At 49.9% G+C, this 57671-nt stretch carries 46 protein-coding genes and 1 pseudogene (1 of these 47 running past the window's edge); 19 read left to right on the top strand and 28 right to left on the bottom strand.

The features are described from left to right. On the top strand, positions 1-695 hold the 3' portion of the coding sequence (locus AAC007_RS10370) for an NADP(H)-dependent aldo-keto reductase (RefSeq protein WP_339676547.1). It extends 337 nt beyond the left edge of the window; only the last 695 of its 1032 coding nucleotides appear in the window; its start codon lies beyond the left edge, outside the window; it ends in the stop codon at positions 693-695. A 249-nt stretch (positions 696-944) separates the two neighbouring features. Here AAC007_RS10370 and AAC007_RS10365 read toward each other — a convergent pair whose 3' ends face one another. Next, complete coding sequence (locus AAC007_RS10365; RefSeq protein ID WP_339676545.1) at positions 945-2006, bottom strand: MBL fold metallo-hydrolase; 1062 nt, start codon at positions 2004-2006, stop codon at positions 945-947. A 189-nt stretch (positions 2007-2195) separates the two neighbouring features. Between AAC007_RS10365 and AAC007_RS10360 the strand changes: the two genes are divergently transcribed. After that, a complete protein-coding gene (locus AAC007_RS10360; RefSeq protein ID WP_339676543.1) occupies positions 2196-4544 on the top strand; it encodes a TonB-dependent receptor in 2349 nt (782 codons plus the stop codon). 55 nt (positions 4545-4599) lie between these two features. Here AAC007_RS10360 and AAC007_RS10355 read toward each other — a convergent pair whose 3' ends face one another. Next, a complete protein-coding gene (locus AAC007_RS10355) occupies positions 4600-5196 on the bottom strand; it encodes a TetR/AcrR family transcriptional regulator (protein WP_295875069.1) in 597 nt (198 codons plus the stop codon). Positions 5197-5205: 9 nt separating this feature from the next. After that, positions 5206-7434, bottom strand: a complete 2229-nt coding sequence (locus AAC007_RS10350; RefSeq protein WP_339676541.1) for an ammonia-forming cytochrome c nitrite reductase subunit c552 — start codon at positions 7432-7434, stop codon at positions 5206-5208. Between the two features lie 234 nt (positions 7435-7668). On the opposite strand from AAC007_RS10350, the gene AAC007_RS10345 reads away from it, so the two are divergent. After that, positions 7669-9336, top strand: a complete 1668-nt coding sequence (locus tag AAC007_RS10345) for a sulfatase (protein ID WP_339676654.1) — start codon at positions 7669-7671, stop codon at positions 9334-9336. Positions 9337-9351: 15 nt separating this feature from the next. On the opposite strand, the gene AAC007_RS10340 is transcribed toward AAC007_RS10345, so the two are convergent. From AAC007_RS10340 to AAC007_RS10320, 5 genes are all read right to left on the bottom strand, one after another. Beyond that, positions 9352-10674, bottom strand: a complete 1323-nt coding sequence (locus AAC007_RS10340; RefSeq protein WP_339676538.1) for a DsbA family protein — start codon at positions 10672-10674, stop codon at positions 9352-9354. A 79-nt stretch (positions 10675-10753) separates the two neighbouring features. Further along, positions 10754-11215 (bottom strand): DUF1330 domain-containing protein, encoded by a 462-nt coding sequence (locus AAC007_RS10335; RefSeq protein WP_339676535.1) that lies wholly within the window; start codon positions 11213-11215, stop codon positions 10754-10756. Between the two features lie 114 nt (positions 11216-11329). Next, on the bottom strand, positions 11330-11968 hold the full coding sequence (locus AAC007_RS10330; protein ID WP_339676534.1) for a glutathione S-transferase family protein: 639 nt from the start codon (positions 11966-11968) through the stop codon (positions 11330-11332). Between the two features lie 76 nt (positions 11969-12044). Then, on the bottom strand, positions 12045-13799 hold the full coding sequence (locus AAC007_RS10325; RefSeq protein ID WP_339676533.1) for an arylsulfatase: 1755 nt from the start codon (positions 13797-13799) through the stop codon (positions 12045-12047). After that, a complete protein-coding gene (locus AAC007_RS10320) occupies positions 13796-14173 on the bottom strand; it encodes a hypothetical protein (RefSeq protein WP_339676530.1) in 378 nt (125 codons plus the stop codon). Before AAC007_RS10320 ends, AAC007_RS10325 begins: the two co-directional genes overlap by 4 nt. 292 nt (positions 14174-14465) lie before the next feature. On the opposite strand from AAC007_RS10320, the gene AAC007_RS10315 reads away from it, so the two are divergent. From AAC007_RS10315 to AAC007_RS10305, 3 genes are all read left to right on the top strand, one after another. After that, entirely contained in the window at positions 14466-15155 is a 690-nt protein-coding gene (locus AAC007_RS10315) for a glutathione S-transferase N-terminal domain-containing protein (protein ID WP_296434328.1), read from the top strand. Positions 15156-15244: 89 nt separating this feature from the next. Then, a complete protein-coding gene (locus AAC007_RS10310; RefSeq protein WP_339676526.1) occupies positions 15245-15850 on the top strand; it encodes a TetR/AcrR family transcriptional regulator in 606 nt (201 codons plus the stop codon). A 160-nt stretch (positions 15851-16010) separates the two neighbouring features. Beyond that, positions 16011-17141, top strand: coding sequence for a diguanylate cyclase (locus tag AAC007_RS10305; RefSeq protein WP_339676524.1), 1131 nt, complete (start codon positions 16011-16013; stop codon positions 17139-17141). A gap of 332 nt (positions 17142-17473) precedes the next feature. Here AAC007_RS10305 and AAC007_RS10300 read toward each other — a convergent pair whose 3' ends face one another. Then, positions 17474-18382, bottom strand: a complete 909-nt coding sequence (locus tag AAC007_RS10300) for a hemerythrin domain-containing protein (RefSeq protein WP_339676523.1) — start codon at positions 18380-18382, stop codon at positions 17474-17476. Positions 18383-18849: 467 nt separating this feature from the next. Between AAC007_RS10300 and AAC007_RS10295 the strand changes: the two genes are divergently transcribed. The 4 genes from AAC007_RS10295 (at position 18850) to AAC007_RS10280 (ending at position 21841) form a co-directional block, all read left to right on the top strand. After that, positions 18850-19833 (top strand): permease, encoded by a 984-nt coding sequence (locus tag AAC007_RS10295; RefSeq protein WP_339676521.1) that lies wholly within the window; start codon positions 18850-18852, stop codon positions 19831-19833. A 10-nt stretch (positions 19834-19843) separates the two neighbouring features. Beyond that, complete coding sequence (locus AAC007_RS10290) at positions 19844-20077, top strand: thioredoxin family protein (RefSeq protein ID WP_339676518.1); 234 nt, start codon at positions 19844-19846, stop codon at positions 20075-20077. A 104-nt stretch (positions 20078-20181) separates the two neighbouring features. After that, positions 20182-20793, top strand: coding sequence for a cation transporter (locus AAC007_RS10285; RefSeq protein WP_339676515.1), 612 nt, complete (start codon positions 20182-20184; stop codon positions 20791-20793). Positions 20794-21394: 601 nt separating this feature from the next. Continuing rightward, positions 21395-21841, top strand: coding sequence for a hypothetical protein (locus tag AAC007_RS10280; protein WP_339676512.1), 447 nt, complete (start codon positions 21395-21397; stop codon positions 21839-21841). 341 nt (positions 21842-22182) lie between these two features. On the opposite strand, the gene AAC007_RS10275 is transcribed toward AAC007_RS10280, so the two are convergent. Genes AAC007_RS10275 through AAC007_RS10265 form a run of 3 tightly spaced genes read right to left on the bottom strand, consistent with a single transcriptional unit; the run spans position 22183 to position 23556 of the window. After that, complete coding sequence (locus AAC007_RS10275) at positions 22183-22920, bottom strand: hypothetical protein (RefSeq protein ID WP_339676510.1); 738 nt, start codon at positions 22918-22920, stop codon at positions 22183-22185. Next, positions 22904-23326 carry a hypothetical protein gene (locus tag AAC007_RS10270; RefSeq protein WP_295875109.1) on the bottom strand — a complete coding sequence of 141 codons (423 nt, stop codon included), beginning with the start codon at positions 23324-23326 and terminating at the stop codon, positions 22904-22906. The genes AAC007_RS10275 and AAC007_RS10270 overlap by 17 nt, the downstream gene beginning before the upstream one ends. Then, positions 23326-23556: a hypothetical protein gene (locus AAC007_RS10265; protein ID WP_339676506.1), complete on the bottom strand. Its 231-nt coding sequence runs from the start codon at positions 23554-23556 to the stop codon at positions 23326-23328. Before AAC007_RS10265 ends, AAC007_RS10270 begins: the two co-directional genes overlap by 1 nt. Before the next feature lie 135 nt (positions 23557-23691). Between AAC007_RS10265 and AAC007_RS10260 the strand changes: the two genes are divergently transcribed. From AAC007_RS10260 to AAC007_RS10250, 3 genes are all read left to right on the top strand, one after another. After that, positions 23692-24657 (top strand): SDR family NAD(P)-dependent oxidoreductase, encoded by a 966-nt coding sequence (locus AAC007_RS10260; RefSeq protein WP_339676504.1) that lies wholly within the window; start codon positions 23692-23694, stop codon positions 24655-24657. 372 nt (positions 24658-25029) lie between these two features. Continuing rightward, a complete protein-coding gene (locus AAC007_RS10255; RefSeq protein ID WP_339676501.1) occupies positions 25030-25902 on the top strand; it encodes a bile acid:sodium symporter family protein in 873 nt (290 codons plus the stop codon). 510 nt (positions 25903-26412) lie between these two features. Continuing rightward, positions 26413-29835 carry a hypothetical protein gene (locus tag AAC007_RS10250; protein WP_339676498.1) on the top strand — a complete coding sequence of 1141 codons (3423 nt, stop codon included), beginning with the start codon at positions 26413-26415 and terminating at the stop codon, positions 29833-29835. Between the two features lie 74 nt (positions 29836-29909). On the opposite strand, the gene AAC007_RS10245 is transcribed toward AAC007_RS10250, so the two are convergent. Continuing rightward, positions 29910-31415, bottom strand: a complete 1506-nt coding sequence (locus tag AAC007_RS10245) for a hypothetical protein (RefSeq protein WP_339676496.1) — start codon at positions 31413-31415, stop codon at positions 29910-29912. 198 nt (positions 31416-31613) lie between these two features. Next, positions 31614-32117 carry a DedA family protein gene (locus AAC007_RS10240; RefSeq protein ID WP_295875129.1) on the bottom strand — a complete coding sequence of 168 codons (504 nt, stop codon included), beginning with the start codon at positions 32115-32117 and terminating at the stop codon, positions 31614-31616. A 393-nt stretch (positions 32118-32510) separates the two neighbouring features. Between AAC007_RS10240 and AAC007_RS10235 the strand changes: the two genes are divergently transcribed. Beyond that, entirely contained in the window at positions 32511-34637 is a 2127-nt protein-coding gene (locus AAC007_RS10235) for a CSLREA domain-containing protein (RefSeq protein WP_339676492.1), read from the top strand. Positions 34638-34723: 86 nt separating this feature from the next. Here AAC007_RS10235 and AAC007_RS10230 read toward each other — a convergent pair whose 3' ends face one another. After that, the gene (locus AAC007_RS10230) at positions 34724-36004 is read right to left on the bottom strand and encodes a hypothetical protein (RefSeq protein ID WP_339676489.1); all 1281 of its coding nucleotides are present in this window, start codon (positions 36002-36004) and stop codon (positions 34724-34726) included. Positions 36005-37147: 1143 nt separating this feature from the next. On the opposite strand from AAC007_RS10230, the gene AAC007_RS10225 reads away from it, so the two are divergent. Then, on the top strand, positions 37148-38764 hold the full coding sequence (locus AAC007_RS10225) for a hypothetical protein (RefSeq protein WP_296434347.1): 1617 nt from the start codon (positions 37148-37150) through the stop codon (positions 38762-38764). Between the two features lie 96 nt (positions 38765-38860). Here AAC007_RS10225 and AAC007_RS10220 read toward each other — a convergent pair whose 3' ends face one another. The 9 genes and pseudogenes from AAC007_RS10220 to AAC007_RS10180 form a co-directional block, all read right to left on the bottom strand. Beyond that, positions 38861-40090 (bottom strand): NADH:flavin oxidoreductase, encoded by a 1230-nt coding sequence (locus tag AAC007_RS10220; protein ID WP_339676486.1) that lies wholly within the window; start codon positions 40088-40090, stop codon positions 38861-38863. Positions 40091-40431: 341 nt separating this feature from the next. Continuing rightward, the gene (gene mltF / locus AAC007_RS10215; protein WP_339676483.1) at positions 40432-41802 is read right to left on the bottom strand and encodes a membrane-bound lytic murein transglycosylase MltF; all 1371 of its coding nucleotides are present in this window, start codon (positions 41800-41802) and stop codon (positions 40432-40434) included. A 234-nt stretch (positions 41803-42036) separates the two neighbouring features. After that, positions 42037-43224: an AMP-binding protein gene (locus AAC007_RS10210; protein ID WP_339676651.1), complete on the bottom strand. Its 1188-nt coding sequence runs from the start codon at positions 43222-43224 to the stop codon at positions 42037-42039. 39 nt (positions 43225-43263) lie between these two features. Beyond that, positions 43264-43725 carry an AMP-binding protein gene (locus tag AAC007_RS10205; RefSeq protein ID WP_339676480.1) on the bottom strand — a complete coding sequence of 154 codons (462 nt, stop codon included), beginning with the start codon at positions 43723-43725 and terminating at the stop codon, positions 43264-43266. Positions 43726-43897: 172 nt separating this feature from the next. Further along, the gene (locus tag AAC007_RS10200; protein ID WP_339676478.1) at positions 43898-44776 is read right to left on the bottom strand and encodes a sterol desaturase family protein; all 879 of its coding nucleotides are present in this window, start codon (positions 44774-44776) and stop codon (positions 43898-43900) included. A 289-nt stretch (positions 44777-45065) separates the two neighbouring features. Further along, positions 45066-45863: an outer membrane beta-barrel protein gene (locus tag AAC007_RS10195; protein WP_339676477.1), complete on the bottom strand. Its 798-nt coding sequence runs from the start codon at positions 45861-45863 to the stop codon at positions 45066-45068. Positions 45864-45949: 86 nt separating this feature from the next. After that, positions 45950-46135: pseudogene (locus tag AAC007_RS10190) on the bottom strand (ribonucleotide-diphosphate reductase subunit beta); the annotation flags it as partial. Positions 46136-46177: 42 nt separating this feature from the next. Continuing rightward, on the bottom strand, positions 46178-47035 hold the full coding sequence (locus AAC007_RS10185) for a nucleotidyl transferase AbiEii/AbiGii toxin family protein (protein ID WP_339676475.1): 858 nt from the start codon (positions 47033-47035) through the stop codon (positions 46178-46180). After that, entirely contained in the window at positions 46998-48065 is a 1068-nt protein-coding gene (locus AAC007_RS10180) for a type IV toxin-antitoxin system AbiEi family antitoxin (protein ID WP_295875157.1), read from the bottom strand. The genes AAC007_RS10185 and AAC007_RS10180 overlap by 38 nt, the downstream gene beginning before the upstream one ends. Before the next feature lie 584 nt (positions 48066-48649). On the opposite strand from AAC007_RS10180, the gene AAC007_RS10175 reads away from it, so the two are divergent. Continuing rightward, the gene (locus AAC007_RS10175; protein ID WP_339676473.1) at positions 48650-49984 is read left to right on the top strand and encodes a HipA domain-containing protein; all 1335 of its coding nucleotides are present in this window, start codon (positions 48650-48652) and stop codon (positions 49982-49984) included. After that, entirely contained in the window at positions 49981-50280 is a 300-nt protein-coding gene (locus AAC007_RS10170) for a helix-turn-helix transcriptional regulator (protein ID WP_339676470.1), read from the top strand. Before AAC007_RS10175 ends, AAC007_RS10170 begins: the two co-directional genes overlap by 4 nt. Positions 50281-50364: 84 nt before the next feature. Here the strand turns inward: AAC007_RS10170 and AAC007_RS10165 are convergent, their stop codons facing one another. Continuing rightward, positions 50365-51189: a restriction endonuclease gene (locus tag AAC007_RS10165; RefSeq protein ID WP_339676467.1), complete on the bottom strand. Its 825-nt coding sequence runs from the start codon at positions 51187-51189 to the stop codon at positions 50365-50367. Positions 51190-51489: 300 nt separating this feature from the next. Here AAC007_RS10165 and AAC007_RS10160 point away from each other — a divergent pair, with 300 nt between their 5' ends. Beyond that, complete coding sequence (locus AAC007_RS10160) at positions 51490-52557, top strand: hypothetical protein (protein WP_339676465.1); 1068 nt, start codon at positions 51490-51492, stop codon at positions 52555-52557. 121 nt (positions 52558-52678) lie between these two features. On the opposite strand, the gene AAC007_RS10155 is transcribed toward AAC007_RS10160, so the two are convergent. Then, positions 52679-53083 carry a PaaI family thioesterase gene (locus AAC007_RS10155; protein ID WP_339676463.1) on the bottom strand — a complete coding sequence of 135 codons (405 nt, stop codon included), beginning with the start codon at positions 53081-53083 and terminating at the stop codon, positions 52679-52681. A 310-nt stretch (positions 53084-53393) separates the two neighbouring features. Here AAC007_RS10155 and AAC007_RS10150 point away from each other — a divergent pair, with 310 nt between their 5' ends. Continuing rightward, positions 53394-53978 carry a nuclease-related domain-containing protein gene (locus AAC007_RS10150; protein WP_339676462.1) on the top strand — a complete coding sequence of 195 codons (585 nt, stop codon included), beginning with the start codon at positions 53394-53396 and terminating at the stop codon, positions 53976-53978. Positions 53979-54406: 428 nt separating this feature from the next. Here AAC007_RS10150 and AAC007_RS10145 read toward each other — a convergent pair whose 3' ends face one another. Together AAC007_RS10145 and AAC007_RS10140 are read right to left on the bottom strand one after the other, a co-directional pair. After that, positions 54407-56383 carry a 3'-5' exonuclease gene (locus tag AAC007_RS10145; RefSeq protein ID WP_339676459.1) on the bottom strand — a complete coding sequence of 659 codons (1977 nt, stop codon included), beginning with the start codon at positions 56381-56383 and terminating at the stop codon, positions 54407-54409. A 109-nt stretch (positions 56384-56492) separates the two neighbouring features. Beyond that, entirely contained in the window at positions 56493-57641 is a 1149-nt protein-coding gene (locus AAC007_RS10140; protein ID WP_339676457.1) for a hypothetical protein, read from the bottom strand. Positions 57642-57671: the final 30 nt, after the last annotated feature.

The raw sequence follows: 57671 nt of genomic DNA, 5'->3' as shown, positions 1-57671 counted from the left end.
GCAGTTTGGCCCGCTTGCAAACAGATTACATCGACCTATATCAAATTCACTGGCCTAATCGCGCTACCAATTTTTTTGGTAAATTGGGCTATCAGCACAGTGATGATGACGCTGAGCGGGATTTACATGAAATCCTGGAAACCCTATCTGAGCTGGTTGGTAGCGGCGTAGTGAAAGCCATTGGTATTAGTAATGAAACCCCCTGGGGAGTGATGAGTTATTTAAATCTGGCGGAGCAATATGGTTTGCCACGCATTGCCAGTATTCAAAACCCTTACAGTCTACTGAACCGAACGTTTGAAATTGGTTTGGCGGAAATGGCGATCCGCGAAGACGTCGGCTTGCTCGCCTATTCACCCTTGGCTTTCGGTATGTTGAGCGGAAAATACCGCAACGGTGCGCGACCTGTTGATGGCCGTATTACCTTGTTTGAGCGTTTTCAGCGTTACAGCAATCCGCAAGCAGTAGCCGCTAGCGAGGCCTATGTGGTGTTGGCAGAACGTCATGAGCTTGCGCCGGCGCAAATGGCATTGGCGTTTGTGACGAGTCGCGCTTTTTTAACGAGCAATATTATTGGCGCTACCACCATGGCGCAGTTAAAAGAGAATATCGACAGCGCCGAGTTGCAGTTGAGCGAGGTGGTGCTAAAAGAGATTGAAGATATTCACCAGCGTCTTCCCAATCCTGCGCCATAGAAATAAGCGGCGCAGGTCTAGCTTAAGCATTTTAAAATTTATAGGTAATACGTGCCCCAATTTCCTTGGGGTACACCGCGTTAATGCTCAGCGATGGGCTCTTGAAGTGCTAGGCGCGGCATATTGCGATGTCAACATGACATCTTTTCTGGATGTTACTGCCAGTGAAGCGTTGCAAAATGCAGCGCCTCGGCAGGTCGCGCTCACTAGCGGTCACGCCCATAACAGCCGGCGTCCTGTAAAATTATCTTATAAGCTCTTACTAGTTTGAATGATTTCCCTGGAGCCACTTGGCAGGCTAAACGCCACCCCATCTTCGCCAATCGTGTAATTTTTGAAGATTTTGTCCGCGCCATTGAGAAAGAGCGCTTTTTGTCCTGGTATCACTAACGGCGGAACAATGTGGTAATACACAAGGTGGCCGACACCGGCGTCGCGGGCGGTTTCCGCAGCCTCTACGGGGCTGGCGTGATAATCGAGAATATCGTGTGCTATGTGCTCCGCAACGATGTTGCCGGTTTCTTTCGCGACTTTGTTCATTAGGGTGACGAGGTTAGGTGCCAAGGCTTCGTGAACAAGTAAATCCACGCCCTGGGCAAACTTTTGAATATTGGCAGACTTCACCGTGTCGCCACTGATGAGTAGAGAGCGACCCTTGTAGCTAAAGCGATATGCGACCGAGGGGGCGACTGGGGCGTGATCAACGGCCAGCGCTTCAATACGCAAATCGTCGTCTTGGAGCAGCACGGCTAGTTCGCCTTGCTGGGGTTGGGTGAATGGCTGGGCGGTAAGTCCCGCGCCGCTGGTGGGGGCAACAACGTCGCCGTGATGTGCGTGGCGATAGCTGAAGTCGTGGCTGTAGGCCATATTAAAACCATTGACCACGCTCTCTACCCCTTGGGGCCCAAACACCGTTAGCGGCGAGGTATTCGCACCGCCAGCCCAGCGCAGGGTGCCCATTTCGCCCAGACCATCGATATGGTCTGAGTGAAAGTGAGTTAGAAACACCGCTTCTATGTCGCCGACCTGATAGCCCATGCGCATGATATTGCGCACACCGTCGGTACCCGCATCGACTACAAACAGTCGCTGGCCGGCGATTACCATAGCGCAGGGGCCGGATGCCTTTGGCGCAGGCATCGGGCCACCGGCACCGCAGAGGGCAAAATGCAGACCGTCGTCGAGTTGCTTCATGGTATTGCTCGACATCCGTTGTTCGATGCCTTTTTCCATTATGCGGTTAGCCAGTTCGGGTGGAATACAGCCCGACAGGGCAATGACAGATAGGAGGAGTGTCAGTTTTTTAGCCATCTCAGAATCCTGCTGGTTATTATCTTTCTAGGTCATTGGTAAATTTTAAGGCTTGCCGCTCATCATATTTAAAAGTTTACGCCGTGTAAATTTTTTGATAGATTCATGACAATAATAATCAACAAGTGCGTGCTTATTGCTATAGTGGTTGTGAACTAGCGCTCTTTCAGACCTCGTCTGGTGTAAAAAATGAAAATTAATAAAAAGAAGAAACAGAATTTCTGTGCGTCAGCTATCGCCGCTGCGGTATTTTCTACTCCGCTTTATGCGGCTCAGCTAGAGGAGGTCATTGTTACCGCCCAAAAGCGTCAAGAAGATATGCAGACGGTGCCGGTATCGGTATCCGCGATTACTGCGGATCAGCTCACCGATATGGGCTTTAATGATATTGGTGACATCGCCGCGCAAGTCCCCTCACTTATCGTCCTGACTAATATCAGCCCTTTGGCCACTACTTTTCGAATTCGCAATATTGGCAACGCCGGTAATATTCCTAACTTTGAGCCAGCCACTGGCCTGTTTATTGACGGTGCCTTCCGCGCCCGATCGGGTATTGGTATTGGCGATTTAGTTGACGTCAGTTCTGTTGAGGTCTTGAAGGGGCCGCAAAGTACTTTACACGGTAAAAACGTGACGGCCGGTGTCATCAGTGTGCAGACTCAGGGGCCAACTGAGCAGCTTGAAGCAATGTTTGAGGTCAATCTCGGCAGCGATGAACTCAGACAAGTTAAATCCTATGTGAGTGGGCCGCTTAACAATTGGCTGAGTGGTCGCCTGAGTTTTGTTGATTCTCGCCGCGGCGAACTTATCGACAACGTCGCCGGTCCAGGAGCCGACGACTTAAACAGCTATGCCGTTCGCGGACAACTTAGGGCAGACTTTTCAGATGCGCTCAGTGCAAGACTGATAATGGGCTACGCTGAGAAAGATATGAATACCTTAACGGGTGATGTTTTCTTGAGCGAGGCGAGTCAGCGCATCGTTCGCAATGCGGGTGGAAGTGTTACGATTCCAAATGACCCGAGTGACCGACTCATAGAATACGCGGATGAGAGCTTTTACAAGGGCGATTCAAACGACATTATTTTGAATATTAGCTATCTCGGTGATGGCTATAGCCTTACCTCGATAAGCAGTTACGACGACTATGACGGGCTTAATTTTGTCGGCGATGTAGAGCAAAGTAGTTTGAAGGTGGCGGACTTTAACGACAGGCAGCGCGGCAGTTCTTATTCTCAAGAATTTCGTATCGCCTCTGATGGCGGCAATGATTTCAATTGGTTGTTTGGCGGGTATTACTTTAGCAATGAGTTTATTCGCGGCGATAAATCGCTGCCCGAATTTATTGCCACTGAAGATGTTGAAGCCTACGGTGATGCCATTGTCGATGAACTCATTTCCCGAGGGGCTTTGCCTTTAAATTTATTGCCGCTGGTTATTCCCGCCTTTGGTGTGGAGGGGGATCGCGGCGATTACTACATTACTCAAGACACCAGTAATATTGGCGTATTCGCCAAGTTTGATTATGAGTTTAATGAGAAATGGAAGGGTGCTGTAGGGATTCGCTATTCCTATGAAGACAAGCATGGCGTCGTCACCCAGACCACGCAATTGTCACCTTTAGGTTGCGTGCCTCCGTTGAATACAAACTTGTTGTGTCAGGTAACGCCAGACGGTAATGACTTCGACCAAAAAGATGCGTTTGAGGCCGTTACTGGCTCCCTGTCTGCGAGTTATTTTCTCAGCAGTGACACCATGTTCTACGGTTCGCTGTCGTCAGGATTTAAATCCGGTGGCTTTAGTTTGCAGAATGGCACGTCTACTGACGAGTTGCGTCCCTTTGATGAAGAGAATGTCATTAACCTTGAACTGGGTGCAAAAACCGAGTTTCTCGATCGTCGCGCGCGGGTCAACGCCTCCATTTTTCACACCGAATATAAAGATTTTCAAAATGCGAGTTACGCGGGTTTAGTCTTTATTGTTAACAACGCGGAGTTGGTAACGGTCGATGGTATCGAAATCGATTCGACGATGATTTTGACCGAAAATATGATGGCTACCTTTAATCTCGCCTATATCGACACGCTTTATGACAAGTACACCGGTGGCCAATGCTTTTACGGACGCAGTCCAGATAATGATGCTGGTCAGTGCGATCTGAGCGGTGAGGGGCTACCTTCGGGCACAAAATTTAAAGCCAATATTGCCTTGAATTGGCGCAGGCCCTTTTCCGGTGGCGACTTATATTCTCGCCTAGATCATGTGTACTCAAGTTCCGCTAACGCGAGCTCGTCACTCGATCCGCAATTTGATATGCCCGCATCCAATGTTACAAATCTGCGTTTTGGCTGGCGTAATGAAAGCTTGGACTTTGCGGTATGGGGCAAAAATATCACCGATGAGGTGATTATAAATCAGGTGGCACCGGCGAATATTCACACCGTGGTTGATGAGCGAGTGGGCTCGCCAGAGGGGTCTTATCAAGCCTTTACATTGCCGCAGCGCACGGTGGGAATAACGGCGCGGTATACCTACTAAGACAGCTCTTATTAATTATCTGTTTATTGTGAGCAAGGCCGCGCTGATGTTAGCGTTACGCCTCGCTCGCTTTGCAACCCGCCACAAGGCGCTCGATATACCATTGTATTAATTCCAGCGACTTGGTTTTGCTAATGGTCTTGTCGTGAATGAGTTGCTGGCCTCCCCAGAACGACATCATTAACAGCCAGGCGACTTGGCCCGCGTGCTGGGTATCGATATTCATTGTCCGTGAAATAATCGGTGTATACAGATCGGAAATGAGTTTTCTGTATCGACGACTAACCGCGCTAAACGGCGTGTTGTGCGAGGTGTTGTCGGCCAGCAGTGCCCACAGCGCTTGTACTCGCCCCTCGGGAAAGCTAAATAAAACGTGTTGGGCCTTGGTAATGGCAACAACAATGTCATCGCTGTGCTTGCGCAAGACATCCTGAATTTCGGTATAGAGCTCCTCAAACATATAGGACGCGGTCTGTTCCGTGAGGGTGTTGATGGAGTCAAAATTTTGATACACCAACTGCCGACTCACCCCGCCGTGTTCGGCAAGGGATATCATGCTGAGCGTGTTCCAACCGTATTCGTCAACAATGCCCGACGCGGTATCTAGCAGCATTTGCCGGCGCGCGATTTTATTCATATAAGGTCGAGCCATGATCCTTCCTTACTCGTTATTTTCGCGTTGATCCAAGCGTTGTGCTTGTTGGTAAAGCGCTTTCGCATTGTCTGAATTGGGGCTAAGGATTAACCAGGCTTCAATTTCGCGTAGCGCTTGTTCGGTGTGTCGGTATTTTAAATGGTAGCGGGCGCTTAACTCCAATATCTGTACATTGCTCGGAAAACTGTGGAGGTAAGTCTGTAAAATTGTCAGCGCTTGCTGGGGTTTGCCAACACTCTCTAGCGCAACAGCATATACATAGCTAATGTCGCTATTACTTGGTGCCAGGTCATGAGCGAGGCGTAAGCTGCTTATACCTTTATCGTATTGTTGATGACGAAAGTAGGCGAGTGACAGGGCATAAAGTAGGGAGCTATCTTCAGGTACTATCTGACTGGCGTGGATAAGACTGCCGAGCGCCGTTTTATCGTCCCCCATTCGTCGGTGTAAGTCGGCAAGATTGATATAGGCGGGGCTGTATTGATCGTCGATGGCAATGGCGCGCTTATACGCAAGTTTCGCTTGTTCATTGTGACCGCGTCCCTGGTATAGCTCGCCCAGCGCTAATTGTACGCCCGGGTTGTCTTCGTTGATTCGCAGTGAGTTTTGGTATTCTTTTAGTAAATTATCTAGATCAGATTTTTGACCGTCGCTCAGTGCCGGATTGCTTAGGGAGCCCGCCAAAAGTCGGGCGACAGCCATGCGCACGGATTTGCTTGGGTCGTGAATTAAGTCTTTTAAATAATTTGTGCGCTGATCCTGTGGCAGTACTTCAAGGGCTCTTACCGCGCCCAATCTTCGCAGCGGGGCTGTATTTTTTAGATTGCTAATAACAAGTTGGAAAGCGGCACTTTCTGTTGCGGTGTTGAGGCGAGTAAGTGCCGAGGCGTAAATGATATCGGTGAGTCTATCCTTGCTGAGTAGATTGCTTAGATCGTTGCTGCTTAACCAAGGCTGCTCATCTAGTGCTGCAAACATATCGGTGTGCGGATCAATATTTTTACTTTGGAAACCCGCAGATATTTTCTCTAGCGCCCATTCAGGGCTTTCATCTGAATGACACTGGTTGCACGCATTGGGAGTACCGTGATCAATGGTATTTTGTGGGTTTGGAATACCGAATCGATGGTCGCGTCGAGCATCGACACCCATATAGGTTGTGGCGGGCATATGGCAGTTAACGCACAAACTTCCCGCATTTTGACTATCGTGTAGGCTGTGCTTTTTGGTGTCGAATACCTCCGGCGCATGGCATTGGCTACACAGGGCATTTCCCTCGGCCTTGAGTTTCGACGTGTGCGGGTTGTGACAATTACTGCAGACGACGCCGGCGGCGTGCATTTTACTTTGCAAAAATGAGCCGCTGACGAAGACCTCTTCCTTTATCTGTCCGTCAGGGTGGTAAAGCGGCGGTGAAATCAGTGAGAGCTGGATGTGGTCGAGCATGGATTTGTCCAGCGACCAGGGTTCGATAATCGTGCGATGAGCGTGGCATTGTGCGCAGCTGGATAATTGGGTTCCCAGCGGTGGTGTTTCGCGCTTAGCTATTCGCTGACCAAGGGTTCTTGTCCACGTTCCCGATTCATTTAGCGAGTGGCTAAAGCCTGCGTGAGCCTGCTTTTGTTGCCCATTTTTGAGCCAGGCCGTGTGTCCGCTGGCATCGCCGTGACAGGCTGTGCAGCTGACATTTATTTCCTGGAAGTGACTTTTAAACGACGCGCTTTCCACATCGTAAGCTTTTTGAAATTGAGTTGAATGGCACTCTGCGCAGCTGGTATTCCAAGTGTAAGCGAAGTGATCCCACTCTAAATCAGACGTCAACGCGTACCAGCGCTGACCACCTTCTGCTTTGGTCCGGCTATCCCAGGCAACAGGTAGAGCTTGAAATTTTCCCTGCGGAAGTTGTGCGAGATACTGCTGTAGTGGATAAAAGCCAAAGGTGTACTTAATTTCATAGCGTGTCGCTTGCTGGCCTGCATGACTAATCGCGACCAGATATTTTCCGCTTTCGCGATAGAAGGAAAACGTGTCCTGATTATAGCTTGCACCACTGCCATCAAAACGGCCAAGCACAGTTTCTGCCTCGGCAATTTGCATCGATTTGTAATGATCAGATTGCTGCCAAGCTGTTGCTTGCGCTGCGTGGCAATTCAGGCACTGGCTGTCATCGGCGAAACTGCCGGAAGCGAAACTTGTTAAAAATAGCAGTAGCGCCAGGGTGGAAAATATTCTCATTATGGGTGTTTGTGCGCAAATTTGTTGTGGGGCCAATACTACCGTATTTCGGTCTCGCCAGGGTCATTTTTTACAGGGTGTATATATTTCGTGATTCCGCTGTTTTACTCGCAATATATGGGATATTTCTGCGATTTGTTTAGCGCTGATCTCCTTTCTTGATTTAAATGTCATTATGTGTGACATTAGTTTTTGTGGCGGAATAAATATAATAAAAAGGGATAGATCGTGAAAATGAAAGTATTGCTGGGCCTTCTTGTCGCAGTCATTTTTACCGGCAGTGGTTTGTGGTTAAATCGCGTCGACGTAATGCTTGCCCTCGTTAAGTTTAAAGCTGCACGAGAGGTGCCGGTAGGCCCTAATCGTCAGATTGACTGGCAGCAGGGGCCGGCTGTTGCGGCATCGAGTGATGCGCCAGCTCCCCCGAACATTATTGTTATTTTGGCTGACGATTTAGGCATAAATGATATCTCAAGCTTTGGTGGCGGTGTTGCCGACGGCCGAGTGCAGACACCGAGCATAGATCGTCTCGCTGCTGGTGGCGCGGTATTTAATCAATCCTATGCGGGGGCGCCAATTTGTGCGGCGTCTCGGGCAATGATTATGACCGGTCGCTACCCGACCCGAACCGGCTTTGAATTTACACCGCTACCCAATGGTATGGGATCGGCGGTGGTACAAATTGCGAACAGCGTTAATAACGGTTTGCCACCGGCATTTTATAACCGCGAAGCGGATGCCAGTGGATTGAGTTATGAAGATAAGGGCCTGCCAGGTTCAGAAATTACTATTGCAGAAGTCTTAAAAGAGCGCGGTTACCACACCGTCCATATTGGTAAATGGCATTTAGGACGGGGAGCGGCGTCAACACCAAACGCCCAGGGTTTCGATGAAAGCTTGTTTATGGCAAGCGGTATGCATTTACCGGAAGATGACCCCAATGTCGTCAACGCAAAGTTGGATTTCGACCCCATCGATAAATTCGAGTGGGCAAAAATGCAGTATGCGGCATCCTTTAATAATAGCGGTGATGATCGGTTTCGGCCGGCGGGATACCTGTCGGACTATTGGACCGATGAATCGATAAAAGTCATCAAGGCCAATAAGAATAGACCGTTCTTTTTATATTTGGCGCACTGGGGGGTGCACACGCCACTGCAAGCTACGAGGGAGGATTACGAGGCGGTGGGCGATATAAAACCTCATCGTCTGCGAGTTTACGCAGCAATGGTGCGTGCTATGGATCGCAGTGTCGGTCGTATCATGGACAGCTTGGAAGAAGAGGGTCTCGCCGAAAATACGATTGTTGTTTTCACCAGCGATAATGGCGGCGCGGGATACCTTGGCTTACCTAAAATAAACGCGCCGTATCGGGGCTGGAAAATCACCATGTTTGAAGGTGGCATTCGCGTGCCGCTATTTATGCGCTGGCCTGCAAAAATACCGGCGGGCTCGCAGGTAAACGCGCCGGTTAATCACATTGATATTATGCCTACCCTTAGTGCCGCCAGTGGTGCCAGTCTGCCTGACGACTTGGTTGTAGATGGTCGAGACATTATGCCTTGGGCGCAGGGCAGTGAATTACAGTCCGCACCTCATAAGACCCTGTTTTGGCAAAGTGGCTATTATCGCGTGGTGCGCGACGGTGACTGGAAGCTGCACGTATCTGAGCGGCCCAGGAAAGACTGGTTATACAATCTTGCCGAAGACCCTACCGAGCAACACAATCTGGCCGCGTCGCGTCCAGAACTGGTGGCAAGATTAAAAGAATTATTGGCTGAGCATGCCGCATCGGGGCGCGAGCCAATTTATCCCTACACACTAGAGGCACCGGTCGCAGTCGATAAAACTCGGGCAGAAAAATTTGTAGAGGGCGACGAATATATTTACTGGCCAAATTAGCGCGAAGAATGCGGGCTAGATTTTGTGTCCAGTTCGCTCTTCGCTAATAGCCTGTTCCAAGCGGTCAAGCCGGTCTTGGCCGAAGGTACAAAGTTGTCCGTAGCGAAAGCTGGGTACGCCCCATAAACCATTGTCATACATGTCCAGTAGATTTTCCTGGGCCCATTCACGCCAATGATCATTTTGTAAAAGTGGTTTGGCGATGGACCAATCAAGTCCGGCGGCAGTCACTATTTTTTTCATTCCCGAATCACTGGCGGCGTCGATACCCTCTGCCCAAACACTGCGAGCAAAGGTTTCGAGGTAACGGTTCCCTCGTCCCTGCGACACGGCGTAATCGAACAGGGCGTAGCAGCGTTCTACGCCAGCGCCCAAGGGATCGGCGGAAAATCCAAAGTCGATGCCATATTTTTTGGCTTCGCGTTTGGTGTCTTTAAAAATATACATGCCCTTGGTTTGGGGTACTTGCATACGCCGCATCACCATTGGCAAAACCGGTTTTACGATTAAGTCCAGGCCATAGTGCTCAGACAGTTCTCTTGCTCTCACTAGACCGAGATAGGAATACGGGCTTCGTGCTGACCAGTAAATAATAATAGGTGTGTCTGATGTATTTGTGCCGCTGAGGGCGTTATTCCGAACAGGTGGTGCCTGGCTTATCGCGGCAATGTCGTGGTTCTTGATCGCATCGATGGCCGCCAGGCGCTGCTCCAAAAATTCGAGACGACTGAGGCCCCAGTACCACTCGCCGCCTGGCTTTTCACCATAGTGCAGCATGGCAGTCAGATAGTGGCCTTTGCTTTTAAGGAGCGATTCGTTGGCAAGCAAGTGGTGTCGATAGCACTCTGTATTGCGGGCGATGCGCGGATCTATTAGCGTGTCTAGCAGTTCAATATTGTCGGCCCAATACGCCGTAAAAATGGCTAGGGCGCGCTGCAAATAATCGCCTTGTAGTTCGGCGTGTAAAAGTTGTGCGGTTGCGCTTTGGTTTCGTTTAATGGTCGACACCGGTCCGCTGCGGGGAAAATCCAGCGAGTATATGTTTGCAAGGTAGGCGCTGTCGGCGAAGGCATTTTTTTCCCAAAGCGCTGGTGCGGGATACATAGCTTCTTGCAGTTGCAGGATGGTTCTAAAATCAAATTCGATGTTGTAACGCTGAGAAAGTCTTTCTAGTACCTGAAGCAAGATATAGCTATAGGGATCGTTTATCCGCAAAAATACCGTCACGGTATGCGGCTTGCCCGACTTTTTTCGACGCCATTCCCCGAGGCCGCGCTGCCAGTTTTGCAAGCCTTCGCTGCATATTAAATTCAAAACATAAGGTGCCAGAAAACTCATAAATACACTCTGTTATGAAATGTTTTGGGTGTCGACAGCGAAGCTGTAATGTCGACGGCGCATCCTATTCGGCTTATCGCTATACCAGCAGTGGACGAGTTACTATTAGTTTGGTGGCTTTCAGGCCCGCGTTGCGATGATGTAGTGCCGCGTGGTAGCTCGGCGAGCGCAGCATATTGATGAATACATCGACATTGGGGTATTGCACAATAATTATCTGCTGCCATTCGTCATCGGCGCCGATAAGGGTTTGCTCAACCGTGTTTAGCGCAAACAGGCTGCCGCCGCCTTCCGTAACATGCTGGATCGCCACTGCGCCGTAGCGGTTGTAGGCTTCCTCTCCGCTTACCATAGTTGAATCATCGCTGTTTTTGTATTGCGCGACATCATGAAAGGCTAAAAAATTAACAAACTGCAGCGGCCCGCCGAGATCTTCAGCTAATAGCGATCTGATTTGGCTTGCGGTGGGACCGAGGTTTCCAGAATCGTGTAGACCCAGCTCGCTAATAAGTGCGTCTATTTCCTTGCTTGTGAAGGGCATTATTAATTCTCCTTGTTAGCTCTAGTGGGTTTGCTCGCGGCCGCGCTATTTGCAGGCTGGGCATTGTCTGGCATGTGCAGCAACTCAGTCTGTAAAGCGCTGCACATCACAAGCTCAAAGGCCAAGTATTGCCGCTTCTGCTGCAAGCAGGGGTGCGACTACGGGGTGACTTTTGACCCGTTTGATGAGCGCAGCGAATAGGGGCCAGCGTGCTGCGTCGATCTGGTAATTGGCGTATCCCGCATTTATAAATGGGCTGATGATGCTAATGTCGGCCATGCTGAAATCGCCGAATATAAAGCCCTCTTTCGGTATCAGCGTTTCAACGTAGTCCAGGATCGGTGGCAGTTGTTTTTCTATAATTTTTTGAACCAGGGCCTCGTCGGTCTCTTGATTTAAAAACATGGGGCGCATAAAGCGCTGGAAAAAAATACCGGCGGCAAGTTCGGTGACTCTACTGCCCGCTAGTTCCTCAACCCAGCGCGCTTTCGCTTTCTGCTTTGGATCTGTTGGGTAGATCGGGTTGTCAGGATAGCTGTCTTCGAGATACTCACAAATGACGGTCGAATCGCAAAGGTTGAGATCGCCATCTTGTAGTGCAGGAATCTTACCTAAAGGGCTAATTTTTTTGTATTCGGCATCGCCCGAATACGGCATTTGCTGTACTTGTTCAAAATCGATTCCTTTTATCGCCAAGGCGACAAGCACCTTGCGAACGAAGGGAGATACGGAGTTGCCATGTAATACAATCATAAGTGCTCCTAAGTATGAAATTGCTATATTGGTCGCTATTGCTTCATTGTCGCTACGCCACTACTGACATTCAGTTCTATTTTCTTCGATATAAAATGTAAAAAACGCCGCAAATAATGCTCGTTAATAGCAGCACTAAAAGCTGTTTACCAAAACGATCACGGATACCATTGATGGCAACCTGGGTCGTACCATTGAAACTGGCGGGAACCTCCAGGACGCCGTTTTCGGCGGCGTATTGATTATAGTGCTCCAGTAGGTCGTCCAACTTGTCTGGCATTGCCTCCCGTAGATCATTTGTTTCGCCGGGGTCGTCGACGATATTAAACAAATGCCATTCGCTATCGCCAACCGGCCCCCGGTTTTTAACTATCTTATATGGTCCTTGAAACAGTGCCGCGTTGCCGCCCAGCTCATAGCCAATATAGTCAGATTCGGTATATACCTGCTCAACCTCGCCACGGCTTAGTGCTGCCAGGCTGCGGCCAATCATGGGGACGATGCGCCGACCACCAAAGAACTCCGTCGGTGCGGGCGTTGAGGTGAATTCAAGTATGGTGGGCGTGATATCGGTTACGAAGGTAAATGCATTGCTCCGCTGTGCTTTGTCGCTAATGGGCTTTCCTGCAATGATGAGCGGAACGCGCATGCCGCCTTCGCCTGCGTAAAATTTGTAGTAGGCAAGCGGCGAAGCCGCTGCACTGGCAAAGCTGGGACCAATAGTATTAAAGCTACCTTTGCTGCCCAAGGTGTCGTAGTCATTGGTGTAGCCTTGCATTCTCAAGCCGAGACGGTTTAATAAGCTGCGTGGATTGTCGCCACCGGTAGCTTCGCTGCCGTTATCTGATGAGAATATAAAAATGGTATTGTCGTAGCGGCCCGTTGCTTTAAGGTGGGCAACTAAGCGACCGATATGGTGATCCATCGCGTCGACCATGCCGGCGTAAACGGCCATGCGCTTGGCATGAAAGCGTTTTTCTTCTGCGCTGAGGCTGTCCCAGTCATGGGTGCTGCTCATGGTTTGCATTTCGGCATTGGCCGGGATAATGCCAAGCTCCTTGCTTCTTTTTTGGCGCTGTTCTCTCAGCGCGGTCCAGCCCTGCTGATAGGTATCGAGGTATTTGTCTGTAAACTCCTTTGGCGCTTGTACTGGAATGTGAACGGCCTGAAAAGGAATATAGGCAAAGAACGGTTGGGAGTCTGAATTAGAGTCGATGAACTCAATGGTTTTATCGATTAGAAACTCTGACGAATAGAAATCCTCAGGTAGCGTTGTTTCCTCGCCATCCGCAAACCAATTGGCCTTTTCGTAAATGGGGATGTATGGCTTTTGTTCCCAGTTGTCGGCACCGGTATCAGCGAGGGTAATGGTACGAGAAAATCCGCGCCGATACGGGAGTTCGTCACGGGCTTTACCCAAGTGCCACTTGCCAGCCATATAGGTATGGTAGCCGGCGTTCTGCAATAGACTGGCTACGGTTACTACATCGCGGCTTAGCACGCCGCGGTAATTTTCGTGGACTTGATGCGCGGGCGGAATGCTCTCGGGGATATTGGGAACCCCATTTCTATGGCTGTCTACGCCGGTGAGCAACATGGCCCGGGTGGGCGCGCAGCTCGCCGCAGTATGATAATTGGTGAAGCTGATCCCATTCGCCGCTAAGGCATCCAATGACGGAGTTTGAATCTCACTGCCGTAGGACGCAATGTCACTGAAGCCGAGGTCATCCGCGAGTATGAGTACGATATTTGGTCTTGCCACTTCGGCGTGGGCAAGGTTAAAGAGCGTCGCTAGCAGCGTGATGCATACCGCTTGGGGTAATAGCTTCACTGTTTGTCGGCCAATTTATGCGATGAAATAAGTAGCAAGCTGCCAACGACTATTTCGACGGCGATCAAATCAGGGGCGAAGGCCGCGCCATGGATTAGCCATGCAATAAGACGAAGTGCGGCTGCCAGGAAAAGCATCAGCGCGGGGGCGTAAAACCATGTTTTTGTTCCGGTAAGCAATCCGCTTAGTATCATCAGACCCATTGCGATAAACAGGGCGCCAGTATCGGCCATCTGTGAACTGCGTCCGAGGCCGTCTAGCAGGGGCATTCCTAAGCTTTCTGCGGCGGCGGCAGGATCGACTGCCCACTGCAGGCCAATGATAAGAAAGAGTATGGCAGGCAATGCCACGATAATACGCAGTAGTTTAAGCATCGGTATACGTTGTCCATCTCATTGTTTTTATTTAAATTTACAGCCGGCGCCGGTAAGGCTGATGCCAGCTGTGGGTATTATTTACCGCAATGCTATGTTTGTCAGCATTTTTTTGTCATAGTATATGTCAATATAATTTGGCTCGCAATTCAAGTGAGTTTGGCCCTTGGCAACGATATAAATAAGCGATGTGACTGGCAGGATTTGCAAGGAGTCACTTCGTATAATGTTTAGATAATAAATTTAATAATAGCCGGTATGGCTTTTGACATTGACTCATCGGGAGATAAACATGATCGATTTGTATACCGCACCGACGCCTAACGGCCATAAAGCATCCTGTACCTTAGAGGCTTTGGGTTTAGCGTATGAAACTCATTACGTTGACATCGGCGCAGGCGAGCAGAAAAAACCGGCGTTTTTAGCCTTGAATCCCAATGGGCGTATTCCCGCCATTGTTGATCGTGACAACGATAATTTTGCCGTGTTTGAGTCGGGCGCTATCATGATTTACTTGGCGGAAATGACCGGCAAGTTAATGCCTAGTGACGCCAAGGGGCGCTCAAAAGTTATTCAGTGGCTGATGTTTCAAATGGGCGGGGTGGGGCCAATGATGGGGCAGGCGAATGTTTTTCATCGCTACTTCCCAGAAAAAATACAGCCCGCTATCGATCGCTATCAAAATGAATGCCGCCGCCTGTTTGAAGTGTTGGATGGTCATTTGGCGCACCATGAATGGTTGGCGGATGACTATTCAATTGCAGATATTGCAAATTGGTGTTGGGTGAGAACCTATAAATGGTCGGGAGTCTCTGTTGAGGGATTAGATAATTTAGCGCGCTGGTTACAGGTAATGAAAAGTCAGCCCGGTATGGAAAAAGGCATTGAAGTTCCTTTCAGCCTGGGTAACTTATTGGATGATCTGGATGATACGGCGGCAGAGAAATTCAAAGATTCAGCGCGGAATATGCTGCAAAAGTAATTTTGTAAACGCAGTGTTGTTTTGCTTTCTTGGAGCCGCTGCCAGCCTCACTTGTAAATTGATAATAGTGCTTTACGGTTTTGATAATTATGGATGAAACGCAATCACCGACTAAAAAGGGAGCTGCCGATGGTCGCGTTCAACGCAGCAGGCGCAGCCGGCAGCTCATTATCGAGGCGATGCTGGATTTAATTAACGAGGGGGTGTTAATCCCGACCGCGCAGCAAGTGGCGGACCGCGCTAATATTGCGATACGTACCGTCTTTAGACATTTTTCAGAGATGGAGCAGCTTTACAATGAACTGGATGCGCAGATTCGGGAGCATTATTTAGATTTGTTCCGTGGTGGAGATCGGAGCGGCACACTAGATACCCGCTTGCAGCATGCGATAGAGCGGCACGCAAATGCCTACACCACCTTGTCGCCGGTTATGCTGGCAACGCGTGCCTTGCTTTGGCGCTCGCCAACACTGACAAAATGCTACGATGAAAATCAACAAAAATTGAGGATAGACTTGGATAATTGGCTGCCCGAATTAAAGGAAGTATCGGCAGCTACACGTGAGGCAATAGATGCGATTGCGTCTTTTGACTTCTGGCATAGGCTCCATGTCAGTCAAGCAATGAGTAAGTCCGCGAGCGTGAAAATTATTACCGACTTAATCAAAAACCTTTTGGATGACGATCGGTGCTAATTTCCCCAAGCACTTTTCCTGCCTTCGGTGACATTGTCATATTGTTGTGAATTTGCTGCGCTGTTTGGGGCATAAAGTAAGGGTAAACACCTAGCTACGTGTTCAGGTTTTTCGGATACGATCAAAAGGCCTACACCCTGTTAAAGTGCGATCACCGGGCATGATAAATAGCATCAAACCAATCGACCCGTATGTCGTCATCGAGAATGCGCGATGCAAAGCGCTAAATCAAATTTTGTTCTGCTTTGCAGTGGTTGGTGCAGTCGGTGGACCGCTTTCTGCCCTGCGCTCTGTGCTTACCGGCTGGCTGCCAATGTATAGCGCACATCTTATTATTGGCGCCTATGCCGTTTTCCTTTGGGCGTCCGCGAAAAAAACGTCTTACCAATTTAAATTTTGGTCGCTGATATTGCTGATGTGGTGTATCGGCGTAGTCGGATTATTTAATTTTGGCATGCTTGGTGCCGGGACGTGGTGGTTAGCCACCAGTGCCTTGCTGGGCGGAATGCTGTATTCCTGCCGAGTGGGGGTAATACTGGCGTGCGCTGCAATGACTGTTACCTGCCTGGTCGCCTATGGTTTCATGTCTGGAACACTTCAACTCAGCCCCTCCGTTAGTGTCGATACGTATATGCATTCGATGACCACATGGGGAGCGTATTTAGTGGTGGCTGTATGGCTACCTATTATCATATTTACGTCCTTCGGTCGGCTTTCCAGTGTGGTGACGAGTTTGGCTAAAGAGATAGCCGCGACCCAAGCTGAGTTGTATAAAATGGCTAATTTAGATTCGCTAACGGGAGCTCTGCGGCCTCATGTGCTGGAAGACAGGCTTGAGTACGCGCTTTTTAAAGGGCGGCGTGTCAATGAGAGCGTGGGAGTAGTATTCATTGATCTCGACAACTTTAAGCACGTGAATGATACCTACGGTCATGCTACCGGAGATGCCATTCTTGTTGAGGTTGTTGCAAGGGCTCGGTCTATGCTGCGCGAAGAAGATTTGATTGCGCGAGTCGGCGGTGATGAGTTTGTTGTCGTGATTACCGGTGTTGTTTCAAATGAACAAGTGGTCGCGGTTGCTGAAAAATTGAAAAAAACCATCTCAAGACCGTTTAGCTATAAAGGCACTAAGTTGGATATTCCTATTAGCATCGGCGTCACCAGTGACTGGGGTAGTGCCGTCAATGGTAAGCAGCTGATAGAAGCTGCGGATCAATATATGTACCATGCGAAACGACATGGTAGGAACGGCATTTATTCTGGAGCAGTGCCGACCCTTGGTGCAGCGTAAACCTTCCTTTAGATCGAGTCTCTCTTCTTACATCTGTTAATTTCTGATTCCCATGTGGCAACCGAATTTTGCTGATTCACCCATAGACTGACCGCGAATTTGAATCATAAATTGACAAAAAATGTTTGATATACGCCATGCCCTTTCATTTCAGCCGATTGCCTTACCGATAACTTGGCCAGCTGTTTACCCATGAGATGGCCGAAAAGCATTCGCGATCAGTCACTGTTTTGGCCTTCGAACAGTAGAGTTATCCTGATTAACACACTGGGGAGTGACTTGGCTTATTGAAATTTGGAGTCATTGTCTTAATAAATTAGCCCTTGTATTAACTACCCACGAACGTTGTAATTCGCAATCGCGCCGACATTCTCCGCCAGCGGCAGATAAGCTGCGCGCGCAGTTTTTTTCACTATTTTGAGGCGCTGCGACCAACCTTTCCCAATCAGTCTGCGGTTCACTTTTATAGCATTACTTATGGCCTCCGCCACAGACTCAGAATCACTGAATAAGATACGATTTTCCCGTTTGAAGTCGCGAAGCTGCTGGCTATTAAATGTCATTAATTCTTCGGCGCCTTCTGAGACCGCACCAAAAGCATCAATCAACGCATACAGCCCCAGTATTTCTGAAATAACAACATTTGCTACCGCAACGTCTACTCCTTCGGATATTCGCCGGCGCAGCCGTGCATACTGTTCACTCACGCTCATACCGAACACGGGGTCATCTATCGTGTGCAGTTTGCGGGCAATGTCGCGCCACTCCTCAGGACTTAACAACGCCTCAGCGGCAGGAAAAACAATCGTTTCCTCTCGGCGCACGTGTTCACCATACAGCTCTAAAAAATCTGTCAAACTTGCCCGCAACAGGTTTTTTTGCAATTTTTCATCACCTAGCACCAAAGCATCTAACTTGTGATACAGGTGCACACTTTCGCGAGCCAAATCTTTATGCTCGGCCAGCAGCTCAACAACCTCTGAACGCACGCCATCACGGTGTGTAGCTAGCTTTGCAAACAACTGATCCTCTAGTGGGTGGTGATGTACATCTGGATACTCCATTAAGTAACGCAGCATATCTCTTAACATCACAAGATCTGGTTCTGTGCGACGAGTCAATTTGTTAATTTCGACTGACATCGCTTCGCGCAACGTACCGATATACGTGTGCTCACTACGCAGGCGATGCATTACTTTTTGACGATTTGCATCAATATTTTTTCTGGTAGTACTGACCATGATCTCTCTCTCGACGTTTAGTGATTGTTATTACATCGTTTGGTGGTTGTTACTACATCCGCGCCAGCACAGAAAACTGACATAAAACCGCGCTGGCATTGCGCAAAGACAAGGAGCTTCTCACTACCTAGCGCTTCCCAGATGAATAAGGCGGTGCATAGTGAGTACTAGAAAATCCCACCAGCCCGATGACTATCATATTAAGCAGGCGACGCTTAGTGGTCTTTGATATAGATCAAACAGGGCAAGACTGCAAAGCAATAGTATAGAGCTATAAGGCGGTGTGTAGTGGTCAAGTGAACTGGGCTCGGAAACTCCTTTTGCCCATGCTCCAGCCAAATTCTCTTGGGATGGTCTGGAGCGTGTGCTTCAAATCTAACAAGCACATGAAGTCTTTTGCTGTCGCTCACTGGAAGGCTTCTTACATCGCTCCCCTTATGTAAACGTTACGCTATATCGGGAATATCATGTTATCCATTTTTACAAAATTAGCTGATTGGCTCGTTTACGGGGTGTTTGGTCTAGTGCCAGACTCTAAGATTGGAGGGGCTGCCCACTTCTTCGTCGAGGATACAACAAAGATATTTTTCCTTTTGATCGTGATGATTTATGTCATTGCTCTTGTTAGGGCGTCCCTCGATATCGAGAGGGTGCGTGATTACTTGGCAAAAAATAACAAATTCTTTGGGTATCTAATGGGCTCGACATTCGGCGCGATAACCCCCTTCTGCTCCTGCTCAAGCATACCGGTGTTTCTTGGCTTTACTTCTGCAGGTGTTCCGGTCGGTATTACAATGTCATTTCTTTTAACTTCGCCGCTTATTAATGAAGTCGCGGTTTTGCTGTTATTGAGTTTGGTTGGTTGGGAGATAACCATTGTTTATGTCTTGGTTGGAATGCTCATCGGTATTATAGGTGGTGTCTTTCTTGATCTAATTCACGCAGAAAAGCTTCTGCAGCCTTTTGCACTAAAAGCTTATGAGACGGCGACAACTTCAGATGGTGAGTACAGTCATAGACCTATACTTTCATTTTCGGAGCGCCATGAATTTGCCAAGACCGAATTGTTGGATATTTTAAGTCGCGTATGGAAGTGGGTGTTTGTTGGGGTTGGATTAGGTGCGGCCTTACATGGCTTTGTTCCCGGTACATGGTTTGAAGAAAATTTGGGAAGTGGCCAGTGGTGGTCTGTACCAGTTGCCGTCCTGGCGGGTATTCCTTTGTATTCAAATGCCACGGGTGTCATTCCTGTGATGGAAAGTTTAATCGTAAAGGGGCTTCCTGTCGGCACGACATTGGCATTCTGTATGAGTACAGTCGCAGCGAGTTTTCCAGAATTTATCTTGTTGAAACAGGTAATGACGTGGAAATTATTGGCTATTATTTTTTTCCTCTTACTAATGTCATTTACCCTGGTCGGCTGGCTGGTAAATATGGCCTCTATATTTTAAGGAGAAGCTTGTGAAAGAAATTAAAGTGCTTGGGAGTGGCTGCTCAAAATGCATCAAGGTCGCGGAGCTTATTCAGGTGGTTGCCAATGATTGTGGAGTTCAGGTTAACGTCGTCAAGGAGTCGAGCCCCCAAGTCATGCTCGAATACGGCGTAATGAAAACACCGGCGGTAGTTGTAGATAACCAGCTGATGCACTCAGGATCTGTACCTGATAGGAAAAAAGTAGAGCAATGGCTAAAGTAGCTCAGTGGAAATACCTAATAAGTCAATGAGCTACGCGCCTAAGGCGCCGAGCGCGCAAAATCTGGCGGGTTAGGCAGCAAAACTAAACCACTCCGGAGCACCGAATGTCTGACTGCGACTGTGGCACCGAACAAGCAGAAAAGCTGGAGCGTACCACGCTCACCTATCTCCTGATAATAAACGGCGCGATGTTCTTAATCGAAGCGGTTTTGGGCGTTATTGCCCAGTCAACTGGGCTTATCGCAGATTCATTGGACATGCTGGCGGACGCAGCCGTTTACGGCATTTCGCTCTACGTCGTCGGTAAAGGCATTACCCGACAAGCCAGGGCCGCGACGCTTAGCGGTTGGCTGCAAATCATTTTGGGAGTCGGAGTCCTATTTGATGTGGTGCGGCGCCATTTCCTTGGAAGTGAGCCCCAAAGCATCCTAATCATGTCAGTTGGCCTAGGTGCTTTAGTCGCCAACATAACTTGCCTCCTGCTAATTTCCAAACATCGAAATGGTGGCGTGCATATGCGTGCTTCATGGATTTTTTCGACTAACGACGTGATTGTGAATATCGGAGTCATAGTGTCAGGTGCGCTAGTTTGGATGCTCGGTAGCCGATACCCCGACCTACTGGTCGGCGCGGTTATTGCGACTGTGGTGGTTCGAGGCGGCTTAAAAATCCTTCAGGAGGCACGTTCATCGAGGCAAGGTGAAATTGGTACCTAACAAATCGTTACAAGCGACGCTTGACCCGCTGCCCATTTTAGCTGCCGCAAAAACAGGCATCGCCTCAATCGCCGCTAAGATCAAGCGTTACGTGTCTATGAGTAGCATCAAACATATTCAAAATGAGTAAGAGGCATTGGGGTAAACGTTATGCGGTGACAGCAAGCCTGCGCATTAATTTTAGCCGCTAGTTCCGCAACTCGTGCCGGCGCGCCACATGAAGAAATGGTCAGAGGCGAATATCATTTTGTGGCCACTGAAATAGGCTCTGAGTTTGAGAGATGTAAAACCAATAATATTGACCAGCTTCTTTATTGGTTGGTATCCGGTAATGTGGGCCAGCCAGAGACAGGGAATTGGAACGTAAAGTAGATGGCGAAGATTCAAGAAGGTTGTGGTTCGCAAAAGAAATAGATCTATTGCAAGCCATTAACCTTGAATGGATTAAGAGAAAAGAACGGCATCAGCAAGATGTTTTAAAACAGTACCCGTTTAATAATGACAACATGTAATAATCAAATACCGCATCGCCCTGCGTGCTGGCGGTGCTAAAGCGCGATTTTGCGTGCGGCGTTATGAGTAATGAGCATAGGAGGCTCGAATGAAAAAATTATTGATACTAAGTTTAGTTGCATTGTCAGGTTGTACGACACTGTCAAAAGATTATGTTTTGGTAACGGAAGGTAATGATACCTCTCAACTGCTTGTCTATCGGGAGTCATCATATCAAGCTGGTGCTGTGAGTCTGTATGTCGGCGAAGGTGATAAGTATTTTCTTAAGTTGAGAAATGACCAATATTCAGTCATCGAAATAAATTCCGGAAATCACATTCTCCAAGCAAAGGCCGATGCAAGTCCCGCGTCCATACTAGAAATTACTTTACCTCCGGGAGAGACGAAATGTGTTGCCAGCAAGCCCAATCAGGAAATGTTAGGGGCGGTAATGATTCCTATCATCGCTAATATGGTTCCGTCTTTTTTGCTCGAGGAAAAGGCCTGTCCAACACCTGAAATATTAGCAGGGATGGAAAATGTTTCTGGCACATGACAGTCACCGGCGGTCCGACAGCCAGTGCTACGCCCCTTTTTGTCCTGCTTTCGGCTGTGGTAGGCGTTGAGGCTGTATAAAAACCTACCATATTCCATCATATTTGGATTTTTTGACGGTTCGCTCTTATCAACAACGACGCGTCTTTGCACAATACATTTCGGTTTTAATATTCGTCGGCCAAAGCGGACATTTTATGGATTGAATACAGTTTGGGCTTTGTCGCGATGGCTCGAAATTGTGCGGATAGCAGGATTATTCAGAGACTTAAACAAAGGTCTATCGCGATAATTAACAGGGTTTTTAGCTGAGTTCTGTCTGCGATATTGAGCTTGCTGGAATTATTGAGTGTCACCGCGAGCCAAAATTTCGTAGCGATGTTTTGTGGCGATAATGGTCAGCAGCACCGGCATTAATTTATTCCAGTCCGTGCCGGTAACTTTAAAAAAGCTATACGTCGCTAGCGCGAGCCAGCCCGGTGGGCCAATGAGTTGGGCGATGGTTGCGGATAATCCGGTATACGCGGCATAGGGCAGGGTGATGCCCATGGCGTGGGTGGCAAAACCAAGCGCGGTGGTCGCGCCTGCATACACCGCGTAGCCAGATGCATTGGCCAGCGCTAATACGCTTGCCGCCGTGCGCAGGCCCGTGATGTTGCGGCTTTTGATTCCGGCGGCGTCCCACATTGGTGTCGCATTAAATTCTTCGCTAAAAAAGCGGTCTCGCTGCGCTGGGGTCATTTTCGCAAGTGCCGCAATGATAATAGCTTGAGGAATATAACGTTCGTATTCGACCACTGTCTTGCAGTGTTTGTGAATGCCTAGCTTTTTTGCCGCGCCTGCGAGCAGTGTCTCGTAGCTTGGGCATGGCATTTCTTCACTACTATCTTGTCTTGTTACGCGCTTAAAATTCCGCGTAATACGGTGCCTCGTTCGCGAGTTGTACATCCACCGTATCTTGTCGACGATAGCATCAGTCGCGGTGTTGTTTTCGCCGAGATCGCAGAGTATGGCCAGAATGGTTTTGTCGCGCTCGTCCCAATCTGTAATGAGGTGTTTAAGTTCAGTCTGGCTTATCACGCTTTTTCCGTTCTAGCATAATGTCTGCTCGCGAGCGCAAGGGCGTGTTGTGGCGCAAGCTGTCGAAACCATCGTGCTGTTCAATTGGCTTTGCTTCTGGCTTGCTTTGTGGCTGGGTTTTTTTACTGGAGGCATTTCTCTGGGCTTTGGCGGTTTTGGCTATTTTGCGTTCAACAAACCACAGGTAGCTGAGGCCTGCTGCTAGCCACGCCAGCCAGCGAAAGTAGAAAGCGAATGGGGCTAAAGTCGATTTATTTGTGGCGCTGAAAAAAGCCAGGGCTTCAGAGTGAATTAAATTGACCGCCAGCACAAAGAGCACCGTCGCGATGATCCCCAGCGCGCGCTGCTTAATATGGCGCCGCCAAATCATATACAGCACACCGCTGCGCAGTAAGGGGATCAACATTAAAAGTGGCCCAGTGTTAATGCCGCAATAAGCGCGGCAAGGCTATAATTCTTAAGCCTTCCCCGCAGCTTCACTTCCTCGTCATGCACCAGAATTTCCAGCTCATCGGGATCTAGCTCGGCGGCGGTGATACCTCTAAGTGCCAGTTGTTTCTTGGCATTGCTAATGGCGCCCTCGCGGATGCGTTTGCGATACTTATTGAGTAGCTTGTCTTTGGTTTGTGTAATCATGGGCTCGAACGGACTGCTTGTTTGCAAGTGTTTGACTAGATTACGCTGTGAAAGCGGCATGTCGGTCACAATTTACTGCAGCAGCGTATCGCGAAAAGAATTTGATAACTTAATTTAAGCGTATGACTAGGGATTATGACGGGCATGTTTGGAAAAATACAGGGCTTTGTAAGCGGCGCAAAAATGGCGAAAGCGGTCAGTTTGCAAGGGCGCCATTTTATTGTGACCGGTTGTGCCAAAGGCTCATTGGGCTTTGCTACGGCCTTGCAGCTTTTGGCACAGGGCGCGGTGGTATCAGTAACGGTGCGCAAGGATAGCGCGGTGATTGCCGATGCTCTACGCCAGCAATTGGCAGCTTCCTATCATCCACATATTCATGCCTTTGATCTGGATTTGGCGAGCTATGATTCTGTTGAAGCCTTTGTCCAAGCCTATAAAACAGCGGGCTTAGCCTTAGATGTGCTAATAAATAATGCGGGTATTCATCTTGATCTCATGTCGAGATGGACTTCGCCAACATTAAGCGACGATGGTTTTGAAATTCAATGGCGGGTGAATTATTTGGGCTCGGCACATTTAACGTATCGCCTATTGCCTTTACTGCAAGCCTCGGCCGCGACTTCCGGTGACAGTCGCATCGTGAATGTCGTGTCACAGTTGCACAGCCGAGGGCTGAATAGCGAGTTTATTCAACCGCGACGACCCTATAATTCCTGGAATGCCTATGGGCAGTCAAAGCTGGCTCTGGTGCATTTAACACGCAGTGTTGATAGGCATTTTGCGAAAGATGGTATTGCTAGCTACTGCCTGCATCCCGGCGCGGTATACACCAATGTGGCGGACAAGGGGATGGCTGGCACCGGCTCGATTGCGGCGGTGCGAAACGCCTTAGCGCCGATTGAACGCTTTTTTATGAAAACGCCAAAGCAGGGCGCGCAAACACAAATTCATTGCGCCACTGCCCCCAAAGATGAATTAGTGTCTGGCGCTTACTATCGCAATATGCAGATAGCGATTGCCAGTGTAGAGGCAAATGATTCCGATGTTGCAGAGCGCTTATGGTTTGATCTGCAGAGCTGGATAAGCCAGAGCGAACGCTAAGTCTCAGGCGACTGCGAACAAAGCAAGTGTGGCACCTTTGTAACAGATAAACTCGGCGTTTCACTTTACACTTAGGGTCCAGATAATTTCTATATGAGACCTTTGCACGAGCCGGAATTTTGTTCTCTGGCAAGGAAAAATCGCACGAACCGCAGCGCAGCGGAGATCACGCACTTTGTGCGAGTGACCAGCGGGGACGGTAAATGAGGGAGTTTATAACTATAAATGACCGATTGAGTAGAGCCCGCCCCGCGAGCGGAGCGAGTGCTTTGGGTGCGATTTTGCCAACAGTAGGCGCTTTTAGGCGACGCCGGCAGAGGATAAAATGACTATCGTGCAAAGGTCTCTATATAACAATAAGGCAAAAGAAAGATGGGACAGAGTCTGTTTATTAGTATCGGTCTACCGGTTTCCCTTTTTATTATCATGATTGGCATGGGGCTTGGTTTAACGCTTGGAGATTTTGCAAAGGAGGCCAAGCATCCTCGTGCAGCAATAGTGGGAAGTATTGGGCAGTTGGTGGTACTACCTGCGCTGGGATTTTTGGTGGCGTGGGGCTTAGGGCTACCGCCGGCGATTGCCGTTGGCTTGGTGATATTGGCGGCGTGTCCCGGCGGGGCGACGTCTAATGTGATTACGTATTTAGCCAGAGGTAATGTGGCCTTATCTATAGTGGTGACCGCCATTGCTAGCATCGCGACAATTATGACCTTACCTCTGTTGGTGAACCAAGCGCTGAGCTGGCAGCTTGGTAAGTCGGCGGATGTCACAATGCCGGTTGTCGACACGATTACCATGTTAGTCATTATTGTCTTACTACCCACGGGCATCGGCATGCTCGTTCGTGCCAAAGCGCCGAGGCTAGCGCTGCGCGCTGAAAAACCGCTAAATGGCTTTGGTGCAGTGGTACTGCTGGTGTTAATCGTCATTATCTCCTACGGCCTGCGCGATCATCTTTTAGAGCTGTTGATACAAGCGGGGCCCGCGTGTTTACTTCTTAATATCCTGGGAATCGGCGCTGGCTTTGGTATTGCGCGCCTTGTGGGTGTGGCAAAAGGTGATCAGGTGGCCATCGCGGTAGAGCTGGGAATCAAAAACAGTACTATCGGCATTCTGGTGGCGACCACAATTCTTGGCTCGCAGGAGATGGCAATTCCGTCAATGGTATACGGCTTAACTATGTACGCGTTTGGCGCGGGCTTGGTTGCATTTGGGCGGTCTGCTATTCCAGCAAAAGCGATTTAGTCATAGGGCGTCTAGCGATGAGCTTTGCAAGACAGCCCGCTAGGCATTATCTTCCACGACCCAGCCGACTACTAAATTATTGGTCGGCAATCAATACTCGTCATTGTTTCTAATCCTTGGAAACCGCCTTTAGCAATTGTGAATGTGGTTTGTTGCCTCAATTGCGGCTAAGTCGAATAGTACCTTCACGACAATTTTTGTACTGCAATCAATGGTCTGGGTATGGCGGCTAAGGTGAGCTGTTATGTTTGTCGGCAAGCCCGTCAGTTCACCTGGCCTATTCACAATACCTTATCGATCAGTGTGGTTTTTTACTAGATACTGCTTAGGCAGTGGCGCTGGTTAGTGTAGCTATGACACTTTGTGATTATAATGTGATTTTGTGCCGCGTTTAGCGCCCGCAATTTAGCAAAACTAGTGCTAGGCTATAGCTTAGTAATGCCCTGAGAACCGCTGTGGTCAGTATCGACCCGTCGCCGCAGTGCTAGAATAATTATGGGAGCACCACCGATGTTGTATATATCCAGAGCCTTAGTTGCGCTCAGTATCACTTTCTTATTGGCGGCCTGTGGCGGTGATTCCGTATCTACCACCCCACGCTCTAACCCGACGCTTGCGGCGTGTTCTGACAACCGCGATAACGACGGTGACAATTTGATCGACTTTCCCGCCGACCCCGGTTGCATTAGCGCCAGCGACACCGACGAAACGGATCCTGCCCCATTGGCGCAATGCGCTGACGGTACCGACAATGATCTAGACGGCAAAATTGATTTGGCCGACCCCGGTTGCGCGAACATTAGCGACAATGACGAAACCGATCCGGTCACCGCAAGCCAATGTTCTGACGGCATAGACAATGACGTAGATGGCAAGATTGATTTAGCCGATCCCGGCTGCGCTAGCCCCAGTGACAACGACGAAACTGATCCGGTGACACCGCCGCAATGCTCTGATGGGGTGGACAATGACTTCGATGGCAAAGTTGATTCGGCTGACCCCGGTTGCGATAGCGTAGGCGATAATGACGAAACCGATCCGGTGCCAGCAGCGCTGTGTGCCGACGGCATCGATAATGACTTGGATGGTAAAATCGATTTAGCCGACCCCGGCTGTGATGGCGTGGCTGACAATGACGAAACCGATCCAGTGCCAGCAGCGCTGTGTGCCGACGGCATCGACAATGACTCAGATGGCAAAATTGACTTAGCCGACCCAGGCTGTGACAGCGCGGCAGATAACGATGAAACAGATCCAGTGCCAGCAGCGCAATGTGCGGACGGCATCGACAATGACTCAGATGGCAAAATTGACTTAGCCGACCCAGGCTGCGACAGCGCGGCAGATAACGATGAAACCGATCCGGTAGCACCAGCTCAGTGTGCCGACGGCATCGACAATGATCTAGATGGCAAAATTGACTTGGCCGACGACGGATGTGTCGACGCCGCTGACGACAATGAAGACAACCGCCTTAGCCGTTACGATTTGAGCAATGCCTGCTGGGCGATTAAAGACAACGCCAGTGGTCAGTATCTCGCCTCTGATGGTGAGGGTTATCGCGCCTCGGCGGCCGACGTGGCTGGGGCAGAACCGTTTTACTTGAAGCCCACGGCATTGGGTAAATACATGATTTACAGTGCTAGCCGAGAGCTAGTGGCCGCCGCTGGCAATGGCAATCTAGCGAATGTGGCTATTGCAGCGGCGACTGATAACGCCGAGTGGACGGTATTAGCGGTGGGAGATGCAACGGATTACCCCGCAACACCGGCCATTAATGTTGAACCCAGCGCAGAACAAGTGACCTTGTGGCAAGAATTCCAGGACCCGCTGGTCCGTTCAAATGCTTTCACGATTGGCTCTGATGTTACCGCAAGCGAACTGATAGTCGATGGCAGCGGCGCGGCGAAAACCGCCGCCAATGCCGATGGCAATCTCGATAGTTTTAGTTTTGAAACCACTAGCGGCTGCGCTAACTTCCCTGAGGCGCAGAGTAATTTTAGCGGCGAACCCTTCAAAGGCACACAACCAGATGGTAGCGTGCTGGGCCATGCCGATGCCCATGTTCATATCAGCGCAACTGAATTTTTAGGCGGTGGCCACTGGGGGCATCCCTTCCATAAATTCGGTGTAGAGCACGCCTTGGGCAACTGCGATGGCGCTCACGGCGAGACCGGTCATTTAGATCTGATCGGCGGTCTGTTCACCCAGGACGTTGATGGTCATGCCACTGACGGCTATCCAAGCTTTACTGATTGGCCATCGCGGGACAATCTTACCCACGAAGCCATTTACTGGAAGTGGATAGAGCGCGCTTGGGCGGGCGGATTACGAGTGATCGTCAACGACTTGGTCGACAATGAAACGCTCTGTGAGCTTCAGCGTAACGTGACCTCCGATCCTCTGCGCGACTGTAATTCAATGAACAATGCGGGTCGTCAGGCAGGCACTATGTACGCGATGGAAAACTACATCGACGCGCAATACGGTGGCCCCGGCAAAGGCTTTTTCCAGATAGTGCACACGCCGAGTAAGGCGCGCAGCGTTATCGAAGACGGCAAAATCGCCGTGGTGTTGGGCATAGAAATTTCCAATTTGTTTGATTGCAAAGTCAAGTACAACCCGCTGCGTCAGTTGGGGCCAGAAGAGGAACCTTCGGATAATAGCGGTTTCTTGGAGAACAAGTACAACTGCACCACGGAAGAGGGCAAGCCCAACTCGATTCTTACCCAGATGCAGCGGATTAAAGACTGGGGTGTACGGCAGATTATTTCCATCCACGAATTTGACAATGCCTTTGGCGGTAACGGTATTTTCGATGGCCTCATTCTTAACCTAGGTAACCGCGAAAATAGCGGCGGTGTTCCCTCGGGCGACATCGCTGGATTGCTAGACCTGTTTTCGGGTCAGCCCAACCAGGCCCAGTTTGAGTCATTGATAGCCAATCTGCCGAATACGGAGCTGCCTACCGGCGAATGGTGGACAACCTATAACTGTCCGATTGAGGGCGTAACACCCGGCTTTAGTGGTTATCTGTGGAGCAGCTCCGGCGGCGCTATTCAAAGCTACTTGCCCCAGCCTCCATGTATTCCCACCGGTCAGGGAGGGCGTTCCGGTGGTTCTACGCCCTGCTATCCGGCGGACATAAATCAGTGTAATGCGCGCTGGATGACGCCGGCAGGCCTGTATACCTACAGTAAAATGATGGAATTGGGATTCCTGTTTGACTGGGATCACATGGAAATGGGCATGAAAACCCAGGCCCTAGAACTGGCTGAAGCGCAGACGCCGGCTTACCCCTTTGTCTCGACTCACGGCACGTTTGGTGGCACCACTATAGATCAGGCGACGCGGATGCTGGCTAACGGCGGCTTCCTATATCCCAGCAACGGGTCAAGTGGCGGTTTCCGCAGGGATATGGACGAAACCGCTGGCATATACACCGCGGCAATGGCGCTGCGTGCAACCAAAGGGTTGGAGCCACTACTATTCGGCTTTGGCTACGGCACCGACACCAATGGTCTGTCGGCGCAGAGTGGCCCGCGCAACAACCCTGAAAATCCCATTACCTATCCGTTCACCCTGTTTGATGGCGAGCCGTTCATTAGTTTGACTGGGTTTGCCAATGTGCAGCCAGTTGTCTTTTCGCAACCCACCAGTGCCAATGTCGACGGCGAAGTGGTGCGCACGTGGCATGAAGACGTGGACGGCAATGCGCACTACGGTATGCTCGCCGACTTTGTTGAAGAGGTGGTAATTGATAGTGATAAGCCTGCACAGCAGACCAAGCACCTGTTTAACTCTGCCGAGGCTTATCTGCGGACGTGGGAGCTCACCGAAGCATCTAGTGCGGCTATACAAGGACGAGGCGGCGTGATTAATCCCGGCGGCATATTGCGGCCGGCACCACCGGAAGGTAGTTTCGCGCCTTAAATACGCTTTTCTTTTTGTAAGCCCAGACATGTCTGGGCTTTTTTATGCCTGTGCTTTATCAGGTTTGTCGTGCGTCAGTGGGGTAGCGATAGAATCCACAAGCCGCTGGTGGTCAGGCCGACCATTAGCGCCAGCATCGGTAGCTGGCTCAGAATGACTTTCCGTTCACTTTCAAACAAACGCTGCGCGAGGCGGTGTGCCACCAGTGCGCCGAGAACGTGGCCAATTAAAATACTGCCTAATTGAACATGCCAAACGGTATTCGCATCCGGAATAAACTGGCGCTGCAGCCAGTTGGCGGTGCCGAAAATATTGTCGCCGCGACCTAGCGGGTCTGATATCAGGCTAATAATTTTGATGCCTTGAGTTTGAATAAGGGTGTAGTAATGCGCTGTGTGGTATGCCAGTGCAATGGGTAGCAGTGACGGCGCAAAACCCAATGCCAGTTCGGTGATGCTGTGCGAACTATTCGCCAGCCACTTGCCCAGCTGCAGGCTTAATAAATAGGCGAGCAAATACAGCGTCACAGACGCAAACAACCAGAATCCTTGCCAGTAAACAAACCATTGGCGCATTTGTGGAAACGCCGCCAAGGGATTGCTGCTGCTGAAATCGCGTAGCAGATTTTGATACAAATCTAGCCAGAACCATTGCTTCCATAGTGTGGTTTCATGCAGACCGTCGAAGGCGGTAGACGACAGCATAAATAAAATAAAGATCAGCAAACTCCAATGGCCTACTCGCAAGTCGGTTAAGTGCGCCAGCGGCCAGCGCAGCTGTAGCTTGCCGGGCTCAGCATGTTTTGTAGCTTGCCCTCGGTCAGTTGCAATATAGTCCAGTGGCGAAAGTCGCGAGAGGAGAGCAAATAAGACGCTGAATATTTCGCCGTAGCGAAACCAGTTGCGGCTACCGAAAATGGCGACCGCCACAAGGTTTAATAGGCTATAAGCCAGCAGCGTAATAGAAAGTGAATAGGGCATACTGGCGCCGAGAAGCTCAAGCCAAATGAGCACGCCATAAAGCAAAAGCGCCGGCCAATAGCCTAGCCATGAAGGCCATTTGACGCGGGCACGATCAAAGGCCCTGCAGAAGCGGTTGATGGCGGCGCTTATGCAATACCAGGGATTGATGACTGAATAAATATTGCCAAACAGCGCACTGCCATAGCTGGCGCCGAGTAAAAAAACAATCCAAAAAAAAGTCATATTGAAATTGCCATAGGGGCTGCGAACGCCCCATAGGCCACTAACAATGCAGAGTAACAGCGCGCCAACGCTAAGAGATTGCGCCAGGGTTTTCAGGTGTAGTTTGCGTATCAATCTGACCGAGCGATGTTGGCTTAGATCGCGGCCTGTGCTTGTTGCGGGTAATGCGTTTCCGGCGCTAAGGGCAATAAGTAAAAAAGACAGAATAAGTGCAGCGGCGCTGCCCCAACCATAGAGCCAGAAGGGCATCGGCAAGGTGAAGACCTCACCGAAGCTGTGCGCCAGCGCAGGGCTGGGAATCAATGCAATACCAAGCGCCGCTCCAAAGGCGAAGTGCCGGCGTTTAGGTAATTGCATGAGAGAACATGTCGGCATAGTAAATACTGAGTTCGCTGCGAGGGCCTTATTCTAATATTTATTGGCGTCGCCAACATCGTCGCCCGAGGCGTAACTTGAACGACGAGTGGGGCAGATATCCAACCCAGATAGTCGGGTAACGGAGAGGCTATTGCAAGCGCGTTTCACGTCTTGGATATTGGTTCAGCGAAAGCGCTGGAATGCTTAGCGTTTACCTCAGCCTATTACGCCATCCACGCCGGTGATAATTAAGCCAAGCCCCATTGCCCAAATAGCGCAGGCAAGAATATCAAAGATTAAATACCGCCACGCAGAAAAACCGCTGATGCCAGTCAACAGTGGAACAATACTGCGGATGGCCGTTAACAAGCGACCAATAAGTATCGCTCCCCAGCCATAGCGCTGTATTAGATTCTCTGCTTTGTGCAATTTAGAAGCGTAACGCAGCGCAAAGCCCGATTCGTGAAATTTAGGGCCGGCGAGCTTTCCCAGGTGATAACCGGCATTGTCCGCAAGCAAGGCGCCCATAAACGCGGCGGACATAATCTCTGGAATAGTCGCAATGCCCTGTGAGTAAATAAATGTCGTGACGACCACAAGCACCGCGCCGGGAACAAACAGCCCCACTAAGACAGTGGCCTCGCAGAGCGCATTTAGGAACACAATAGCGAGGGCATACTGCGGGTTGTTTAATAGCGCCGAGGTGAGGGTGTCTGTCATGGTTTTAGCAATACACTCATTTTTATAGATCCGTTAGTCGGCTGGCCAATACTGAATAAATTTTACGGTATGCGGTTTCAGTACATTAGCAGAGAATCGCGCTGCGACGTTATTCGCGCCCCATCGGCCTGCGGCGACAACTCTCTGAATGTCTTGTCTATTACGTGAATATCTGGGAATGGGTTTTTCGCGGCGAGATTTTAGTTGCTTGCGCGAAGCTACGTTTGCATAAAAATAATCTTTTTATTCCGTGTAGCGTTGAGATGCGACGCGATTTTATTCGAACACGATTTATGGGATGTTCATCATGGCAGTTGCCGCGCTTAGCAACTATCTTTATGAGGTTGCACATTCTGTGTGCCACGAGCAATCCGAGTGTCTATGAGGTGTGCTATGAAAAGTCGTCCGCTTGTCGGCCAACGCTTGGCCCGATTTATCGGCGTGCTAACGTCGTTAATATTACTGACATCGCTTGCCAGCTGCGGCGGCGGGAGTGGCGCAGGTGGTGCGGCGTTAGCGCCGATTGTGGTCAACAGTTTGGTGGACGAGGCATCGCCCTCTGGCGACACGGTAACGCTGCGCTCCGCCATTGCGTCGGCGTCGTCGGGGCAGCGGATCACCTTTGATCCGAGTCTCGATGGGGGCACCATCGATCTCACTATTGTCGGCGAAGCGCACACGGTGCTGACCGGCGAAGTCATGGGCTTTGATACGCCGAACAACATCTCTTTTCTGGTCGGCTATTTCGACCGGGATTACGGGCGATCAGCACTTTTCGCCACAAAGAACCTCTTCATTGATGCCTCGGATCTCGCCAGTGGCATTACGCTCAACTGGAGTGGTGTCGAGCCTGCGCGGGTTCTCGCGGTAGATGGCGATCTCACCTTGAATAATGTTGCCATTACCGGTGGCAACAGCGTGTTTGATGCTGCGGCGGATATTGGTCAGCACCCCGACGACGATCAGACCTCGACACTGGCGCGGGGCGCGGGTGTCGCGGTTTGGGGCGTTGCCAGGCTTAGCGATTGCACCATTTACGACAATCATGCGCTGGGTGATAGCCAAGATACCTCTCGCGATGGCGGGGCGTATGGCGGCGGGGTCTATGCCGATACCGTGGTAATGGAAAATTGCATCGTCAGCGGCAATACCGTGGCCGGCGGTGGCGCGGCCGGGGGTGGGGTGTTTGTCGTCGGCGGGCGCGATACCGGGCTCAGCGTATCGTCGATCAGCCAGTCGGCAGTCACGGAGAATCGCATTGCGGGGCTGTTTGCCTACGGTGGCGGCGTGTATTCAGACGGCGGCGGAATCGGGCTGTCGACCAGAATCCATGTCAGTAACAGCACCATTGCAAGGAATGTGGTTGAGCCACCGTTGCTTCCCGCTTTTTTGTTTAGCCTGCTGGATATTGGCTACTGGCGCGGCGGCGGCTTGTATATGTCCAATGGCTGTATGCAGGTTCGGGGCAGTACCGTTGTTGAAAATCAGGTGTACGGAAAACCGCGCAATACCGAGATCGACAAACCGAATTTGGCTGGGGGTATTGCCGCAACGATCGGCAACGCTCACGCCGTGGAAGATATGATCATTGGGCAATCCATTGTGGTCGGCAACACCGTTCACGAGATTGGTGGCATCGAAGCGGGTGGCTATACCATATCGCGTACCTATCCCCACGATATTTTTAGCGGCTCAGTTTTCGAGTTCCGAAGTCTTGGCTATAACCGCATTGGCGTTATCGATTTCAGCCAGATACTTGTGCCCATTGGCGAGCCCGGCTGGGCATCGCTGTTGCGCAAGCACTATCCGCAAACGAATGACCTGGATGGTGTGGTCGGCGCTGACGTACTGGGTGGCGAGACGCACTCCACCTTTATTCCATCCGCCGGCGTTGAGGCCGATCCGTTTGCTGTGCTGCACTATGCGCCGGTGGGCACTGCGCTAGACCAAGTTCCGGCCGAGGACTATGTGCTCACCGAAGTGCTTGGTGACCTCGATGGCCCAGAGAATGAAGGGATGAACCCGCTGCTATTGCCGCTTGTGTTAGATCGTATTGAGGCGAGCTATGCGCAAGTTGGGTTTGCCAGTGAGTTCAGAACTTACTTTGAGACCTACCTGGCGGATATCGATCCCGATACTGAGGGCGCGCAGCAGTATCGTAATTGTGATGAGGTGCTTATAGAAACTCTTGAGCAAGCGTTCTGGTGTGGTCCTTCCCAGACGTGGCCCCAGGAGGAATACAATTTTGCCTATATCGAGTTTTGGCATCGCCTCGATAGGGCACTTGCCGGTGACATCGCGGACGTTAATGTAGACCAGATTAGTGATCTGGGCCCGGCGACTTTGAATGATCAAGTCTGGACCGAACTCGTGGGTCCCAGCGGCGGCAGTTTCGATGGCATCACCGTGCGTCTCACCGAGCGGTTTAGCAACGTCATTATGTTAGGAGGTGACCAGCTCGGTAATACAAGGCCAGCGAATGCGCTCAGCGATATTGGCGCAATTGAAGTGGATAATTAGCAGCGGCAGCTGCGGGCAAAGCCGAAAGTGGGCGTTTGAGTAGGATAAGTGCGGATCTCACTGCCGCACTTATCCATCCAATAGTCTTAACGCGCGGGCAGCAATAATTTACCGGTGCGTATTCTTTGCGGGTGGTTGCCTACCGGCACGGTGGCCACTTGCTCAGCCGTCTCAAAGTCGATGACGACAACGGTATCCTGTTCGCTGCTCGACACGTAGCAGTGCTTGCCGTCTTCGCTTTCAGTGGACCAGTAAGGCTTGGAGCCCAGCGGCTCTTCTGACAGTGTAACAATGGTGTATTCGAAACTTTCCCGATCCACAATGGCCGCATAGCCAGACATAGTGGCGGCAACACATAGCTTTGTGCCTGCGTGGTTGAGTGCCAACCCGTGGTGGGCGGAATTAAGCTGGTATTGTCGCAGGGGCATCGCCTGAATTTGTGGCGGTACCGGCAATTCAAGGTGACGAGTGATGCGGTGTTCTTTCAGATCGTATTCGAAGAATCCGTGATAGAAGGAAATTTGCATATAGGCGTAGCTTTCATCCGGCATGATCGCCATGGGGCGCACCGCAGAATCTACCCAGTCCATGCCGTACTCCTCTAGCTTTTCGCGCATGTCCACGGTTTTGAGTACGTCGTAGGTGTTGGCGTCGGCAATGACAAAACGACGTTCGCCCTTGAGTCCATCTAGCCAGTCGGCTGTTGTGGGTACGAACACACGGCCAATAGAGGCGTGGTAAATGCGTTGGCCGTCTTTGGAGTAGTTACTTTCGTGAGGCTGGTCGCCGGGGTAAAAGTTATCGACGATGTCGCCGGTGGCGGTATCAATGGCATGAACGACGCCACCGGTAGACGCAGAAATCAAAAAGATCTTGCCGTCTGGCGAGAGTGCAGCGTGGTCAGAGCGAACGCCTTTCACCTTGGTGCGCCACGCGATTTTCCCGGTCGTGACGTCCAGTGCGATGGCATCGGCGAAACTTGGGCGAGACACAAATAGATAACGGCCATCTTTTGAGGGGAAAAGGTCGTCTACCAACTGGTCGTTACCTTCGCCGATTACGGTGCGAATAAAACGCGCTGCGATGCGTCGATAGAGGCTGTCGTTAATCTCGGCAAAGCGCTCCTCTATATCCGGTACCAAGTTGTAGCGCGCTAAAATCGCAAAGGATTCGGGGTCGAATACCTCGGCGGTGCCGTCCCAATTGCTGCCCACCACAACGGCGCTTTGCAGCTCTGCTGCAGCGCGGTCAACTGGAGTATTAGCCACAAGTGCAGGGCCGACTGGTGTCAGCGGGCGACTAATAAGAAACAAGCCGATGGCAAACGCCAGCAGTAATAACAGCAGTACAGTCTTGGTCAGTCGCATTGCCACTCCCTCTATTAAGCAATGGGCGCGTAGATCGCGCCTGAATGTTAGCGATGATAACAAATCTGCAGGTATAAGTTTGTCAAATAGGTTACGGTTTGTTTTTTCCTTTTCGTTCGGCCCTACTCGGCGTTCGCACATAAACACCCCTAACTGCGCAGGATACCTAAATGCTTGGTATAGCGGCGTCTTGCGGGAAGATCTAGTTGCTGAAAATAGTGGTGCGAACGATGGACATCAAAAATCGTTGTGGGCGAATACGTCAAGATGCTAATTAGGCGCCTAAGGCGCGCCAGAGCGCTTGCCGAGCATTATTTAGAGGCGGACACCGTCTCCCCAACTCCCCCAACCGTCATCCTCAACTCGATTGAGGATCCACAAACCTCGGGCTCTGAGCGCCGCCATACGTCGCTGAAACCAAAGGCATTCGCTTACGCTGTACCACCGTATTTCGCTGAAACCAAAGGCATTCGCTTACGGCTCATCTGGATCCCCGATCGGGGTCGGGGATGACGAGAAATTGTGCGGTCACCCTCTACTCCCCCAACCGTCATCCTCAACTCGATTGAAGATCCACATACCTCGGACTCGGGGTACCACCGTATTTCGCTGAAACCAAAGGCATTCGCTCTCGCTCATCTGGATACCCGATCGGGGTCGGGGATGACGAGAAATTGTGCGGTCACCCTCTACTCCCCCAACCGTCATCCTCAACTCGATTGAAGATCCACATACCTCGGACTCGGGGTACCACCGTATTTCGCTGAAACCAAAGGCATTTGCTCCCGCTCATCTGGATCCCTGAGCGTGTGTTTTAGGCAGTGAACGTTCTAGGCAGCAAGTCGAAGCTGAAGTGGAGCGACAACTTTTGCTCTTGGGTGAGCGACTATTTCAGGGAAGGAGTTTTAACAAGTGATGAGGATTTCGCTTGGTAGATGAGAGGTAGATCTCCTTTTAAACCTGCTGGTGCTGGTGTTTAATGTGGAGAAAGTTGTGTTCTGTAAGAAAGAATAACGGGTGCTGCGGTATATTCGGCTTTGTTGCTCAGGGCATGTCATACACTATTATAAAACCCAGATTAGTATTAGCTATTTATAGCTTTCGAGCGCTATTACTATTCGAGGTTTGTATCGGGAAAAGCATATGCTCATTCAAAAGAAGCTTTATTTTGTCGTTATTTTTTTACTGATCATGTTGTCCGGGTGCGAGACCTACAGGGCGAATGTTGAAGCTGACGCTATTATAGGAAATCAGCTTGAAATTCTAGATAGCTATAAAGGCTCGCCATATGTCAAAGGCTACGATAATAAGCCAAGCCAGCCATACCAAAATAACGCGATGACAACGGCAATCATTTATCGAAATCTTGGGGCAGTTAAAAAGTTAGTGTCTTTCGGGGCAAATAGGTCAACGTCTATTGATTATTACTATAGTGGCGATCCAAGTGCGGAATTTAGTTATTTTGATCCCCGCTTTATTAGGAGTATGTCAGTGCCTGCGGTTGATCTGGCGTGCATTGTTTTTGATCTTGAAATTGTTGATTATTTATTATCAAAATTTCCTGACGAAAAGCCCAACTACTCACGATGTATGTATATGGCTTTCTCGAATGTTATCGCGCGCTCCGGAAAAGAGATGGCTGCGACTGTTTCTGATATAACAAGCCCTTACTTACCCTCTACTAGTAAAAATGAAGAACTAAATTATATTTCCGCGTTGGTAGAGCGAGGTGCAGATGTCAATGTGTTCATTTCGAAGAATATCAGGGCTGCGAGTGGAATTCCTGAGGATATAACTCCAGGGAATATACAGAATTATCAAGCATCTTTGCAGGAGGGGTATAACTGGACTTTTTTTAAGAACTTAGTTGAGAATGGTTTGGATCCTGATTCTCTTAAGCCTTGGGTTGTTAGTGCAATTTCATCTGGGGGTAAAAGGTTGGATGAGGCGGTGATTTATCTCATCGAAAATGGCCTAAATCCAAATCTTAAAGGTGACTATCCCTTGAGTGATGGGATTTATCGAGAGAATGGCGGGAGTGTAAGGGTAGTTTATAAAGATATTAGTATTTTACATCTTGCTGCGTTTTACAGTCGAGGCCCTATCTATAAGCGACTCATTGAGGTGGGTGCGAATAGGGGGGCGCTTGATGGGCAGGGGCGCATACCAAAAGACTATCTTAATTTTTTTATAAATAACTATGTTGCAAATAGGGGGAATCGAGAGGCTGAGGTGAAACGTTACGAAGAGGAGGCGCGGATCCAGGATGAAAAAAATGCAAGTAAAAATAGTGGTGGATTTGCAAAAGCTCTTGCGCTCGGTATCGGTGCGGTAGCGATTGGCAGCCTTGATGTTGATTCGGAAACGGCGATTCAAGCCATGGGGGCCGTGTCGGCTGATATTTTGTCTGATGGAAAAAGCTCAAATACATCTGATCTCTACCAGAACGGATCATCGGTTCAGGCTAATCGAGATAGCATCATTAATTACTACGCAACTGAATCAAAAAGAAGTTGGCCAGCGGCTAAATTTGAAAATTGCGGTGATGAGTTTACGCCGGTTATAGAATTGGAAAAACAGTACAGGAATGAGTGTAAGGCCCGCTATGGTAGCTCTGAATCAATCGCGAAACAGTGCGCGGTTCAAGGCTCTGCAAAGGCTACAGATGTATTTATCCAAAAGTATGGTGCCTGGTTTGGCCGTCAATGCACCGATGTGCCAAGTGGGATTTCATCTGGCAAACATGACTATGAGAAGTAGAGAAAAGGCAGTGGCGACTTTTTTAATAGGCGATGTTATTTGCGGCCGCTGGCGGCCTCTCACACAAAAATAGAAAACAGCATTTGAGGGTTAAAGCTACTCAGCGGCGCGAATTTTATTCAGTGCCGGGTCGTTCGGCGTGTTTAACACACAGTAGGTTCCCGCTTCATTGTAGATCTGTGGAATACAGGCATTGCAGTTAGTGCAGCCTGACGCGGAGATCTCGCCACTTTTTAATTTGTTCACTAGTGCGGCGTCGTGCAGCAGTACTCTAGCCATGACTACTGCATCAAAACCATCTGCCATGGCCTGTTCGATATTCGCCAGGCTTTTAATCCCGCCCAGATAGGCAAGCGGCATTTTTACCGCCTCTCTAACCTTGAGGGAGTAATCCCGAAAATACATCTCTTTGAATTTTAGGTCTTTGGGTGTTCCCATCGCGGCGGCTTTCATTAACAGGCGCTGCAAGGGTTTGTACTTAAACACCTCAGCAAAGGCCTCTTGATTCATTGGGCTGCCAAACATAAACCACGTGGATTCCACATTGCGGCCACCGGAAAGTACCAGCAAATCCGCTCCCGCCTCTTCCAGTACCTTCGCGGTAACCGCTGCGTCTTCGGCGTTCGAACCGCGCCTCACACCATCGGCGACATTGATTTTGGCGATAACCGCGAGTTTGTCACCTACCGCTTGTTTAACAGCGCTAAGCACGCGGGCAGGAAAGCGCGCGCGATTTGCGGCATTACCACCGTACTCGTCACTGCGTTTGTTACTTAGCGGCGAAATAAATTGGTTCAGCAAGTAGCCGTGCCCCATGTGTATTTCTACCGCGTCAAAGCCGGCGCGTTCGGCGAATTTTGCACCCTCTGCAAATTCATTGATCACTCGGCTCATATCGTCTTCGTTCATGGCCCGTTGCCAGATATTACCGTGGAATAGGCCTGCGACATTTAATCCGCTAGATGCGCTGATGGTGGGCCGAGGAATCCAGATACTGGTAACAAACGAGCCGCCATGGGTTATTTGCAAAGACGCCTTGCCACCCTCCGCATGTATGGCGTCAGTGATCGCCTTTAGGTGAGGTATCACCTCGTCGCGCAGCCAAAGTTGGTCAGGCAACGTGCGGCCAATCTTGGCTACTGCGGCATAGGCTAAGGTGGTTAAGCCCACGCCACCCGCCGCCAGTTCGCGATGGTGTTTGAGCAAGGCTTTGGTCGGGAAGCCTTTGCGGTACATATTTTCATTGGCACCAGACTTGATAAAACGGTTTGCCAACGTAATTGGGCCGACAGTGAGAGGGCTAAACGCAGATTGGGGTGCTGGCATAATCAGGCTCTTTTGATGTTTATTTTATGTGAGATCGAAGTCAGCGTACGCGCTGAGCACTTATAAACGCCGGAATCAAAATTGAGCTCGCAAAAATAAACGAAGATCAACGTATCCTTGGGCGCCTGCTATCTAATGGTGGCAATGAGACTAGGATAGCCGCTATCGCAGAGATAGTGATCACCTGTATGGAGGAGGGATGTGAATTGGCAGTGTCGCTAGGGGGTAGTTACGCTGCTTTTATACTTCTGCGTATATCTTAGGTGGATGGAAATTAGTTTAGCCATTCAATGCCGCCTAGCACAAACAAGCTTGTGTTTGCGCTAGGCGGCACCACTGGCTCAGTTGTCGTATTCTTTAATGATATCTTCGTAGTTGCGGATGCGTTGTACGTAGCGCACCGGCTCTAAGCCCCGTGCGTATCCGTATTTTAAATCTTTGTAGTAACGCTTGTCCGACAGCATGGGCAGGACTTCTCTAAGATCAGACCACTTTTTGGGGTCTTTGCCGAGTTTCCGCGCTAAGGTCTGAGCATCGTGCATATGCGCTCGACCTATATTGTAGGCAGCCAATGCCATATAGGTGCGATCTGGTTCGGGAATCGCCTCGTCAAATTTTTCTCGCATCTGATCCAGATACAGGGCGCCAGCCGGAATGGCTTCCTTGGGGTTTAGACGATCTTTTACGCCCAAAGATTTTGCGGTGTTTTGAGTCAGCATCATTATGCCTCTTACCCCGGTGGGGCTTTTGGCTTGGGCATCCCAATGTGATTCCTGATAGGCCTGCGCGGCCATTAGCGATTCATCGATATTGTGCGTCTTAGCCGCTTTGGCAAAGATCGACTCATACTTAGGCAGCCGGTCTTCAATTCGCTTTGTTAACGTGCGTATATCGACGAAATCAAACTGCTCTATGTAACTGTAATAACGGTTGTGTACTGTCTTGGCGATAGCTTTACCTGCGCTGCTATTCAGCCACGTATCCGCTTCAGATTTGAGTGATTTGCCACTGTTAGGCATCATCCAGGCCTGTGACTTCGGCTTGCTCACGTCTAGTAAAACAATAAGCTCTGGCATGAAGCGGCGATTCACGTCGACAATATTTGAATCTGCTACGGTGCAATCAATTTTGCTATCCCACACTTTTTGCAATAGCGCTTCAGTGCCCGTTTGCGTATTACTTTTCCAACTTAACTGAGGATTGCTAAGTTTAAGGGCCTCTAGTGTTTCTTCGTAGCTACTACCCGCCACTACCTCTATTGAGACCTTGCTAAGCTGCGCTAATGATTTCGCTACATTGCCACCACGTCGACAGACTAACTGCTCAGTAACGCTCTCAATTTGTTTAGTGAAAAGGAACTGTGATTTGCGTTGGTCCGTGATGGTGAGACCAGACGCCGCCATATCGGCTTTTCCGGCTTTCAGCGCGGTTAACGTGTCGTTGATAGTTTCTTCAAGCACAACAACCAGCTTAACCCCAAGGTGCTCGGCAAATGCCTCGGCCATCTGGTATTCCGGCCCAGCCGGATGGTTGTATTTATCTAAGTAGTAAATGGTAGGTGCATTGCGCATCAGCACTCTAAGTTCGCCAGAGGCCTTGATGTCACTGACTGCACGTACTTTACCATTCGCCGTCGAGCCATCGCTGCCACACCCTGCTAAGATCAGGCATGCCAAGGTGGCCAAGGTACTGATGATGAGTTTTTTACGCATAATTAAGCCTTTTTCAGTCCACTACTAATCAGTACGGTAAGTTAGCCGCTTCCGATTATTTTAAAACCACGATCTATTGATGGCATTTATTCTGCCTTCATAGCGCTGTTCTAACTGTAGTGCTGTGGCTCTTAATTTACAAAATTTGAAAAGAATAATGTTGTCGTTTAAACCAAGCTGGAGTGTGAAAGACTCAATGCCTAGCTGCGTAGGCATTGAGCGTAAACTGCGGCACTACTCCCAGATCACCTTCTGCTGCTGTGAGTACCAGCCATCTGTTCGGTCGGCGTAGTGCTTTTCAATGACGTTGCGTTTGATCTTCATAGTCGGCGTGAGGAATTCGTTTTCTATGGTCCACACGTCCTTGACCACAACTAGAAACTGGAGATGTTCGTGGGGGTCTAGCTCGGCGTTAGTTTCTTCCATGGCCTGCATTAGTTCCTGCTCTACGGACTGGCGATCGGCGCCCTTGTCGAGTGCTGCACGCAGGTCTTCAGAGAGCAAAATCAGGGCGTGGGTGGCGGGCTGATTAGCACCGCCGACACAGGCCACTTCCACATTTGAACTTCTGCCAAGGCGGTTCTCGATGGGTACCGGCGCCACGTACTTGCCTTTGGATGTCTTGAACAATTCCTTGATACGACCGGTGATTCTGAGCTTGCCCTGTGCGTCGTACTCACCCATGTCACCGGTCTTGAAGAAGCCGTCGGCGGTGAAGGATTCAGCGGTTTTTTCCGGATCTTTGAAATAGCCCATCATGCCTGCGGGACTCTTGATTACTATCTCTCCGCTGGTTTCAATGCGCGCCTCGACGCCTTCGTTGGGTCGCCCGACGTAGCCGATTTTGGACTCGCCAGGCCGTGTGACGTGTGAGATGCCGAAGTCTTCGGACATGCCATAGCCTTCTAGCAACTCTAGGCCCAGGCTGCGGTACCATTCGACCGTTGTCGGTGGCAGCGGCGCCGAGCCGGTGGCAGCGAAGCGGCAATCCTGAAGGCCGAGCTGGATTAGGATCTTGTGCTTGACCTTCTTGCCGATAATGGGAATGCGGAAAAGGATTCGCTGTTTTTTCTTCGGTATCTTGGCGTCCACCGCGGATTCAAATTTGGTCCACAGTCGTGGCACGGAAAGAAAGCCAGTGGGCCTTGCGCGACGAAGGTCCGCCGGAAACGTTTGCAGGCTTTCTGCAAAAAAGACTTTGAAACCCGCGTAACAGGACGGAATTTCCACGCCCATGCGCTCGTAGATGTGCGCCAGTGGCAGATACGACAGGCAGCGATCGTCCTGGTCGAACCCGAGAATTTTGGAATAGATCTCTCCAACGACACGAAATGTATTGAAGCTATGCATCACGCCTTTGGGCTGGCCAGTGCTACCTGAGGTGTAGACGATGGTGGCCATTTCCTGCGGATCGCGTTCAATATCGCCGGCCAGCGGCGTCTGCGTAGCGCAAAGCGTAGCCTAGTCGGTATAGCCGGTATCGGTGGGCGCCAGCGGCAAAACCACACCGGGTAGATCCTTGGGAATACCGCCGCGCATCATCTCCCAGTCATCAAGTTTACCGATGAACACCAGCCGTGCCTCGCTGTGGTCAAGAATGTAGCGCACAGTTTCGGCATTGAGTGTGGGATACAGCGGTACGGTGACATGACCTGCCATCCAGATCGCCCAGTCGGCCAGCATCCAGTGCGCGCTGTTTTTACCGATCAGAGCAATCTGACTTTTGTCTGGCAGGTTCAAGGACTTTAAATACGCGGCCATGCGTCGCACTTGGTCCATGCACTGTGCCCAAGTCAATTCTTCGACTTCCCCGTTGCCTATGGGCTGCACAAAGTGAACGGCGTTCGGCGCGGTTTTTTCCCAATGATAGAGGCGAGAAAGAATGGAGTTTTGAGTCGCAGTGGTCATCGCAATTGGATCCATATCAAATTGATGTGGCCACCCGAGGATTCCCCGTCATACACGAGGTTGCCGAAGAGCAGCGTTAGTCAAAGCTGTTGAGCAATCTCGCGCCGCGCTTGCGATGCATGCCAGTATTACAGCATTCAATAGAGGCTCGAGCAAGCGGGGCAATATTGAGTTCAGTTAGGCCTCTTCATAGATTATTTTTATGCGCTTTAAAAGGAACCGACAGCTGCGACCACCAGCTGGCTGGAATGGAGTCATTATCGATTCCAAGACGCTCCGGGCCAGATCTTTTCGCATCACGGAATCGGGTACCAAACACCACATCCCAAAACAGGAAGTTGCTACCGTAATTATGATTTGCCTCAGATATCTTCTGCGAATGATGCCAGCGATGCATTTCGCCAACACTGAAGATCCAGGTTAATGGACCTAGTTTAAAGTTGATATTCGCGTGCTGGAACAGGCCAAGTACGGAGTTCGCCAATCCCACCAGTGCCAACACTTCCGCGCTTGCACCGGCCAGTGCCAGCGGCACCGCATTGATGACACCGCGAAACACCACTTCGCCAAAATGGGCTCGCGTTGCATTGAGCCAGTACAACCTTGTTGGATTGTGGTGAATGGCGTGAAAGCGCCAAAGGAAAGGTACTTCGTGAAGCCATCGATGAGGCGAATAGTCGAAAAACTCCACGACTAGGCAGGCCAACATAAACTGAGCGAGCAATGGCCACTCTGAGGGCCATAGACCTATGCCCAAGGCATTCGACAACATGGCGCCGCCCAGCACAACCCCGGCGGCGACCAAGGGCTGCACCAGCGCGTTGATGCCAAAGTAGCTGGGCAGATACAGCAAGTCTGCGCGCAGGTCGCCTTGACTTTGGTTCCACTCTTTACGGTAGGGAAGTAAGCGCTCTAATGTCACCACCAGCACTAGGCTCGTAAATGTTCCGATCCCGGCGACCACGCTCGGCGCGTGGCCGACGTCGATAGCCCATACTGCGCCAAGCAGCACCGCCGCAACCGTCACCGGAAAGACAGACCATGAAATGACATCACGCGCTTTCATTTATTACCCACAGCAGTTCTTATTTTTATACGAGAATACGTTAGTTTGCATGCCGGTTGAATAGTATTTAAATTTTGCAGGGGGCAATCCCCAAGTCTTGGTCGAGACCTGTACTGTTAAACGGTGGGCAGTCAAAATACGTGTCCAATAGCTGACTGTGCAGGCTTGTACGACGCTAGCAACATTTGAAATATCAGGATAACTTAGGCCCAAGCGCAGCGTGACACAAAGCTGCACTCAAGCGGCAATTAGCCCCAAAGAGGGCCACTGCTATTTAAAAGCAATAATGTTAGCGCGACAGTTTGTAGTTCCAGCTAAGCTTTAACGTTTGAAAATCAAAGTCGTCATCAGTGCCCTGCGCAACAGTACCGCCGGAAGCCGGCGAACCGAAGGCCATAGTCGCGCCACTGATACCCAGGGGGTCATTACCACCACCGTCAAAACGGGTCTGAAAGTTTTCATTCCCCAAATTACTTAGACTGTACTCTAGGCCAAACGACATTCTTTCCGAGTATTGAACCTCAACGCCAATACCTACGGTGTACCCCGCTTGCCAACCGCTATCGTTACCGTTGTCACCACGAAATGCGCCGGAGTTACCCTGCCAAGAATACTCAACATCCCCATAGGCGAGGCCTGCTGTTACATAGGGCAGAATTGTGTCATTTGCAGCCCAAGCCAAACGCCCACGGAATGTTGCAAGCGTGTCGACAGTGCGCCGCTCTACGTAGGTCGCCGGAGTCGATGAAAATGCGCTTTGCTCCTGCGCCAGATCAGTTTTGGCAATATCAAAGATGACGCCATATGCCCAATTATTAACTCGCCAGTCAATACCGGCTTTCAGGCCGACAATATTCCCTGCATCAAATTTACCGTCAAAATTATCACCAAAAGCCGTGTTAATTGCAGCAGAGTTGTCGGTGCCATCTGCACGTCTGAATTCAAGCTCGCCACTGTCTCCCAGATTAAAACCAACACCGACATCAACGCCGACGTAAAACCCAGTCCAATTTTTCTCCTCTGCGTGTGCAGAGGTAGCAATTAAGGTTGCAGCGGTAACAACCGCAGTGGCACAGATATTACGCATAAATGTTCCTTCATCCGGCAAATTGAAAGGCAGCAGCATAGCCGCCCGAAGGTTTACGCGCGGTAGCTAAGACTGGATCAGATATGGCGGTTGGCGATGAACTGGAGGTATTCTTCCATCATGGCTGAGGTCATTTGGAGTAAACCGCGTGGCATTGAGTCGCGGGCGTATTCGATTTCTAGTTGCATGTCTTCACCGATCATTTGGGTGACTTCGCCCTGAAATTTTTTCGATCGAGAGGTCTTTTTCCGGTTGCTTGAGCTGCTCTGTATTCGCTTAAACTTTCTTTAATTGTTTTGTGGTGGGGTCAAGGGCTATTTGGCGTTGCGTGTGAAGCCTTTGTTAAAGGCGTGGAGTAACTCTCTGTTTCGAGCGAATTCTCGATCCACGGTGTTACACATGTTTTCTGTTAGTTGATCAATATTACGTTTGGGTTGCTTGCCGTTAAATAAATCGCTAATCACTGTGTGGCAGGCGTCGCTGGCGATGCTTTGGGTATCTCTACCAAGTTGATGGGCGGCGGCAAGGCTTAGATCCCAGTCAAAGTGATCGAGCACGGTTTGCTCGGTAAATAGAGAGTCGCTTACCGAGGGGATACGCTCGTAGTTACTGAGCAGGTATTGTAAGTCTTTTGCGTCTTTGCCGCGAAGGTTTGCGGGTCGGTCTAGCCAGGCAATTAGTTTTAGTAGGGCCATGCCGGCGGGAGTGACTACCGGGATATCGATGCTGGGGTTTTGCTGCACACGGATGATATCAGCGTGTTGGCAGGCCTCCTGAAAGCCCAGTACATTCATTGTCACCGCGCCGCTAGGTGGCCAGGTAACTTCGGCGTTGGTGTTTTCGATTGGGCCGAACGGTATGATATCGATGGCTTGGCCTTGAGGGCTGAGTAGTCGATGATGGGCGGTGGTTGGCTGGAAATCCTGTTCGATCAGACGGCTTTTTAAATGTTCAAAATCCTGCCAGTTACTGACTTGAACGCCGAAGTCGACATCGCTTGTGGCTCGTTCGATACTGGCGCCGTAACCGTGATGTAATACCAAGTCTCTGGCGGTTGCACCTACAACGATATAGGGAATACCCAACTCTGTTGTGATGCTTGCCAGCGCAGCGAATAATGCTTTTGCTGCTGAATCAATCTTCTTTGAGATATCCAATGATATATTGCTCATACAGCTTCCCTGCGGTTTCTCGGTTACGGACATCGCCGGTGTGTATTAAATCGGCGTAGACCAATATGGGGTGCGCTAGTCCTGGTCGCGCATCTGGCAGGTATTGTTCGGGCCAAAAGGGGCGATAAATTTGTACGACGTTTTCAGGGTCGTATTCGTTTTTGAGGCGTCTTCGTAACCGAGCTTTGCCAAGTAGCAAAGTGCCGGCTTCTTCGGGTAAATACACAGTCGCTACTTTTGGGTTGAGGTAGTTGGTGTATTTTTCGGCGGCAATTTCTCCCCCCCAATAGGCGCCGAAGTCCTCTATTTTTATGGTCGTCCACCAGTCGTGGCGCGGGGCAATAAACTCACCAAAAAAAAGTTTGGGTTTGAGTTTTTCGGGATAGGCCTCCACCCAGCGTTCAAGTAGTTTGGTGCTATTCATTAAGCGGCGTTTTCTGGTTTTACCTTGGTCTAGCAAATACCCTGCGGCTTTGAGGCCGTCGAAAACTTGGCCAACGGTTCCCAATGCGACGCCGGTTTGATCTGCTATCTGTCGATAGGTGTTGTCGGCAAGTGCTGGTTCACAGAGTAGGGCGAATACAACTTTGAGCCCGGCGGTGTCGAAGGCGCGATGAGTCTTTTCCGTTGTGGCAACATTCGCGTTAGTGATTTTATTGGCGGTTACCCAAGTGTGGATGGGCGGCTGATGAATATAGGCGTTGCCGGCAGTGTCAATAAACTGGATGTTTTGTTCGCGAAATTTGATCGCCATATTGGGATTGATATAGTCGGCGATCAGTAGGGTGTTTGGGGCGAGCTGCGCCATTTGATGGGCGATAACGCCCACATTGGTGTTCTGTACCCATTTTTTAACGGTTATGGGAAGCGTCCCTGCATTGAAGGGCAGGGTGATTTCGTCGCCGGTTTGCTTGTCGTTCTCGTGGTGGCGCGCTTTAGTTAGCTCTATCTTAAGCCCAGTTTCTTTCTTAAAGGCACGCAAAGCATTGGCAAGTAGCTGCTCGGTCTTGTTTTCAATTGTGATATCCATTTACTTGTGCCACTTTGATGCGCTATTTGTTCAAAAATTTATCATGTATTTTAATAATGAACAACATGATTAAATGAACATATTAAGAGGTTTATTTAATTGAATTTAGTCTTCCATTGTTTAAGCGCACTAATGGATTTCATATTTGTGCTTGCTATCGTATACCCATAAAAAACCCCGCACAAGGCAGAGCATCGTTTTTGTTGGTAGTGATTACTCACATTACCAAGTCAACGCCCCACCAGTCTGATACTCAATAACCCGCGTTTCAAAGAAGTTACCCCGGTTAGTAAATTCCACTTAGCCTTAAAAGAGTGGGCTCATTCTCGTCACTCGCAATTCGTCTTAGTCGTTAAAAACTCACGATACTAGTCACTATAATGGCTAGTATTTTGATTTTGTCACTATTTTTAGATATTGAAATGGCTTAATTTACTAAATTCTGGTGTTCGGCTCCTGGTCCGGATTAGTTATGGTGCTAGAGTAGCGCCACTATATTTTTAGTCATCATGATGGCTAATTAATTTGACTGATATCAATTTTTTAGCTATTTTAATGTCTTATTTATTGATCGGGGGTGTTTTGTGGATACCGCGACAATTGAAATTTATCGTGACGGTCAATGGCTGAAAGCCGCCACCATCTCTGTTGCTGGCCCCAGTCACCTCGATTCGTCTCGCCTGCAGTATGACGATGACTATGCGATTGCCCGTATTCAGGAGAATACTGAAAAGCCAGCAGGGCTGGGCTGCAATTATCCTGTTGAGCTATTGATTCGAGACATTGCCAGTTGGCCAGCATTTCTCTTGGATATTCTCCCCAGCGGAGCGGGGCGAGATCACTGGGTAAAGCGCCTGGGTATAAGCGATGGCCACCATGCTGACCTGGAGTTACTTCTGCATGGCGCCGGCTCGCCGCCGGGTAATCTGCGTATTCGCGAAGCGGTATTGGCTCGTGACCCCAATATGCAGGCGCCGGGGCCAGACGGTGTTGCAGTTACAATGACTGACCACCCAGGCTTCACCCTCGATGAGATTTGTGAGCGCCAAGAACATTTTATTGAATACGCTTACCAAAACGGTGCCCACACCTCTGGTGCCTCAGATGTGGCGGGCGTTGCCCCAAAATTCCTTATGGTGCTTGATGAAGCCGGTCGCTGGCATGCAGAGGGCGCACTGCCTGATGCGGCCATAGCCTCGTCGTGGCTAATTAAGTTTCCGCGTGGAAAAACCGACAGTGACCGGCAGGTGTTGCGTTTGGAGGCCACCTATATGAAGTTGGCCAAAGCAGTTGGTATTCGGGTACATGGCGAGCTGCAATGGACAAGAAACACCTTGCTGATACCGCGCTTTGACCGTCCTCGCACAACACACGGTCTTCAGCGTATTGGTATGGAGAGTTTATTGTCCTTGGCGGAAATTTGTCGCTACGGTGGGGAAGCAGGCGGCACACCCGCTCACAATGTTTTTCTCAATGCTCTGATCGCCCACGTCACTGACCCGCAGCGTGAGGTAACGGAGTACCTGAGGCGCGATTCTTTGAATATTGCTCTTGGCAACAAAGACAACCATGGACGAAATACCGCTGTGTTTCGCCATCAGGATGGTCGTGTCGAACTGACCCCATTATTCGATTTTGCACCAATGTATTTAGACCCCGAGGGCATAGCGAGAGTGAGCCGGTGGGAGGGCGATCAGGAAAAAGGAGGCATCCCAGTTTGGAACAAAGTGATTGCTGCCATGCCCGCAATGATCAATAAAAAGGTGCTCATTGCAGAGCTTAAGGCGTTTGGTCATCGCCTGGCGATGCTGCCTGACATTATGGCGCAGGAGGCAATTGAACCGGCGGTAATAGCGCAGCGCAAACACGCGATTGAGCGAGAGGCATCTGCACTCATAGACCTAGAGGTGATCTCATGAAACGCCCTAATAATCCCACCGAAAAAAAATTGGAACTGCAGCGGCAGCTCGCAGATGGCGAACTCACCCTGGGTCAAGCTGCGCGAAAAATGCGCAAAATTGTCGGCATGACCCAGGAAGAATATGCCAAAAATGTGCTGCGCATTGCACCGCGTGCGCTAATGGAAGTAGAGCGTGATAAGGGCAACCCAACACTGGAAACCCTGAAAAAAATTGCCAGACCTTTTGGGCTGGAGGTAGGGTTTATTATTCCTGCCTCGCGGAAGCCGAGTAAGGGCGCTAGTGAGAATGCGTGATTTATAAGTTGGGCGTTTTACTGTTACTCGAAATATTATAATTTTAATAATAGTGCGTGCATTAAAAGCTCGCGCTTACTTGCGCTAAAGCGGTCGCGTGCCTCGGCAAGTCGGAAAATTTGTACACCCCCAGAACCGGTTCCCCGATTGTGCGCCCTTTTTCGCTACGCGACTAATCATGGGTTTAGCGCATATAGGGCAATCGGGCGTCGTGGGGCGCAACGGCGTTATCTTGGCTTGAACGTTCGCAGTATTAACACTGTTCTTTTTCATCTGTTTACTGAGTTGCTGACCATCGATCAGCTTTACATTGCGGCCTTCAATAAAGCGTTTGGCATCGGCGGTAAACTGTCCGGTGGTTGCGACAAAACCTCCCACGGCTCCCTCCGCCGCCATGGCGCCGTAAAGCTCTCTTACAACCGGTACACCAACTTTGAGGGATCGCCAGTGCTTACATTGCACCAGATATTTCTCGCCACCTTTCCTTAGTACCAAATCTACACCGCCGTCGGCACCTTGCCTGCCGCGCTCTTCAACCTGATAACCTTGTTCCCTGAAGATGGCGCCAACTAGCTGTTCAAACTGCTGCCATGACAGCGTACCGAGGCCCTTGGGCTGGGTTCTGGTTTGCGCGAGCAAATCCTTACCGCGACGGCGTTGTATGAAACCCGCAAGGGCGCCAAATAGCAGCGCTGCTGGCACCAGGTATTGGCCGAACATTCCGAAAACTCGCGCTGCCTGTACAAACACGACCTTGGATAAATCATGCAGTCCAGTAGAGGCAGGCGGATCAATCAGGGAGAGTTGGTGTAAAACAATTGCGGAGCCAAAGGCGAGGACGAGGCTTAACTTCCAAGGAAGTTTTGCGCCTAGAGTAAAAAGATCTTCCATGATAGTGGATTTAGCCATCGCCTGTTCCTTAGCGGCTAGTTTAGTAGATGTAGTTTGCGTTAAGTTATAGGCTGGAACAAGTTGGAATTAACTTCGTTTCGCTGGGGTTTGAAAGACTAACGCCGACGTGCGTTCATGACTGTTCATGGGGCGATCTGATCTTTGGTTTTGGACTTGAAGCATAAATCAAAGACCTGACCCTCGAAGTTTTGTCGATTTGGAGTTGTTATGAGTGTTATAGCTAAATATCGCTGCCTGCAATGAGGCTTAAAGCCTAATTCTCTGTATAAAATCCCATTGAAGATTTTTGGTCGTTTGATGAATAAATTAAGAATTCTTGCAGGGCAAACCGCATTTGATCATATCCGGCAGCACGGCCTTCAACAGTCTGATGTCAGCGCCATTTTCGGTGCATCGGGCGCAGCGAAGTGGTTGGCGATATACGGATTAGATCGGGCGATATTTTCTGAATGGCTGACCGATATTGATCACCCCATTGATGTTTTTGGCACCTCTATCGGCGCCTTTAAACTCGCGGCGGCTTGTCGCCGTGATGCAGCGGCAGCTTTAGATAACTTGGCCACCGCTTATATAGAGCAATCTTATCCACACGGTATTACGGCCGATTACATCGACAAGGAAACAAAAAAGATACTCGACCTTGTGCTGGGCGGAGGCGGTAGTGAAGAGATACTCTCCCACCCTCAATTTCGATATCACTGCGGCACGGTATTGGCGCGTGGTTTACTGGGTAGGGATGCTGTTTTTAGCCAGAAAATCGCGATGGTGAAGGCCTTTTTGCTCAGCGGTTTGGGCCGCAATGCTAATGTTAGAGCGATGGAGCGCGTCATTTTTTCCGATGTCAGGGCCAATGGTGCAGTGCGGGCATCGGACCGGTATGTGACGCACTACGCCCCGCTGTCACCGCAAAATCTGCACGGCGCGGTTCAGGCCTCGGGGTCTATCCCGGTGATTATGTCCGGTGTTAGCGATATAGCCGGTGGCCCTTTGGGCACTCATAGGGATGGGGGCTTGTTGGACTACCACCCGCTACCGGGAAGTTTGTGGCAGGGCGGGGGCATCGTGCTATATCCGCATTTTTACACCGAAGTGACATCGGGGTGGTTTGATAAATACTTCTCGTGGCGAAAAACGCCCGCTTCACAGTTAGATAAGGCCGTGTTGCTAGCACCTTCAGATGATTTCCTAGCGTCCACTGAGTTGGGGCGCATCCCGGATCGTAGAGATTTTTTGCGGATGCAACATGATGATGGCAAGCGTAAACGGCTTTGGCAGGACTCAGCAACGCGCAGCCTGGAGTTGGGTGAGGAATTTTTACAGCTGGTTCAATCCGGTGATATTGCACAGCGGGTAGAATTAATTTAAGCATGCCAAACATAGCACTGCCCTGAATTGCTCATTGGGGAGCTCGCCTTGGGCCGCTTTTTTATTCTCGTTTGCTGCCCCCAAGACTGAACGCTGCCGGTAAGCGTTGCCGCCGTTGAGCCTATTTCGCTAACATTTTTAGTGTAGCGGTTGCGCAGAGCACCGTTCTATCCTCTACCGTTAGTGTGGCCCGGACAAAAGCCAGTTTGCGAGTGCGGTGAATGAGTTCACCATGGCCGGTGAGTAACTCGCCAGCGTTTGCGGGGCCAATAAACTGATTGTCACAGGTCACGGTTACGCAGCCTTCTTCTGTCGATTCCAAGCCCGCCAGGCACAGAGTGTAATCGACGAACGCCATCAATACTCCACCATGAACAATGCCGAACATATTGCAGTGCTTTTCCTGCAAGCACAGGGCGGTTTCTGACTTTGGCGCCATCGACTTAAAGAAAAAAGGACCGATATTGTCTTCGGCAGGATCTCCCGCCCAATGTTTGTAGCCTTCAGGGATCGAAGTCCATTGCATTTGTCATGCTCCCGTCAATTCGAGTAGAACGTTTAATGGGTGAGTCGGCGTTACTAGGTAGATCAGTATGGGCAACTGATATTACGTAGCTGTCAATCGCAAGGTCAACAGGAGGGATTTTACTCTGACCCTATTTTTTACGGAATCCACGCAAATTTTTACCCTGATCCCGAATACCTTAATGCTGGCCGCCTCGTAGCTTTGGTATGTCTGAAATTACGTTGGCTGTCTGCGCTCCTCTGCTGCTATCCTCTCCTTTCCTTGAAAAAGTTTTACGTTTTACATTATCAGCTGTAGATAAGGATATTGTATGGCAGCTCTCATTCCTCCCATCTCCTCGTGTCTGTCTAGAATGACCAGCGGCGAGAAGCGCGTGGCTAGACGTCTGGAGAGCCTGCTGGAAGATGATTACCTGTGTTGGTACGACATTCCTCTTGGAGACAAGCGTCGTTACCCAGACTTTGTCATCCTCCATCCCGCGCGCGGGCTGCTCTTTCTTGAGGTCAAGGATTGGAAGCCGGAAACGCTGAAAAAATTGACCAAGACAGAGGTGGAAATACTCACGGCCAATGGCCGTAAGTGGGTCGCAAACCCTTTGGAGCAGGCTCGGCAATGTAGTTATCAGGTGCTTAAAATACTCGAGCGAGACCCGCAACTATTGCAACAGACTGAAAAATATCAGGGGCGTCTGTGTTTTCCTTACGGCTGGGGCGTGGTGTTGACGAATATCAGTCGCTCTACGCTGGAACGGGGAATACCGGAACACCTGCGAGCAACGGCACTGCCGGACCATCTGGTCATCTGTAAGGATGAAATGACGGAGAGCGTTGATCCAGAGGTATTTCAGCAGCGTCTCTGGAATATGTTCAATTATCGATTTGGCGAAAAGTGTTGATTTGCATTTAATTTTGAACCAATTATCGTAAAAATTTGTAGGATGACCTGACCCACTTTAACGCACAAAAGACGCAGTTCTTTCAATGGTTTAAGCTGATTATAGCGGGTTACCTTTTTGTGCAACTAGAGGGTCAATATGAGATGCAAATTTACACCGAGAGCCATCGTGGTGGTGAAATATGGGATCAATTTAGCTCCTCGAAATTTGACATTGATAAGATCGAACTTGATTCACTTATCCAGCGGATGCGTGATTCTGGCATAAGTGAAGAGGACATGGGATACGTTGACGCTCGGTATCGCGGCGTTTCGTGGGAAGAACTTGCGGCGAAGCATGGTGGAACACCCGATAAGTACAGAAAGCGAGTGCGGCGAATTTATGATCGGCTAATTTTAGGTGGATAGGGTGCTAATACTCCGATTACCTTAGCTATTCATGTCATCTAAAAACTCTGATGGCAACTCCCCGCTGGTAACAAGAAGCCTATCCCTTGCCCTAGTGCAGGCCACATAAAGCAAGTGTCTTTCTGTATCGTATACCTCTTCAAGATCGGCGTTATCTGCGACTGCTTCGATACGCTCCTGAGACGGAATAATTTCATCATCACAAGCCATCACCACTACGGCTCTAAATTCCAGGCCTTTAGCCAGGTGCATTGTGCAAATTGATGCGTATCCGTGAGCAAGCTGTATGTAACTGTCTAGCTGCTTGTGGGTGATCCCTGCTTTTTCAATTGCCGATACAGCTCTTGGTATTTCCTTATCTGAACGAACAATCAAGCCAATTTCATGAGCCTCATATCCGTCACCAGAAAGCTTCACCAGCCAATCTGCAACAAACTCGATTTCATCTTCGTGGGAATCAAAATTTCGAATGGTCGGCTCTGGGCCGTTGAATACTGAGACGGTACTGGTTCGATCATCATCGTAGCCATCAACATCTGCAACACTAGGGCCAAGCAAACGGTCTGACTGCATCCTTATCTGGTGCGAAGTGCGGTAATTCACGCGAAGCGTTTTAGACCTGCCGCGAATATCAACGCATAGGGATTTCCAGGAGAATGCCTGCTGGAATATGCGCTGGCCTAAATCTCCTGCAAAGAACAATGCATTTGGCTTTGCACCACCGAGCGCAGCAAGGAATCTAAGCTGCGGAATACTAATGTCTTGGGCCTCATCGACAACTACAAAATCAAAGGGACTGTTTTTCTTTTCTTCCAGGGAATGGGTTAAATCCAGGTATATGCCAGCCATAGATGCTGAATTAGTCTCAACCAATTCAGCATTAACCTTTTCAAATATCGTCCATAAAACTTGTCGCTGGGTTTCGGCCAGTCTGGTTTTTCGGCCTAACCTTTGAACGCCTTTGTATTCATCCCACGCAATGATCTGCCATGCATCGACCACCTGAAGCCATTCCTCGAAAATGAATGCCGCCGAATAGCGAAGGCCCTCAATACCGTGGGAATGCTTCGAGACGAGTTCAAATAGCTGCTCTCGGTTGAGTAATTTTTTATTACTGACGTTGAATTTGTGGAGACGGACAGCGATAGAATCCATAGAATGGATTTCCAGGCGTTCTGCCAGTCTTGGTGTATTTCCAATCAGGTGTTTAAGCTTTTCTTTTAGCGCATTGGCCAGCGTGTCGGAGAAAGTCGTAAGCAAAACGCGCGCGTCAGCATTCTCTCTCGCCAAATGCACCGCGCGGTGCAATGCCACAATAGTTTTGCCAGTTCCAGCGGAGCCGGAAACACGAGCAGGCCCATTAAAATCTTTCTCGACCAGTTCTTGCTGATCTGGGTGAAGGAATACAGTCCACTTCTCCCATGGTGCATCAAGTGCACGCTCCAGCTCTTCCGTGTCGACCATGGAACGGAATCTGCGCTGCGCATCAGGGTGCTCGAATGGATTGCTCTCTGGTGAAATAACTATTGGTGCTCTCGGCGATCCACCAACGGCGATTTCAATGAGGGCTTCTGCTGCTTCTGCGGGAAGGTGATCAGACAATTCTAATATTGAATCTTCATCGGATGCCTTTACATCGGCCAACCACTCTGGCGGCACACCATATTCCAGTAACTTGTCATCATCAAAAGCATCAAAAAGCAGAGGCTTGGGCGGTGGGGTAGATTCCACATTGACATAGTAAGGTACGCGTATCTCTTCGACGCGCTCTCTGATTTCAACAAGCTGGGCGGCCCCTGTTTTGGGGTGCGTTTCCAGTTTGCGCTTTTCGGCCCATTTATAGGCATCATCGTGATGATCGACATAGCAGAGCAATAAGCTCGCTTTAGAGCGATGCACAATGATACGTATGTCTCGATTAACCCGCACTGACCAGAAATTCTTATCCTGAGCGCGATCCAGCTTATGGAAGCTATTACCTGGATTTTCAGGATTCATTTGTAGATCAAAGGCCGTTGTTTTAACGGCCTTTTGCTCATCGCCAGTCAGTTTGGCGAGGCTACTGGTAAATGAATCTGATATGCGAAATTCCATGGCCAGCCTCTCTTTATACCCTATAAACCTTCATGACTTCATCACCAAGATGGTTAATGACTTTGACGGCTATGCGTCCGTTCTTGGGTTTATCAAATGGCCGCGATATATCACTATTTAGCGTATCCCAAGCTTCTTGATTGATTTCAGCCTTCAGGGTCGTTTTGAGCGACTTGTATGGGTCATTCGCACCGAGGAAGTAGGCCTGGCGAACGAAGAAGCTCTCTTCGTTGTAGTCTGTGTCGATAAACCAGCAAGCAATGCCTTCTGCGCCATCGCTACGCACTTCGCCAGTATTGGGGTGAAATACATCAACGCCGTTGATTTTGACTTGAATTTTGTCGTCTTCGGCTTCCAGTACATCTATGTCCGGCTCACCGAAGATAACAAACAGATTGCCTTTACCTGTGTTTTTCAGGTCATCAGCCATGTGCAGGTCGGCATTCATGCGAGCCTTCAGCACCGGAACGCGGCCAAGTTTTTCAAACTCCGTTGAGTGCGCATCGTAGTTAAAGGCGCAAGCGATCAGCACATCAAAACCAGCATCGGCGGCTTCTCTTGCTGACTGAACTAGGTCGGGACGAGAAACAGTGCCGAATTCCGGCCCGATAAATATCGCGGCGCGTTTTTCTGTTTCAGTTTCGTCAATATATTTGCCTTCGGCGCAGACCAAATCGCCTGGCCAAGGAGACAAGGATATAAAGTCAATTTTGTCTTGCTTGTTGGCCTGCTGAACGCCAGCGGTTTTGAGATTTTCAAGAATGATCTGAACGAAGTCTTGCTCGTCATCAAATTCTTCTTTCTGATCTGTAGGGTCAATCAGCTCGTCATCAATGCCTACCGTTAAAGCTCTATGCGGAGAAAGGCTCTCTACAGTGAACGGCCCAGCGACACGAACCTTTTTATTGTCTTCATACGGCTTGTCATAGAGGTATTCAAAGTCGGCTTTTGCTGCGATGGACGCATCTATTTCCCTCTGCCTAGCAATTCGCTTTTTCCACCAACTACCATGTAGCTTCTTTGCTTTTTCTGACCAGTGGTTATCTTCTAGCCTGGGAATTTCCCATTCTTGCCATGACTTACCAAGTTCGTTGTTTAACTGTTCACGTATGGACTCAAGCTCGTCTTGGAGCCTATTGTTCTGGTCAACAAAACCGGACACATTAATTTGCTAATTTCTCATACTGAACCG

The organism is uncultured Zhongshania sp. (genome assembly GCF_963975605.1).
GTDB lineage: Bacteria > Pseudomonadota > Gammaproteobacteria > Pseudomonadales > Spongiibacteraceae > Spongiibacter > Spongiibacter aquimaris.
Note: the sequence above shows the minus strand (reverse complement) of the source record. Positions and strands in the feature narration are given on the sequence as shown.

Coding starts and splice junctions, on each gene's coding strand:
- AAC007_RS10365 (WP_339676545.1), bottom strand. CDS start 2,006: ATGGCTAAAAAACTGACACTCCTCCTATCTGTCATTGCCCTGTCGGGC.
- AAC007_RS10265 (WP_339676506.1), bottom strand. CDS start 23,556: ATGATTACACAAACCAAAGACAAGCTACTCAATAAGTATCGCAAACGC.
- AAC007_RS10170 (WP_339676470.1), top strand. CDS start 49,981: ATGAAACGCCCTAATAATCCCACCGAAAAAAAATTGGAACTGCAGCGG.
- AAC007_RS10255 (WP_339676501.1), top strand. CDS start 25,030: ATGGGACAGAGTCTGTTTATTAGTATCGGTCTACCGGTTTCCCTTTTT.
- AAC007_RS10355 (WP_295875069.1), bottom strand. CDS start 5,196: ATGGCTCGACCTTATATGAATAAAATCGCGCGCCGGCAAATGCTGCTA.
- AAC007_RS10250 (WP_339676498.1), top strand. CDS start 26,413: ATGTTGTATATATCCAGAGCCTTAGTTGCGCTCAGTATCACTTTCTTA.
- AAC007_RS10260 (WP_339676504.1), top strand. CDS start 23,692: ATGACGGGCATGTTTGGAAAAATACAGGGCTTTGTAAGCGGCGCAAAA.
- AAC007_RS10220 (WP_339676486.1), bottom strand. CDS start 40,090: ATGCCAGCACCCCAATCTGCGTTTAGCCCTCTCACTGTCGGCCCAATT.
- AAC007_RS10180 (WP_295875157.1), bottom strand. CDS start 48,065: ATGGATATCACAATTGAAAACAAGACCGAGCAGCTACTTGCCAATGCT.
- AAC007_RS10205 (WP_339676480.1), bottom strand. CDS start 43,725: ATGGATCCAATTGCGATGACCACTGCGACTCAAAACTCCATTCTTTCT.
- AAC007_RS10295 (WP_339676521.1), top strand. CDS start 18,850: ATGTTATCCATTTTTACAAAATTAGCTGATTGGCTCGTTTACGGGGTG.
- AAC007_RS10335 (WP_339676535.1), bottom strand. CDS start 11,215: ATGCCCTTCACAAGCAAGGAAATAGACGCACTTATTAGCGAGCTGGGT.
- AAC007_RS10350 (WP_339676541.1), bottom strand. CDS start 7,434: ATGAGAATATTTTCCACCCTGGCGCTACTGCTATTTTTAACAAGTTTC.
- AAC007_RS10165 (WP_339676467.1), bottom strand. CDS start 51,189: ATGGCTAAATCCACTATCATGGAAGATCTTTTTACTCTAGGCGCAAAA.
- AAC007_RS10270 (WP_295875109.1), bottom strand. CDS start 23,326: ATGTTGATCCCCTTACTGCGCAGCGGTGTGCTGTATATGATTTGGCGG.
- AAC007_RS10230 (WP_339676489.1), bottom strand. CDS start 36,004: ATGCGACTGACCAAGACTGTACTGCTGTTATTACTGCTGGCGTTTGCC.
- AAC007_RS10235 (WP_339676492.1), top strand. CDS start 32,511: ATGAAAAGTCGTCCGCTTGTCGGCCAACGCTTGGCCCGATTTATCGGC.
- AAC007_RS10200 (WP_339676478.1), bottom strand. CDS start 44,776: ATGAAAGCGCGTGATGTCATTTCATGGTCTGTCTTTCCGGTGACGGTT.
- AAC007_RS10300 (WP_339676523.1), bottom strand. CDS start 18,382: ATGGTCAGTACTACCAGAAAAAATATTGATGCAAATCGTCAAAAAGTA.
- AAC007_RS10160 (WP_339676465.1), top strand. CDS start 51,490: ATGAATAAATTAAGAATTCTTGCAGGGCAAACCGCATTTGATCATATC.
- AAC007_RS10145 (WP_339676459.1), bottom strand. CDS start 56,383: ATGAATCCTGAAAATCCAGGTAATAGCTTCCATAAGCTGGATCGCGCT.
- AAC007_RS10195 (WP_339676477.1), bottom strand. CDS start 45,863: ATGCGTAATATCTGTGCCACTGCGGTTGTTACCGCTGCAACCTTAATT.
- AAC007_RS10285 (WP_339676515.1), top strand. CDS start 20,182: ATGTCTGACTGCGACTGTGGCACCGAACAAGCAGAAAAGCTGGAGCGT.
- AAC007_RS10360 (WP_339676543.1), top strand. CDS start 2,196: ATGAAAATTAATAAAAAGAAGAAACAGAATTTCTGTGCGTCAGCTATC.
- AAC007_RS10330 (WP_339676534.1), bottom strand. CDS start 11,968: ATGATTGTATTACATGGCAACTCCGTATCTCCCTTCGTTCGCAAGGTG.
- AAC007_RS10315 (WP_296434328.1), top strand. CDS start 14,466: ATGATCGATTTGTATACCGCACCGACGCCTAACGGCCATAAAGCATCC.
- AAC007_RS10280 (WP_339676512.1), top strand. CDS start 21,395: ATGAAAAAATTATTGATACTAAGTTTAGTTGCATTGTCAGGTTGTACG.
- AAC007_RS10150 (WP_339676462.1), top strand. CDS start 53,394: ATGGCAGCTCTCATTCCTCCCATCTCCTCGTGTCTGTCTAGAATGACC.
- AAC007_RS10305 (WP_339676524.1), top strand. CDS start 16,011: ATGATAAATAGCATCAAACCAATCGACCCGTATGTCGTCATCGAGAAT.
- mltF (WP_339676483.1), bottom strand. CDS start 41,802: ATGCGTAAAAAACTCATCATCAGTACCTTGGCCACCTTGGCATGCCTG.
- AAC007_RS10320 (WP_339676530.1), bottom strand. CDS start 14,173: ATGCTTAAACTACTGCGTATTATCGTGGCATTGCCTGCCATACTCTTT.
- AAC007_RS10240 (WP_295875129.1), bottom strand. CDS start 32,117: ATGACAGACACCCTCACCTCGGCGCTATTAAACAACCCGCAGTATGCC.
- AAC007_RS10245 (WP_339676496.1), bottom strand. CDS start 31,415: ATGCCGACATGTTCTCTCATGCAATTACCTAAACGCCGGCACTTCGCC.
- AAC007_RS10340 (WP_339676538.1), bottom strand. CDS start 10,674: ATGAGTTTTCTGGCACCTTATGTTTTGAATTTAATATGCAGCGAAGGC.
- AAC007_RS10155 (WP_339676463.1), bottom strand. CDS start 53,083: ATGCAATGGACTTCGATCCCTGAAGGCTACAAACATTGGGCGGGAGAT.
- AAC007_RS10185 (WP_339676475.1), bottom strand. CDS start 47,035: ATGAGCAATATATCATTGGATATCTCAAAGAAGATTGATTCAGCAGCA.
- AAC007_RS10345 (WP_339676654.1), top strand. CDS start 7,669: ATGAAAGTATTGCTGGGCCTTCTTGTCGCAGTCATTTTTACCGGCAGT.
- AAC007_RS10225 (WP_296434347.1), top strand. CDS start 37,148: ATGCTCATTCAAAAGAAGCTTTATTTTGTCGTTATTTTTTTACTGATC.
- AAC007_RS10310 (WP_339676526.1), top strand. CDS start 15,245: ATGGATGAAACGCAATCACCGACTAAAAAGGGAGCTGCCGATGGTCGC.